Annotated in this window: 45 protein-coding genes and 5 pseudogenes (1 of these 50 running past the window's edge); 32 read left to right on the top strand and 18 right to left on the bottom strand. The window is 68.8% G+C overall.

Translation table 11 applies throughout. The annotated features are described in order from the left end of the window. A pseudogene (locus ACFYP5_RS34360) lies at positions 1-117 on the top strand (electron transfer flavoprotein subunit alpha/FixB family protein); the annotation flags it as partial. A 71-nt stretch (positions 118-188) separates the two neighbouring features. Here ACFYP5_RS34360 and ACFYP5_RS34355 read toward each other — a convergent pair. After that, positions 189-875 carry an alpha/beta hydrolase gene (locus tag ACFYP5_RS34355; RefSeq protein WP_389043081.1) on the bottom strand — a complete coding sequence of 229 codons (687 nt, stop codon included), beginning with the start codon at positions 873-875 and terminating at the stop codon, positions 189-191. Positions 876-1,694: 819 nt separating this feature from the next. Between ACFYP5_RS34355 and ACFYP5_RS34350 the strand changes: the two genes are divergently transcribed. Together ACFYP5_RS34350 and ACFYP5_RS34345 are read left to right on the top strand one after the other, a co-directional pair. Further along, on the top strand, positions 1,695-2,879 hold the full coding sequence (locus ACFYP5_RS34350) for a CaiB/BaiF CoA transferase family protein (protein WP_389043079.1): 1,185 nt from the start codon (positions 1,695-1,697) through the stop codon (positions 2,877-2,879). A gap of 335 nt (positions 2,880-3,214) precedes the next feature. Continuing rightward, positions 3,215-6,949 (top strand): S8 family serine peptidase, encoded by a 3,735-nt coding sequence (locus ACFYP5_RS34345; protein WP_389043077.1) that lies wholly within the window; start codon positions 3,215-3,217, stop codon positions 6,947-6,949. A gap of 63 nt (positions 6,950-7,012) precedes the next feature. Here the strand turns inward: ACFYP5_RS34345 and ACFYP5_RS34340 are convergent, their stop codons facing one another. Next, positions 7,013-7,720 carry a pyridoxamine 5'-phosphate oxidase family protein gene (locus ACFYP5_RS34340; RefSeq protein WP_389043076.1) on the bottom strand — a complete coding sequence of 236 codons (708 nt, stop codon included), beginning with the start codon at positions 7,718-7,720 and terminating at the stop codon, positions 7,013-7,015. Positions 7,721-7,990: 270 nt separating this feature from the next. Between ACFYP5_RS34340 and ACFYP5_RS34335 the strand changes: the two genes are divergently transcribed. From ACFYP5_RS34335 to ACFYP5_RS34315, 5 genes and pseudogenes are all read left to right on the top strand, one after another. After that, on the top strand, positions 7,991-9,718 hold the full coding sequence (locus ACFYP5_RS34335; RefSeq protein ID WP_389043075.1) for a GAF domain-containing protein: 1,728 nt from the start codon (positions 7,991-7,993) through the stop codon (positions 9,716-9,718). A gap of 134 nt (positions 9,719-9,852) precedes the next feature. Beyond that, positions 9,853-9,960: pseudogene (locus tag ACFYP5_RS34330) on the top strand (universal stress protein); the annotation flags it as partial. 197 nt (positions 9,961-10,157) lie between these two features. Then, positions 10,158-10,232 (top strand): annotated as a pseudogene (locus ACFYP5_RS34325) (hypothetical protein); the annotation flags it as partial. A gap of 39 nt (positions 10,233-10,271) precedes the next feature. Continuing rightward, on the top strand, positions 10,272-10,760 hold the full coding sequence (locus ACFYP5_RS34320; RefSeq protein WP_389043073.1) for a universal stress protein: 489 nt from the start codon (positions 10,272-10,274) through the stop codon (positions 10,758-10,760). Continuing rightward, positions 10,757-11,617 (top strand): universal stress protein, encoded by an 861-nt coding sequence (locus ACFYP5_RS34315; RefSeq protein ID WP_389043072.1) that lies wholly within the window; start codon positions 10,757-10,759, stop codon positions 11,615-11,617. The genes ACFYP5_RS34320 and ACFYP5_RS34315 overlap by 4 nt, the downstream gene beginning before the upstream one ends. 133 nt (positions 11,618-11,750) lie before the next feature. Here the strand turns inward: ACFYP5_RS34315 and ACFYP5_RS34310 are convergent, their stop codons facing one another. Further along, positions 11,751-12,209, bottom strand: a complete 459-nt coding sequence (locus ACFYP5_RS34310) for a Crp/Fnr family transcriptional regulator (protein WP_389043070.1) — start codon at positions 12,207-12,209, stop codon at positions 11,751-11,753. A 403-nt stretch (positions 12,210-12,612) separates the two neighbouring features. Here ACFYP5_RS34310 and ACFYP5_RS34305 point away from each other — a divergent pair, with 403 nt between their 5' ends. After that, the gene (locus ACFYP5_RS34305; RefSeq protein WP_389043091.1) at positions 12,613-13,488 is read left to right on the top strand and encodes a universal stress protein; all 876 of its coding nucleotides are present in this window, start codon (positions 12,613-12,615) and stop codon (positions 13,486-13,488) included. Between the two features lie 49 nt (positions 13,489-13,537). On the opposite strand, the gene ACFYP5_RS34300 is transcribed toward ACFYP5_RS34305, so the two are convergent. Next, entirely contained in the window at positions 13,538-14,605 is a 1,068-nt protein-coding gene (locus ACFYP5_RS34300; protein WP_389043068.1) for a zinc-dependent alcohol dehydrogenase family protein, read from the bottom strand. A gap of 341 nt (positions 14,606-14,946) precedes the next feature. Between ACFYP5_RS34300 and ACFYP5_RS34295 the strand changes: the two genes are divergently transcribed. After that, the gene (locus tag ACFYP5_RS34295) at positions 14,947-15,648 is read left to right on the top strand and encodes a response regulator (RefSeq protein WP_389043066.1); all 702 of its coding nucleotides are present in this window, start codon (positions 14,947-14,949) and stop codon (positions 15,646-15,648) included. Between the two features lie 422 nt (positions 15,649-16,070). Then, entirely contained in the window at positions 16,071-16,523 is a 453-nt protein-coding gene (locus ACFYP5_RS34290; protein WP_389043089.1) for a transglycosylase SLT domain-containing protein, read from the top strand. A 462-nt stretch (positions 16,524-16,985) separates the two neighbouring features. On the opposite strand, the gene ACFYP5_RS34285 is transcribed toward ACFYP5_RS34290, so the two are convergent. After that, positions 16,986-18,209, bottom strand: coding sequence for an MFS transporter (locus tag ACFYP5_RS34285; RefSeq protein WP_389043065.1), 1,224 nt, complete (start codon positions 18,207-18,209; stop codon positions 16,986-16,988). A gap of 206 nt (positions 18,210-18,415) precedes the next feature. Between ACFYP5_RS34285 and ACFYP5_RS34280 the strand changes: the two genes are divergently transcribed. Beyond that, a complete protein-coding gene (locus ACFYP5_RS34280; RefSeq protein WP_389043063.1) occupies positions 18,416-19,363 on the top strand; it encodes an NAD(P)H-binding protein in 948 nt (315 codons plus the stop codon). A 174-nt stretch (positions 19,364-19,537) separates the two neighbouring features. Here ACFYP5_RS34280 and ACFYP5_RS34275 read toward each other — a convergent pair whose 3' ends face one another. The 3 genes from ACFYP5_RS34275 to ACFYP5_RS34265 form a co-directional block, all read right to left on the bottom strand. Continuing rightward, positions 19,538-19,909 (bottom strand): YybH family protein, encoded by a 372-nt coding sequence (locus ACFYP5_RS34275; RefSeq protein ID WP_389043062.1) that lies wholly within the window; start codon positions 19,907-19,909, stop codon positions 19,538-19,540. Between the two features lie 319 nt (positions 19,910-20,228). After that, positions 20,229-20,942 (bottom strand): SDR family NAD(P)-dependent oxidoreductase, encoded by a 714-nt coding sequence (locus ACFYP5_RS34270; protein ID WP_389043060.1) that lies wholly within the window; start codon positions 20,940-20,942, stop codon positions 20,229-20,231. Positions 20,943-21,162: 220 nt separating this feature from the next. Beyond that, positions 21,163-22,086 carry a LysR family transcriptional regulator gene (locus tag ACFYP5_RS34265; RefSeq protein WP_389043059.1) on the bottom strand — a complete coding sequence of 308 codons (924 nt, stop codon included), beginning with the start codon at positions 22,084-22,086 and terminating at the stop codon, positions 21,163-21,165. A 148-nt stretch (positions 22,087-22,234) separates the two neighbouring features. On the opposite strand from ACFYP5_RS34265, the gene ACFYP5_RS34260 reads away from it, so the two are divergent. Together ACFYP5_RS34260 and ACFYP5_RS34255 are read left to right on the top strand one after the other, a co-directional pair. Further along, positions 22,235-22,537 carry a muconolactone Delta-isomerase family protein gene (locus ACFYP5_RS34260; protein WP_389043057.1) on the top strand — a complete coding sequence of 101 codons (303 nt, stop codon included), beginning with the start codon at positions 22,235-22,237 and terminating at the stop codon, positions 22,535-22,537. Positions 22,538-22,642: 105 nt separating this feature from the next. Then, positions 22,643-23,914, top strand: a complete 1,272-nt coding sequence (locus ACFYP5_RS34255; RefSeq protein ID WP_389043056.1) for a YbfB/YjiJ family MFS transporter — start codon at positions 22,643-22,645, stop codon at positions 23,912-23,914. 59 nt (positions 23,915-23,973) lie between these two features. Here ACFYP5_RS34255 and ACFYP5_RS34250 read toward each other — a convergent pair whose 3' ends face one another. From ACFYP5_RS34250 to ACFYP5_RS34220, 7 genes are all read right to left on the bottom strand, one after another. After that, positions 23,974-24,594 (bottom strand): TetR/AcrR family transcriptional regulator, encoded by a 621-nt coding sequence (locus tag ACFYP5_RS34250; RefSeq protein WP_389043054.1) that lies wholly within the window; start codon positions 24,592-24,594, stop codon positions 23,974-23,976. 89 nt (positions 24,595-24,683) lie between these two features. Beyond that, entirely contained in the window at positions 24,684-25,232 is a 549-nt protein-coding gene (locus ACFYP5_RS34245) for a CchlQ (protein WP_389043052.1), read from the bottom strand. A gap of 223 nt (positions 25,233-25,455) precedes the next feature. Continuing rightward, the gene (locus ACFYP5_RS34240; protein ID WP_389043051.1) at positions 25,456-26,181 is read right to left on the bottom strand and encodes a YcnI family protein; all 726 of its coding nucleotides are present in this window, start codon (positions 26,179-26,181) and stop codon (positions 25,456-25,458) included. Positions 26,182-26,210: 29 nt separating this feature from the next. Beyond that, a complete protein-coding gene (locus ACFYP5_RS34235) occupies positions 26,211-26,801 on the bottom strand; it encodes a hypothetical protein (protein ID WP_389043050.1) in 591 nt (196 codons plus the stop codon). Between the two features lie 367 nt (positions 26,802-27,168). Next, on the bottom strand, positions 27,169-30,615 hold the full coding sequence (locus ACFYP5_RS34230; RefSeq protein WP_389043048.1) for an NACHT domain-containing protein: 3,447 nt from the start codon (positions 30,613-30,615) through the stop codon (positions 27,169-27,171). A 548-nt stretch (positions 30,616-31,163) separates the two neighbouring features. Further along, positions 31,164-32,222, bottom strand: coding sequence for a VWA domain-containing protein (locus tag ACFYP5_RS34225; protein ID WP_389043047.1), 1,059 nt, complete (start codon positions 32,220-32,222; stop codon positions 31,164-31,166). A gap of 515 nt (positions 32,223-32,737) precedes the next feature. Beyond that, complete coding sequence (locus tag ACFYP5_RS34220; RefSeq protein ID WP_389043045.1) at positions 32,738-33,253, bottom strand: DinB family protein; 516 nt, start codon at positions 33,251-33,253, stop codon at positions 32,738-32,740. Positions 33,254-33,730: 477 nt separating this feature from the next. Between ACFYP5_RS34220 and ACFYP5_RS34215 the strand changes: the two genes are divergently transcribed. From ACFYP5_RS34215 to ACFYP5_RS34150, 14 genes are all read left to right on the top strand, one after another. Next, on the top strand, positions 33,731-34,462 hold the full coding sequence (locus ACFYP5_RS34215) for an HAD family hydrolase (protein WP_389043043.1): 732 nt from the start codon (positions 33,731-33,733) through the stop codon (positions 34,460-34,462). Positions 34,463-34,658: 196 nt separating this feature from the next. Beyond that, positions 34,659-35,159, top strand: coding sequence for a DinB family protein (locus ACFYP5_RS34210; protein WP_389043041.1), 501 nt, complete (start codon positions 34,659-34,661; stop codon positions 35,157-35,159). Between the two features lie 646 nt (positions 35,160-35,805). After that, positions 35,806-36,105, top strand: a complete 300-nt coding sequence (locus ACFYP5_RS34205) for a gas vesicle protein (RefSeq protein ID WP_389043039.1) — start codon at positions 35,806-35,808, stop codon at positions 36,103-36,105. 112 nt (positions 36,106-36,217) lie between these two features. Further along, a complete protein-coding gene (locus ACFYP5_RS34200; RefSeq protein WP_389043037.1) occupies positions 36,218-36,670 on the top strand; it encodes a gas vesicle structural protein GvpA in 453 nt (150 codons plus the stop codon). A 3-nt stretch (positions 36,671-36,673) separates the two neighbouring features. Beyond that, positions 36,674-37,387, top strand: a complete 714-nt coding sequence (locus tag ACFYP5_RS34195) for a GvpL/GvpF family gas vesicle protein (protein WP_389043035.1) — start codon at positions 36,674-36,676, stop codon at positions 37,385-37,387. Positions 37,388-37,408: 21 nt separating this feature from the next. After that, positions 37,409-37,690, top strand: coding sequence for a gas vesicle protein GvpG (locus tag ACFYP5_RS34190; protein WP_389043033.1), 282 nt, complete (start codon positions 37,409-37,411; stop codon positions 37,688-37,690). Beyond that, positions 37,687-38,289, top strand: coding sequence for a hypothetical protein (locus tag ACFYP5_RS34185; RefSeq protein ID WP_389043032.1), 603 nt, complete (start codon positions 37,687-37,689; stop codon positions 38,287-38,289). The genes ACFYP5_RS34190 and ACFYP5_RS34185 overlap by 4 nt, the downstream gene beginning before the upstream one ends. Then, complete coding sequence (locus ACFYP5_RS34180; protein WP_389043031.1) at positions 38,282-39,409, top strand: SRPBCC family protein; 1,128 nt, start codon at positions 38,282-38,284, stop codon at positions 39,407-39,409. The genes ACFYP5_RS34185 and ACFYP5_RS34180 overlap by 8 nt, the downstream gene beginning before the upstream one ends. Before the next feature lie 56 nt (positions 39,410-39,465). Continuing rightward, entirely contained in the window at positions 39,466-39,933 is a 468-nt protein-coding gene (locus ACFYP5_RS34175; RefSeq protein ID WP_389043029.1) for a gas vesicle protein, read from the top strand. Continuing rightward, positions 39,930-40,793, top strand: a complete 864-nt coding sequence (locus ACFYP5_RS34170; protein WP_389043027.1) for a GvpL/GvpF family gas vesicle protein — start codon at positions 39,930-39,932, stop codon at positions 40,791-40,793. The genes ACFYP5_RS34175 and ACFYP5_RS34170 overlap by 4 nt, the downstream gene beginning before the upstream one ends. Beyond that, positions 40,790-41,011: a gas vesicle protein gene (locus tag ACFYP5_RS34165; protein WP_389043025.1), complete on the top strand. Its 222-nt coding sequence runs from the start codon at positions 40,790-40,792 to the stop codon at positions 41,009-41,011. The genes ACFYP5_RS34170 and ACFYP5_RS34165 overlap by 4 nt, the downstream gene beginning before the upstream one ends. Before the next feature lie 65 nt (positions 41,012-41,076). Then, on the top strand, positions 41,077-41,520 hold the full coding sequence (locus ACFYP5_RS34160) for a gas vesicle protein K (RefSeq protein WP_389043023.1): 444 nt from the start codon (positions 41,077-41,079) through the stop codon (positions 41,518-41,520). Positions 41,521-41,642: 122 nt separating this feature from the next. After that, on the top strand, positions 41,643-42,098 hold the full coding sequence (locus ACFYP5_RS34155) for a hypothetical protein (protein ID WP_389043022.1): 456 nt from the start codon (positions 41,643-41,645) through the stop codon (positions 42,096-42,098). 429 nt (positions 42,099-42,527) lie between these two features. Next, positions 42,528-43,838, top strand: a complete 1,311-nt coding sequence (locus tag ACFYP5_RS34150; RefSeq protein WP_389043020.1) for a PP2C family protein-serine/threonine phosphatase — start codon at positions 42,528-42,530, stop codon at positions 43,836-43,838. Between the two features lie 199 nt (positions 43,839-44,037). Here ACFYP5_RS34150 and ACFYP5_RS34145 read toward each other — a convergent pair. Beyond that, positions 44,038-45,575 (bottom strand): annotated as a pseudogene (locus tag ACFYP5_RS34145) (CHAD domain-containing protein). Positions 45,576-45,905: 330 nt separating this feature from the next. On the opposite strand from ACFYP5_RS34145, the gene ACFYP5_RS34140 reads away from it, so the two are divergent. Continuing rightward, a complete protein-coding gene (locus tag ACFYP5_RS34140; protein WP_389043018.1) occupies positions 45,906-46,997 on the top strand; it encodes a PP2C family protein-serine/threonine phosphatase in 1,092 nt (363 codons plus the stop codon). A 179-nt stretch (positions 46,998-47,176) separates the two neighbouring features. Here the strand turns inward: ACFYP5_RS34140 and ACFYP5_RS34135 are convergent, their stop codons facing one another. Then, a complete protein-coding gene (locus tag ACFYP5_RS34135; RefSeq protein WP_267009726.1) occupies positions 47,177-47,350 on the bottom strand; it encodes a hypothetical protein in 174 nt (57 codons plus the stop codon). 686 nt (positions 47,351-48,036) lie between these two features. On the opposite strand from ACFYP5_RS34135, the gene dhaK reads away from it, so the two are divergent. The 3 genes from dhaK to ACFYP5_RS34120 are packed head-to-tail and all read left to right on the top strand — an operon-like array spanning position 48,037 to position 50,110. Further along, positions 48,037-49,029 (top strand): dihydroxyacetone kinase subunit DhaK, encoded by a 993-nt coding sequence (gene dhaK / locus ACFYP5_RS34130; protein WP_389043016.1) that lies wholly within the window; start codon positions 48,037-48,039, stop codon positions 49,027-49,029. Between the two features lie 50 nt (positions 49,030-49,079). Then, complete coding sequence (dhaL, locus tag ACFYP5_RS34125) at positions 49,080-49,703, top strand: dihydroxyacetone kinase subunit DhaL (RefSeq protein WP_389043087.1); 624 nt, start codon at positions 49,080-49,082, stop codon at positions 49,701-49,703. Next, positions 49,700-50,110: a PTS-dependent dihydroxyacetone kinase phosphotransferase subunit DhaM gene (locus ACFYP5_RS34120; protein WP_389043015.1), complete on the top strand. Its 411-nt coding sequence runs from the start codon at positions 49,700-49,702 to the stop codon at positions 50,108-50,110. The genes dhaL and ACFYP5_RS34120 overlap by 4 nt, the downstream gene beginning before the upstream one ends. Before the next feature lie 96 nt (positions 50,111-50,206). Here ACFYP5_RS34120 and ACFYP5_RS34115 read toward each other — a convergent pair. Beyond that, positions 50,207-53,037, bottom strand: a pseudogene (locus ACFYP5_RS34115) (phosphodiester glycosidase family protein); it runs 597 nt beyond the window's last position.

Below are 53,037 nucleotides of genomic sequence, written 5' to 3'. Positions count from 1 at the left end.
GCGATCAACAAGGACTCCGAGGCCCCGATCTTCGACCTCGTCGACTACGGCGTCGTCGGCGACCTCTTCCAGGTCGTCCCCCAGCTCACCGACGAGGTCAACACCCGCAAGGGCTGACCGGCCGCCCTGGCCGCAGGTGCGCTTCACGGCTCCCGCGGCCAGGTGTTCCGTTCGGCCGACGGTCGCGGTCAGACGCCGGCCGCCTCCTGGATCAGATCGGTCACCGGGCCGGGCTGGGACGCCAAGGAAGCATGGCTTGCGTACAGTTCGACGGTCTTGCGCGGGTTCATACGCTGTGCCATGCGGCGTTCGTTGTCCGGGTGGATCATGTTGTCCGCGGTGGAGACCTGGTACCAGGAAGGCTTTGCGCGCCAGGCCGGAGCGGTGACGGTGTCGCTGAACGTCGATGCAAGCGGTGCCTTCTGGGTCACCGCCATGACCAGCGCCTCGTCGACCGGCAGATCCTGGCCGAAGCTCTCGTGGAACTTGTCCTGCTTGATCCAGAGGTAGCCGTCGGAATCCGGGGCCACGTTCTCCAGCCCCGCCGGAGTCGTCTCCTCGCTGATCCGACCGCAGCTCTCCCCCGTGTCCGGGGCGAATGCGGCGATGTAGACCAGCCCAGCCACGTTGGACAGGTCCCCGGCCTCCGTGATGACCGCTCCGCCGTACGAGTGGCCCACCAGCACCACAGGTCCCTCGATCTGCTGGACCATCTTCCGCGTGCGTGCGGCGTCGTCGACCAATGAGGTGAGCGGGATCTCCACCGCGTGCAGGGAGTTGAAACCTCGTCTGTGCAGCTCGATGATGACCTTGCCCCAGTGGGCGGCGCCACCCCAGAAACCGTGGACCATGACGATGGCGGGTTTGTCGGCCATGCCATTCGCACCCTTTCCCTTGCTCGAGGGCTCTGCTGCCATCGGTCACGCTAGGCGGGCCCCTTGACACCCGCCACCGCACACCGCGGCAGGGCTACAGCCGGAACGAAAGTGCGTCTGCACGCAACTGCTTCCCAGTGTCGAGTGACCTACTGCCCCCAGGCCTCCGGTCCCTGTTCCTCCAGAGCCCTACGCGACGCACTCGATGCCGTCGGGAGACTCTCACCGAGCGCTCGGAGCGCGGTGAGGTGCGTAAGGTGTCGCCCGCACAGTCCGCCGCGCCGCACCCGTACCAGCCCCTGGCGCGACCGCAGCCCGAGCGGCCCGTTCGGGTGACGGGGTGCACGGCTCGGGGCGACTGTCCGCACAGGTGGACGACTACGTCTCCGAGGTGGTGCGCGGCCAAAGCGCCCCCGACCGCTCATCGGAGGGGGCTCACGCATCACACCTCATCGTCAGGCGCGCGGCCGGTACTCGACGACGGTCGGCGCCAGCGATACGTAGCGCTCGACGAGTTCGTCCTCGGTGACAGACCCGCCGGGCCGGTACTGGCGGCCGCAGGTGGCGCGCGAGTACCTCCTCCGGACCGCTGACCGGAGATGCCTCCGTCGAGATCACGATCGGCGACGGCACTGTGCTCCGCGCGACCCTCGCACTACCGTCCGGTCTCCCCGAACTTCCGGTCACTGAGCGGGAGTTCGTCGCCAACCTCGCCGACTACGGGGCAGACGTACCCTGGCTGCTCGTCTGCCTCTACTGGAACGGTGCTGCACAACTCATGCGCGACACCTTCCCCGTACACCATCCGAAGGACCACGCATGCGCCCGCTTCCCCTCGAAGGAATCACTGTCGTCAGCCTGGAGCAGGCCGTCGCCGCGCCCTTCGCCACCCGCCAGCTCGCCGACCTGGGGGCCAGAGTCATCAAGGTCGAACGCCCGGGTACCGGCGACTTCGCCCGGGACTACGACGAGTCCGTGCACGGCCAGTCCAGCTACTTCGTGTGGCTGAACCGGTCGAAGGAGTCGCTCACACTCGACATCAAGACGCCCGCGGGCCGTGAGGTCCTGGAACGGCTGCTCGCCGAGGCCGACGTCTTCGTGCAGAACCTTGCCCCGGGCGCGGCTCGCAGACTCGGCCTGACGAGCTCGGAGTTGAGCGAGCGCTACCCATCCATCGTCGTCTGTGACATCTCCGGATACGGCAACACCGGCCCGTGGGCGGACCGTAAGGCGTATGACCTGCTGGTGCAGTGCGAGACGGGTGTGGTGTCGCTGACCGGTTCGCCCGAAGAGCCCGTCAAAGTGGGCATCTCGATCGCCGACATCGCGGCGGGCATGTACGCGTACTCGGGCATCCTCACCGCATTGTACGAACGGCGGACGACGGGTCGGGCCCGCTCCGTGGAGGTGTCCCTCTTCGAGGCGCTCTCGGAGTGGATGGGCTCCCCCGCGTACTACACGGCGTACTCGGGCACGCAGCCCGCACGCGTCGGCGCCCAGCACGCGACGATCGCCCCGTACGGACCGTACAGCGCTGCGGACGGCAGGACCGTGCTGCTCGCCATCCAGAACGAACGCGAATGGGCGTCCTTCTGCGAGGTCTTCCTCGGCGACGTCTCCCTCTCCACCGACCCGCGCTTCCATCGGAACTCGGCCCGGGTGGCCCGCCGCGACGAACTCAACGCGATCGTCGCCGCGCGCTTCGCGGAGCTGGACGCGGCCGCCGCGGTGAAGCTCCTCGACGACGCGAAGGTCGCCAACGCGCGGCTCAATTCGGTAGCGGAGTACTGGAATCACCCGGTCCTGTCCGGCCGTGACCGCTGGCGGGACGTGTCGACGCCTGGGGGCACGATCAAGGCTCTGCTGCCTCCCGCCACCCTCAGGGGGCTGGACCCCCGCATGGACCCTGTTCCCGCCGTAGGCGAGCACACGGACAGCGTGCTGCATGGGCTCGGCTACGACGACCCCGCCATCACCGCCCTGCGCGCCGACGGCGCGGTCTGACGTCGCCGGGAAGGCTGCACGCCACGTCCGAACAGCAAGGCCGCTACGAGCAGATCACCTACGCCGTCGACGGGAGCGTCGCGACAGGGACGCTCAACCGCCCCGAAGCCGCTGATGGTCCAGGCCGGGGCCACCACCCGCATCCAGCTCGGCTGGTACGCCCCGCCACCACGGCTGGACGTGAGGCGATTCCGTGCTCCGTGTCCGGCGCTGACGAGTCTCCGCCACGGCAGGTAACCGCCAAGGCAGAACGACGACAAGCGAGTTGCCTCCGCGGAAACTCTTCGCAGCACCCGGAACCAACCGTTCGCCGGGTGCGCGGAGGAGAGACATCCATGACCAGAGCATCCGCGAGGCGGAGGTCCCGGCTGCTGGCAGCCGGGCTGTCGCTCGTACTGCTGCCGGCGGGACAGGCCGTCGCAGCAGGGGCGGTGGGGACGGCAGGAGCGGGCACCGATCGTGCCGCGTCGCCCGCACACGCACCCACGACCGCACGCACCGTCACCCTGATCACCGGTGACCAGGTGACCGTGACCGACCTCGGCGCAGGCCGGAAGTCGGTCGCCGTGGAGCGTCCCGAGGGCGCGACCGGAGCGGTTCGCAGCGAGATATCCGGCGGCCGGATCACCGTCATACCCGACGAGGCCCGGCCCTACCTCCAGGCGGGGGTCCTGGACGCCGAACTCTTCGACGTCACCGCTCTGATCGAGCAGGGGCTCGGTGACCCGGCCTCCGACGGACTGCCGCTCATCGTGACGTACACGAAGAACGCCCGGAGCGCCACGCCTCACGGAGCCCGCCAGGTCCGTGGTCTGCCGAGTGTGGGCGGTGCGGCCCTGGAGGCGTCCACCTCCGGGGAGTTCTGGCGCACGGTCGCACCCGACGTCACCTCCCGGGCCCGCAGCGCGACTTCGGGCCGAGTGCGGCTGGCGGGCGGCGTCGAGAAGATCTGGCTGGACGCCCGGGTCGACGCCGCGATGGAGTCCAGCAACGCGCAGATCGGTACCCCCGCCGCCTGGGAGGCGGGGCTGACCGGCAAGGGCGTCAAGGTCGCCGTCCTCGACACGGGCGTGGACCTGACCCACCCCGATCTCAAGGATCGGGTGACCGAGACCAAGAGCTTCATCGAGGGCCAGGAGGTCGCCGACCGAAACGGGCACGGCACACATGTCTCCTCCACCGTCGGTGGCAGCGGTGCCGCGTCCGACGGCAAGGAGAAGGGGGTCGCGCCCGACGCGACGCTCGCCGTCGGCAAGGTCCTCAGCGACCAGGGGTCCGGCACCGAGTCGCAGATCATCGCCGGCATGGAGTGGGCAGCCAAGGACATCCACGCCAGGATCGTCTCGATGAGCCTCGGATCGTCGGAGGGCAGCGACGGCACCGACCCGATGGCCCAGGCGGTGAACACCCTCTCGAAGGACACGGGCGCCCTGTTCGTGATCGCTGCGGGCAACGCCGGCTCCCCCGGCACCATCGGCTCCCCCGGCGCCGCCGACTCCGCACTCACGATCGGCGCGGTCGACTCCGCCGACAAGCGCGCCTACTTCTCCAGCCAGGGCCCGCGCCTCGGTGACAACGCGCTCAAGCCCGACCTGTCCGCGCCGGGCGTGAACATCCTCGCGGCCCGCTCGCAGCTCGTCTCCGGCAGCGGCCCGTACACCTCGATGAGCGGCACGTCGATGGCGACCCCGCACGTCGCGGGCGTGGCGGCGCTGCTCGCCCAGAAGCACCCCGACTGGAGCGGACAGCAGCTCAAGGACGGGCTGATGAGCACGTCCAAGCAGATCAGTGGCACGTCGTACGAGGTGGGTGCGGGCCGCGTCGACGTCCCGTCCGCCGTCGCCGCGCAGATCACCGCGACCGGCAGCGCGGACCTCGGCTTCACCAGCTGGCCGTACGAGGCGAACAAGCCGGTCACGAAGACGCTGACGTACACCAACGCCTCCGACCGGCCGGTCACCCTGGCGCTGGCCGCGGCAGGTGCTCCGGCCGGCGTGGTCACCCTCGCCGACTCCACCCTCACCGTGCCCGCGCACGGCACCGCGCAGACCACGGTCACCGGTGACGGCTCCGCGGCACCCGTCGGCGCCACGTCCGGCCGGATCGTCGCCAGGGACGGTGACTCGGTCGTCGCGCACACGGCCTTCGGCCTGACCAAGGAGGAGGAGCGCTACACCCTGACCGTCCACGTCAAGGACCGCGACGGCGCGGCCACCGCCGCCAACCTGGCCGTGCAGAAGCTGGCCCAGGGCGCAGATCCCTTCCCTGCCGCGGTCAACGACTCCGGCACGCTGCAGTTGCGCCTGCAGCCCGGCACGTACACCCTGTCCAGTTTCCTCGACGTGCGCGGCAGCAAGGGCAAGGACTCACTCGGTCTCGGACTCCTCACCGAGCCGGAGGTCACCTTGGACCGTGATCGCGAAGTCACCCTCGACGGGCGTAAGTTGCGGGAGATCCGGGCCGAGGTGGACCAGCGGACGCAGACCCGTCAGCTGCAGATGAAGTTCAACCGGGCGGCGAACGGCGCGTCGTACACGGGCGCCGTGCAGGTCCCGTTGAAGTACGACAGCATCTTCGCCGCGCCGACCCAAAAGCCCGCCACGGGCACCTTCGAATACCGGACCGTCTGGCGGCTCGGCAAGCCGCTCCTCGATGTCGAGGCGGGCGGCAAGCGGCTCGGCGAGACGGTCGTCCAGCCCGGATCGGACCTGTTCACCGGGCGCAAGCGGATGTCCCTCGTGGACGCGGGCACCGGAAGCCCCGCCGCCTATGCCGGCAAGAACGTGAAGGGCAAGGCGGTCGTCGTGCGCCGCACCGACGCGATCACCCCCGCCGAGCTTGCTCAGAACGCACAGGACGCGGGTGCCAAGGCCCTGTTCGTCACCGATGAGGCTCCCGGTCGGCTGTCCGCCGTGTTCAGCGGGGCCGACGGGGCGACGCGTCCGCTGTACATCGCATCGGTGAACGTCGCGGACGGAGCGCGGCTGATCGAGACCGCTCGACTCGACCGGGACGTGGAACTGACCGCAGCCCAGTTCACGCCGTATGTGTACGACCTCACCGAGGGATACCCCGGGGCGGTCCCCACGGACCTGACGTACCGACCGGCCAGGAGCGAACTGGCCGTCGTCGACGACAAGTTCCACGCGACGAAGGTCGCCGACGGCGGCGAGTTCCGATACTCGATCACCGACACTTTCCCCATCGGCATGGGCTTCCAGGAGAAGATCAAGTTCCCCGCGGAGCGCACCGACTACATCAGCGCCGGCCCCGACCAGGCGTGGCACGAGTCCATGTCCAACGGCCCGGGCGCCATCGAGCAGCGAAGCGGCATCGTGCACTACCGCGGCGGCACCCGCTCGGAAACCGACTGGTTCAAGCCGGTCTGGCACCCGTGGCTGGGCACCGGCCTCGGCTGGGGCCAGGAGCGCGCGGGCAACAACCTGCAGTTCAACACGCCGGGTTGGGGTGACTCGGGACCGGACCACACCGGCTTCGGCGATGTGTGGAACGAGAGCTCGATGACCCAGTTCACCGAGGTGTACGTGGACGGGGTGCGGGTCGACCGCAAGACCAGCTCGGGGGCGTACGCCCGCAACGTCAAGCCGACCGAGCAGGACTTCAAGGTGGTCACCGACACCACCCTGGACCCGGACGTCTGGCGGCTGTCCACGAAGGGCCACTCCGAGTGGACATTCAGGTCGTCCGCCACGCCGGCCGGCCGGTGGACGTATCTGCCTCTACTCAACCTCGGGTTCGACGTCGACACCGACCTGCACGGTGATGTGCGGGCCGAAAAGCGGCTGGATCTCGGGATCTTCTCCGAGTACGTCAAGGGCGCGCCGGACACCGGAAGGATCACCGGCTCCACGCTGGAGGTCTCCTTCGACGACGGTGCGACGTGGACGTCCGTCGAACTCGACGGCGTACGCGGCAAGTCCGCCGCCTGGGCCGGCTCGGTGCGGGTACCGGGCGACGCGCAGTACATCTCCGTGCGGGCCTCGGCCGCCGACGACCGGGGCGGCTCGGTCAAGCAGGAGATCATCCGCGCGGTGGGGGTGCGGAAGTAGCAGGCCGGGTGGGAGCTGCGCGGACGGCGGCGCGGCTCCCACCCCTCCCGCATGCGCCGAGGATCATCCGGGAGGCGGGGTGGGGCCCTGGCGTACGTGGATTCGGCGGCCGGTGAGCCGAGTGGGGGCGATGGTCAGCCACAGGCCACGGCGTCCGTCCGGCCATGGGTCCGTGTAGGCCGCCTCGTTCAGCTTATGTACGACGTTCGGGTCGGTCACCGTCGACGCAGTGCCGGTGGCCAGAACGCTCCACCCCTGACTCAGCGCGACGTCGATGTGGTCGACCTCGAAGGCGACCACGTGACCCGCCGCCGCGGCAGGCGTGGCACCGGCCGCGGTCCGGAAGGCCAGGAGGCTACCGACGACCACGTAGTTGACCGGGACAACTGCCGGCCCCTCCGCCGTGGAGACCGAGATCCGCCCCACCCCGTGCGTGGACAGCAGTTCGCGGCACTCATCAGCGCTCAGCTCGATCAGTCGCGAGTGATAACCCGCATGGCCGGTACCGGGCGGAAGATCCATGCTGCTGCCGGTGAGCTCGGAGACGGTCGTATCCAGAGCATTGGCCAGCCGCAACATGAAGCTCATGCTGGGCATCGCCTGTTGTTCCTCGACGTACTGGATGTAGGGGGTGGCCGAACCGGATCTCTCGGCCACCTCCTGCCTGCTGAGCCCCAGCTCTTCGCGACGTGCCGCCACGCGCCTGCCCACGTCACCCGGTGCCTTCGCGTGTTTCTCGCGCGAGGGGTTCCGGGGTTCTTCCTCCGACATGCTGCGCACATCCCTCTGCTGGTGGGTGCAATCGCTGTCCTGCGCCTTCGCGCGTTCCGCCTCAGCATCAATCCTGTGCCGGATCGACGCAGACCGCACGGGCCGACCGGCCGGGTCCACACCCCGCTCAGCCCATCCCCCGGTCCGGCCACGGGACGGGCACGGTGATCCGTGGGCCCCGCGGCCAGCAACGGTGGCGCGGGCCCGATCGCCTCCGGAGACCTATCGTGAGAGGTAGACGCCAACCGGACCGGAGGGGATGGTGTCGCGGTGAGCGAAGAGCATGCCGCGGGTGCCGAGGGCCTCGCGCTGTTCCCTCTGGACGAGCTTCTCCGCGAGCTGGAGGTCCGCATCAGCGCCGTACGCGGAACGCGGGACAACCTGCACAGTCTGCTCGAGGCGGTGCTCTCGGTCGGGAAGGAACTGGACCTCGCCCAGGTACTGCGCGGAATCGTGGAGGCCGCCGTCGAGCTGGTGGACGCCAGGTACGGCGCGCTGGGAGTGATCAACAAAGAGGACCGGCTCTCGGAGTTCCTCACGGTCGGTGTCGACGCCGAGCAGCGGGAGCGGATCGGATCCCTCCCCAGCGGGCACGGCATTCTCGGAGAGCTGATCCGCCATCCGGCGCCGCTCCGGCTGGCGGAACTCGCCGATCATCCGTCCTCCTACGGCTTCCCGGCCCACCACCCACCGATGCACTCGTTCCTGGGGGTGCCGATCCGCGTCCGCGAAGAGGTCTTCGGCAACCTCTACCTCACCGAGAAGCGCAGCGCGAGGGAGTTCGACGCCGAGGACGAGGCGGTGCTGTCCACCCTCGCGGTCGCGGCTGGAGTGGCGATCGAGAACGCCCGGCTGTACGAGGAGGCCCGGCGACGCGAGCAGTGGAACGCGGCGAGCGCCGAGGTGACCAGCATCCTGCTGTCGGGAGCGTCCGGCGCCGAGGTCATGAAGGTGATCATCGAAAGCGCCAGAAAGATCGTCTCGGCGGATTTCGGAGTGATAGCCGTTCCCTCGGGTGACGGAGGACGGCTGCGCAATGCTCTCACCGTCGACGCCGACAGCCCGCTGCGGTGCGCAGTTCCGGGGCCCGGGGAGAGCTTCGTCGGAGCGGCCTTCGAGTCGGCGGAGCCGGTGGTCAGCAGTGATCTGGAGCATGATCCGCGGCTGGGGCAGGACGCGTCACGGTACGGAGGGCTGGGGTCGGCGGTGGCGGTGCCCATCGGACAGCGCGGAAGCGTGCGCGGAGTCCTGCTGCTGGCCCGCAGCTCCGGCCGACCGGAGTTCCGGCCCCCTGAGATCTCGCCACTGGCGGGCTACGCCGTGCAGGCGGGCCTGGCCATGGAAGTCGCCGATCGACGCAGCGACGCCGAGCAGATCGCCCTGCTCGAGGACCGGGACCGGATCGCCCGGGATCTGCACGACCTCGCCATCCAGCGACTGTTCGCGACCGGTATGACGTTGCAGAGTGCACTCAAATTCGTGCAGCACCCGGAGTCCGCCGAGCGCCTGGAACGGGCCGTGAACGATCTCGACGACACCATCAAGGTCATCAGGTCGACCATCTTCGGTCTGCGGACCCACGAAGACGGCTGGCGGGCCCACGCGGTGACGAGGCAGGTGACCGCGGCCATCGAGACCGCGGCGCCCCTGCTGGGTTTCAGACCCACTCTGCGGGTGGACGGTTCCATCGACGCCGAGGTGCCACCGGCGGTGTCCGGTCCCCTCATCGCGGTCCTGGGGGAGGCGCTGAGCAACACCGCCCGCCATGCGGCCGCGCGCAACGTCGACGTGCACGTCGAGGCAGCCGCAGGCAAGGTGACACTGACCGTCACCGACGACGGCGTGGGCGTCCCGCCAGGAGCTGCACGAAGTGGACTGCACAACATGCAGGAGCGAGCCGTCGCACTGGGAGGCGTGTTCCGTCAGGACACCCCGCCCGGGGGAGGCACCAGGATCGTGTGGCGGGTGCATCTGTCCGGCGGAGAGACGGACGACTGAGCGGCGCACCTGGTGCGGCCTGCGCGCCGGACAGCGGTCAGGGGACCTTCGGCCCTCACCCGGGCCCCTGCGGCCCTCGTCCGGCGCAAGGCCGTGGTGGCAACGTGAAAGATGCCCCGACGTGGCAAGGAGGAATGATGACGAGCAACGCTTCCGGCCCTCCGCGACACGGGGTGGTCGTGGTCGGCACCGACGGTTCGGCCGCTGCCGGTTCCGCACTCCTGTGGGCGGCCGCTGAAGCGGCGCGGAGAGAGAGCCCGCTGCGCATCGTCCACGGCACGGACACCGAGAACCGGGCCGCTCACATGTCCGTCGAGACGCTGGACCGGATCGGGAAGGCCGGACGGGAGCTGCTGGAGGGGGGGCAGCCGAAGTCGCCCGGCACTGTCCCGGTGTCGAGGTCACGACCGAACTCAGCCGGAGCAAGCCGGCGGCCGCCCTGCGCACGGCGGCCGGAACGGACGGCACCGTCGTTGTCGGCAGCCGTGGACTGGGCGGTTTCTCCGCATTGCTGCTCGGCTCGGTCGGACTGCAGGTCGCAGCGGAAAGCGCGGTGCCCGTCGTCGTGGTCCGCGACGACGGGCAACGCGCGCAGACGGGTGTCGTCCTGGCGGCCCTGGGCGGCGCGGCAGACCTGGACTGTGTCCGCCATGCGGCACGGGCCGCCGAACCGCGTAAGGCCGCCCTGCGCATGCTGAGCGTCTGGAACGTACTCGAGTACGTGGGCCTGGTCGCTCCTCTGATGGATGACGTCGACCACCGGCGCTCCAGTGAGATCTCGGCGGTCGCCGACCGGATCCGGGAGGAGTTCCCGGGCCTGACCGTGACGACGGATGTGGAGAAGGGCAACTCGACGGCCGGTGTGCTGGTCGAGGCATCACGCGACGCCGACCTGCTGGTCATGGCCGGCGGGCGGGGTCCCCGCCTGATCGGACCGTCGCCGGCACGGATCACCCATGCCGTGCTCCACCATGCCCACTGCCCGGTCCTGCTCGTCCCGCGTGCCGGCGGGGCCGCAGAACCGGAACAGGAGAAGTCATGACCAGCAATCCGGATCACACCGAGGTGCTCGTCGGTGTCGACCTGAACAGACCGTTCCACTTGCCGCTCGTCTGGGCGGCCGACGAGGCCCACCGCAGAGGGCTGACCGTGCGGCTCCTGCTGGCCGTCCCTCCGACGCACCACGGCCACCACGTGGACAGCACCGCACAGCATCTGGCCCTGCACGCCCACGGAGGCGACTCGCTGGCGCAGGCGGCAGCCCGTGTCCACGAACGGCACGGGGACCTCGAGGTGGTCACCGAGCTGCTGGACGGGATGCCCGCCCCTTTGCTCTGCCGGCACAGCGGGCAGGCCCGCATGATCGTGCTGGGCACGCGCGGGCTGGGCCGCCTCGCGGAATTCCTGAGCGCCGGTTCGGTGACCGTGCCGGTCAGCGCGCAGGCGCCCTGCCCGGTCGTCGTGGTGCGAGAGCTCGAGCACATCACCCAGCAGCCGCCCCACGTGGTCGTCGGAGTCGACGGCAGCCCGGCCTCGGACGCAGCTGTGGCTTTCGCCTTCGAGGAGGCCGCCCTGCGTGGCGCCGAGCTCCGTGCCCTGCTGGTCCGGCAGCCGTCCATGGTCCCCTTCAGGGAATCGGCTTCGGCGGAGCCGGAGCGGCTCGAGCTGCTGTCCGAAGCGGTCGCCGGGCCGTCCGCCGACTATCCGGACGTGCACGTCACGCACGAGGTGGCGCGGGGGCACCCCGTGGAGGAGCTCGCCCGCGCCTCCGAGGGCGCCCTGGCTGTCGTGGTCGGCCGACGGGGGCAGGGCGGATACACCGGCATGCGGCTCGGCTCGGTGGTTCATGGTCTGCTGCACCGGGCGCACTGCCCCGTCATCACCGTTCCCGCACCGTGATCCGGCCGCAAGCGTGCAGGGCGCTCCGGCCGCGATCGCGCCCCGTCCGCGCCGGTGAGGCCATCGGCTGTGGCGCGCGATCTTCAGCGTGCTTCAGCCCCGGGTGGGCAGTCCCCTGGCCCTGGGCGGCGGCTCAGGTGCCGTCGGTCAGCCCGCTTCCGTGCGGAGCGTAAAGGTCGAGCAGCCGGGCCCTGGCGGACTGCAACCGGTGGGCCACCACCTGGGCGACCCACAGAGCCACGGCAGTGGCCAGCTCAGGATCCGCCTGGCACGCCTGGCGTACCTGAGCCGCGTCCAGCTCGTACGCACGTACCAGTGTCATCGCCTCTGCTCCCAGCTGCCACACATAGGGTCTGAACAGCCAGGACCAGCCGATGAGTTCACCATGGCCGAGGGACTCGATGACCGCCGGAGGGCGTCCCGGCACGCAGAAGTCGAGAGTGACCGTGCCGGTCCGCACGATCCAGAAGTGGTCGGCGCTCTGTCCTTCCTCGAAGATGCGGGTCCCTTCGGGGAACGACACTTCCGTGGCGAAGCGCATGAGCCGGTCGCGGTGCTCAGGGCCGAGCGACCGCATGGTCGGAGAGGTCATGATCGGGTCTCCTCCGCATGGGCGGCATTCTTCGTCGGTGAGGTGACGACAAGCGCATGGGCCCCTGTGCGGTCCCGTGCCGTCTCGACGCCTGCTCCGACGGACCTGGTACCAGTTTCCACCGGTCTTCCGGTGGTCCGCAGGGGCTGTCCGGCGGTGACCGGGGGCCGACCGGCCCCAAGGGCTGTCCCGTGCTCTCCCCGGCGGGCCCGTGGGCGGCCCGGCTCGCAGCCGAGCGGGGCCGCCGTGTCCACCGGCGCTGTGTCCACCGCCCCCGGCAGCTGCCGCTCGCCTTGGGCCGAACGTCCCCCATTGGGGACCGATCGTCCCTCCCGCCGATCCCGTGCGGATGTCACGGTGGCGGCACGGGGTTCTTGCCGCGGGAAGAAAGGCGATGGGGACGATGGAGCTGCCCGTGGTCGTGGGCGTGGACGGATCGGACTCCAGTCTCCGGGCAGTCGACTGGGCTGCGGACGAGGCGGCCCGACACGGGCTCCCGCTGCGAATCGTGTACGTCTCCCGATGGGAACGTTACGAGGCGGCAAGCCTGCAACAGAGCCTCGAACGCCCCTCCGAGCAAGTGCTGGCGGACAGCATCGTGACCGATGCGGCCGCACGCGCCGCAGTCCGTAACCCCGAGGTGACGGTCACCGCCGAGGTGCTGGCGCAGGACACGGTCACCGCGCTGCTGGACGAGGGACACAGGGCCACGATGCTGGTCACGGGTTCAAGGGGCCGCGGCCAGCTCAAGGAGCTCCTGCTGGGCTCGGTCAGTCTGGCCGTGGCGGCCCGCGCCCACTGCCCCGTCGTCGTGGTGCGCGGCGATGCCGCAGGAACAGTCGGCGCGCACGGGCGCATCCTTCTCGGTGCGGCCGACCCGGCCCGGGGAATCGCTGCCGTCGCGTTCGCGTTCGGAGAGGCCGCCGTCCGGAAGTGCGAGATCGACGCCGTGCGCTCCTGGCGTCGCCCGGGGTACGAGGGAACCGGTCTCCTGCGCGACACGAGCGCCCCCGGCATCCCCCGCGAGATGCGCGCGGAAACGGAGCTCGATCAGGCCCTCGGACCGTTCCTCCGCAGACATCCCGACGTCGCCGTACGCCGCTCCACGGTGGAAGGGCCGGCCCATCAGGTGCTCGTACACCGCTCGGCCGCCGCCGACCTCCTCGTCGTGGGGGCACCGCGCCGGCACGGGCGCGTGGGCCTGCAGATCGGCCGTACGGCGCACGCGGCACTCCACCATGCGCACTGTCCGGTCGCAGTGGTGCCGCAGCCTCAGTGACGAAGCAGCAGGGCGTCCTCGATCGCGATCGAGGACGCCCTCCGCGCCGTTATCCGGGCACATCGACGACGTCGTGCTGCACGCCGCCCAGCACCACCTTGAGTGCGCCGGTCTCGGCTGCAGCAGCGAACACTTCGTACGCCTCCTCCATCTGGGCGAGGTCGAAGTGGTGCGTCACCAGTGAGCCCGTGGACAGACGGCCCGCGGTCAGCATGCGCAGCAGGACGGGCGTGGAGTATGTGTCCACGAGCCCCGTCGTGATCGTCACATTCTTGATCCACAGATCCTCCAGGTGGAGTTCTGCGGGTTTGCCGTGCACCCCGGCGTTCGCCACACGACCACCTGGGCGGACCACCCTCGTGCACAGTTCGAAGCTTTCCGGTACGCCGACCGCTTCGATGGCCACATCGGCGCCGAGGCCTTCGGTGAGGTCCTCGACGAGTTGCTGAGGATCTTCTCCCGCGTTCACCACGGCGTCCGCCCCGAGCGCACGTGCTGCCTCCAGCCGGGACTGCGCCAGGTCCACGACGATGATCCGCCCCGGGGAGTACAGCCGTGCGGTGACGACGGCGGCCAGCCCGATCGGGCCGGCGCCGACGATGACCACGGTGTCGCCCGGGCGGACGCCGCCGTTGAGCACCCCCACCTCATAGGCGGTGGGCAGGATGTCGGAGAGCAGTACGCCGTCCTTGTCGTCCACCGCGGCGGGGAGCGGGTGCACCGACAGGTCGGTGTACGGGATGCGCACATACTCGGCCTGTGTGCCGTCGATCAGGTGTCCGAGTACCCATCCGCCACCGCCCCGGCACTGCCCGTAGCGCCGCTCGCGGCAGAAGCGGCAACGGCCGCACGAGGAGATGCAGGACACCAGTACCCGGTCCCCGGGACGGACCGTCCGCACGTCGTCGCCCACCTCCACGACTTCCCCGACGGCCTCGTGACCGAGCACCCGGCCCGGTGTCACCTCGGGCAGGTCGCCCTTGAGGATGTGCAGATCGGTGCCGCAGATCGTTGTCGTGCCGACTCGGACGATGGCGTCCGACGCGTCCTCGATGTCCGGGTCCGGTACCTCGTCCCAGGAACTCTTGCCCGGCCCGTGGAAAACGAATGCCTTCATCGCGATCGCTCCCTGGTGCGCGTTGCTCCGTAGCGCCCTTCCACTGCCATCGTGTGCCGAGTGCCACCGATGTGCATGGGCCGGTCGGTACCCAGAACGGGTGCACCGGCCCAATCGGAGAAGTCGGCCGGAGAGCGAGAGTGGAATTGCGCCCCGCAGGACGGAGCTCCGGTTCGGCGCACGCGGTGCGGACCATGGTCGATGTTGAATGGGAACCCGGCCGTCCCGTCGGGGAGGACGCAGGCTCCACGGCACACGGCCATGAGCCGTCCGGCCCTGGCACCACCAGGAAGATGTGGGCAAGGCAAAGGCCGGAACGCACGAGCGGGCAAGGGGCAATCATGGATGACGCACCCCAGTTCTCGGAATCAGCTCCCATCAAGGTGTTCCTGCTCGACGATCACGAAGTCGTACGCCGGGGCCTGCGTGATCTGCTCGACACCGAGCCGGACATCGTGGTCGTCGGTGAAGCCGGCACCGCCGACCATGCGCTCGCCCGCGGGCCCGCACTACGACCGGACGTAGCAGTCCTGGATGTACGCCTGCCGGACGGCGACGGCATCACCGTCTGCCGAGAACTGCGATCCCGCATGCCCGGCCTCGCCTGTCTGATGCTCACCTCGTTCGACGACGACGACGCACTGCTGGACGCGATCATGGCCGGCGCCGCCGGATACGTACTGAAGCAGATCAAGGGATCGGACCTCGTCTCCGCGGTCCGGGCCGTCGCATCGGGCCAGTCCATGCTGGATCCCGCCACCACCACACGTCTGATGAGGACGCTCCGGCACGACGACACCTCTGCCTGTGCTGCGGACGACGCCATTTCGGGGCTGTCCCCGCGCGAGCGCGAGATCCTGGACCTGATCGGCGAGGGGATGACGAACCGCCAGATCGGCAAGCAGCTCTTCCTCTCGGAGAAGACCGTGAAGAACCACATTTCGCGACTGCTCGCCAAGCTGGGTGTGGAACGGCGCATCCAGGCGGCGGTCATCGCCACCGAGGCCCGTCCTCACCCCCCCTACGCCGACGGGAACCACTGAGGAACAGAGCGGGGCAGAGGCGCGGGCGAACTCGCCGTTGCGTGCATACGACCGAAGGCCGGTATTCCGTGCCGGTTCGCAAATAATCCGCCCCCCTGCCGATACGGAATGCTTATCCAGCATTACGGTGAGCGACTAAATCATTTCCAATATGACGCGGGCCACATGACGTGGGTCACCCTTGTGCCGATTTGAGGCATTTGCCGTGTGGGGTGAGCCATATGACCGGCATCACTCCGAAGCCGAATAGTCGACCATCGAGGTCCCGCTCCCCGGCCGCGAAGCCACTTCTTCAACCATTTTCAGCGCCGGTACTAATTGCAGTAGTAAGAGGTGGGCATTGACCCGGGATTCACTCCTGATTAACAATTCTTTGCATCACCCCCCGACAGAACAGGAATTACCACGTGCAGATCACCGCGATGCCCAAGAAGTTCGCCCGCATGACCAAGACCAAGAAGATCTCGCTGGGCATGGTCGCAGCCGGCGCCGCCGTCATGGCCGGCACCGTCGTCAGCGCCCCGGCCGCCTCGGCCGCCACCCCCACCCAGTCCGGCGGCAACGTCGACACCTGGATCAACCAGGCACTCGAGGTCATGCACAAGAAGGGCATCCCGGGCACCTACGAGGGCATCCGCAAGAACCTGATGCGCGAGTCCTCCGGCAACCCCAACGCCATCAACAACTGGGACTCCAACGCCGTGAAGGGCATCCCCTCCAAGGGCCTGATGCAGGTCATCGACCCCACCTTCAACACCTACCACGTCGCCGGCACCTCGACGAACATCTACGACCCGGTCGCCAACATCACGGCCTCCGCCAACTACGCCGCACACCGCTACGGCTCGATCGACAACGTCAACTCGGCCTACTGATCCGGCCCGACGAAGCACCCCGGTCGCCCAGCAAATCCCGGGCGACCAGCGCCCGAACAAGACCCACCGGGCACAGAACCGCAGGCCGCGCCCCCGCGACCGGCCAGCCGACGACAGCCGTTCCCGCAGCCACCCACGGCACGCCCCGACCCCCCGGCGTACCCCCGCACCGTGGCTGCGGTCGAAGCGGCACCGGCCGGCACGACGTACGACACGGATGACTCCGAGGCCGGCCGGTTCACACGGTCCCGCGCCCCGGCAAGGGAAGCAGCGTCCACTCGGCATCGAAGTGTCGACGCACACCCACCGGTCGACGCCCAGCGCGACCGTCGTCACGGCACGGACAACGCCCGAAGACCCCCGCTGAACGACGCCGCGAGCGAACTGCCCAGCCGGGTAGGGTGGTTCAGTCCTGGGCCACGAGGTATTCCAGCCTCTCCTCGACGGCAGCACTCGCCGCCTTTACCGGCGACCGACGACGCCCCCCGCCGGCGGCCTGCGTGCGGCGTACGCTCCCGCGCCCGCCGCCAGCAGCATCACGCAGCCTGTGAAGATCAGTCCGGCTTGGCGCAGCCCCAGCCATGTGGCCATGGCACCGACCCCGACGACCGGCACCGAGATCCCGGTGTAGGCGACGACGAAGAACGCCGAAATGGTGCCACCACGATGCTGTGCCGGGGCGGCTCCGCTGACCAGGGTGAGTGCCGCGCGAAAGGCCAGTCCCTGACCGGTGCCGCCGCACAGGGCGCCCAGGACGAGCAGCAGCAGGGATTCGGCGATCAGTGACGACGCCACCAGCAGCAGGCCCCCGACGAGAATGCCGCACCCCACGGGGAGCGCGAGGCGCGCGCCGATCCGTTGGGTCAAGGACTGCCCGACGGTCGAAGCGAGAAACACGGAGAACACCACGGCGCCGGAGACAGCCAGGTTGTGCACACCCAGCGTCCGCGCGTCAAAGCTCGGCGCGACCGCCGTGAACAACCCGAGAAGCGCGAAGCCGGCGAACGCCGCCAGCGAGGCGGACGGGAACACACCCTTCACTTCGGGAGGCACCGTGACTCCCTGCGGCGTCAGAGGCGGCCATCTCTTCGGCTCCGCCACGGTCTCCGGCATGAACCAGGTGATCCCCGTGGCCACGGCCACCAGCCCCAGGTGGACCCAGAACGGCAGCGTCAGCGGCCAGGACGTGTACTGCGCGAGGAGACCGGAGAGCAGTGGTCCGCAGCCCAGACCACCCATGTTCGCCGCAGTGGCGGCGAATCCGGCACGCGCCTTCTGTCCGGGACCCGCCAACTCGATGACGGCGGCGGTTGCCGCGCCGCTCAGCAGGCCGGCGGCACAGCCGGACAGCAGTCGCCCCGCGAAGAGCAGTGGCAGGCCGCTCTGCAGGAGGAAGCATCCGGCACTCGCGGCGGACAGAGCCATGGCGCACAGCAGCACGGGTCGGCGCCCGACCTCGTCGGAGTAGTTTCCCGCCACCAGAAGCACGGTGATGACCGCAACGGCGTACACGGCGAAGATCACGGTCACCAACAGCTCGGAGAACCCGATCTGTTCCTGGTAGAGCCCGTACAGCGGAGTCGGCAGCGTGGTCCCGGCCATCCCGATGGCGAACACCACTGCCGCAGCCGGATAGCCCGGCCGCCGGCCACCGCCTGCATCCCCTGCGCCGTCACGAACGATCACGCACGTCACCCTACGAGCGGCCCCGCACTGCAACGGCGACCGGCACGAGGTGGCCCGCTGCCCCGCAGGAACGTGAGTGCGGGGCACTCATGTCGTCTCCCCCGTCGGCGGAGGATCCGCCGCGACCCGTTGCACCGCTGCTCCATCCCGGTTCGCCCGGCAGGGCTTCCCACAGCCGGGCGCTGCGAACCGGCAGGATCACGCCCATGGTGCGCCGACCCTCGATCCCTTCACCCGAAACCGCCATGACCCTCGTGACGGGCGCCGCCGGCGACGTCGGCCGACGGGTGGTGGAACGCCTACGCGGCGACGGTCTCCCGGTTCGCGCATTCGTGCACCGGGACGACGAGCGAGCCGCCGCGCTCCGCGACCTTGGGGCGGACGTCGCCGTGGGCGATCTGACACGCGCGGTCGACGTCGTCCGGGCGCTCGACGGCTGTCGCCGGGTGTACTTCGGACTGAGCGTCTCCTCCCACTATCTGGAGGCGACGGTGACCACGGCAGCGGCCGCCCTGGACCACGGGCAGCTCGAGGTCTTCGTCAACATGTCCCAGCTGACGGTCTCCCAGATGACACTGGCCAGCACCAGCGAGTCCAGGCAACAGCGTCAGCACTGGCTCGCCGAACAGACCCTCAACTGGTCGGGCCTCCCGGTGACCCACATCAGGCCCACGGTGTTCATGGAGAACCCGATCTTCCTGATGGCCATGGCTGGCGACGTCGCGAAGGACGACACCATCCGGCTTCCCTTCGGATCGGGCCGTACCTCCCCGGTCGCGATCCAGGACGTGGCCGAGGTGGCGGCCACCGTCCTCGCCTCGCCGGACGCACACGTGGGCCGCACCTACGGCCTGACCGGAGAGCGTTCCCGCGACATGACAGCCATCGCGGAAGAACTCACCGACGCACTGGGCAGAGACATCACCTACGTCGACGTCCCCTACGAGGAATGGGTGCGCACCGGGCTCACCCCTCTGGGCCTGCCTGAGCACGTTCGCGAGCACCTCTCCACGATGGCGCGCCTCCACGCCGCGAACAGGTACGACCGGTCCAGCGACGACGTGGAGCTGATCACCGGACACCCCCCGCTGAGCTTCCGCGACTTCGTACGGAGCCGTTCCGCGGCCTTCACCGACGCCACGCGCGCACGCTGACCGGCCGCAACCAAGGGCTGTCCCGTAATCCCTGGTGGATCAGCGCGCGTCGTCGGATGCGGTGGTTCGCAAGGCGGAGGGGCGTCCTCGTACTGGACGCATTCGGGCGTTCCGACAACGCAGCGAGGTGCCGTAACTGTCGTCGTGCGCCCGCCAGGGATTGCGGGACAGCCCTTAGGCGAGGCGCGATACCTGGTAGTGGCTGATGTACCAGCGGTCCTCGACGCGCTTCACCAGCACGCCGAGATGGACGCTCACCGTGGGCCGGTCGGTGAACGAGAAGTCGACGCTCAGGTAGCCGAGCACGAGGCCGTCGGCGGGCTGCCTGGTTTCGAGGATCCGATACGCGGCCGTCATCCCGAGGGGCTGGGAGTCGTAGTAGTCGGCGACGCCCTGCCGGCCGATGCTGTAGGGGCGCAGGCCCTGGAAGATCGCGTCCTCGGTGAAGTGGGAGGCGACCCGTTGCGGTTCGTGCCCGTCGACGGCTGCTTTCCACTGGTCGAGGACACCTCGCAGAATCGCTTCGCTGTCTGTCGTGCTGTTCATCAAGGTTCTCCTGTCAGGTGGAACGGGACTCACGGTTTCCTGTCCGGGCGGGTCTCGACGCCGGTTTCCAGGTCGGCGCCGGGCTCGGGAACAGCGATGACGGGACTGCCCGCAACGATGCCGCGTGTGTGGCAACGCCGATGAAGGCGCGGGGCGGCCGAACGGCCGCCCCCTCCAGGGCCGCACCACGAGGACCTCGGTTTCGGCCCTCACATGGGTTGTCCGAGCACGGCCCTCGACGCGCCCCGCCCGACTGAGCCCGCCGCACGACGGGCCCTGCCCCGCGGGACACGCGGGAGACGGCAGACGCCCGTTCGGGTCAGCGGCCGGCGCTCTGGCCGCCGTCGACGTGGAGGATCTCGCCGGTGACGAACGGGGCGTTCTCCAGGTAGATCACCGCGTCGACGATGTCGCTCAGCTCGCCCATCCGGCCGACCGGATGCAGTCCGGCAAGCGCCTCGTGGGTCTCCTCGGCGTGCATGGGGGTCTTGATGATGCCCGGAGAGACGGCGTTGGTGCGGATGCCGCGCTTGGCGTACTCGATGGCGAGGGACTTGGTGGCGGACTGCAGGCCACCCTTGGTCAGCGAGGCGAGTACCGAGGGAACGTTGGAGTCGGCGTGGTCGACCAGGCTGGTCGTGATGTTGACGATGTGTCCGCCGCCCTGGGCGAGCATGTGCTCGATGGCCAGCTGCGTGATGCGGAAGAACCCCAGCAGGTTCACGCCGGTCGCCGTGGCGTAGTCGTCCTGGGTGTACTCGTGGAAGGGCTTGGCGAGGAAGATGCCCGCGTTGTTGACCAGGGTGTCGACCCGGCCGAACCGCTCGATGGCGGCGGCGATGACGCGTTCGGCAGTGGCGGGGTCGGCGATGTCGCCCTGGACGGTGACGACGTCCGTGTCCTGCGACTCGGCGACGGTCCGCGAGGTGGCGACGACGCCGTAGCCGAGCTTGCGGTAGGCCTCGACGAGGCCGGCACCGATGCCCTGCGACGCGCCGGTGATGACCGCGACCTTCTGGCTCTGAGCACTCATGATGATCTTCTCCGAAACGGGATGTGTTTCGACCGATGACTAGCCGACCGGTCGCCTATCGAGAAAGGTAGACGACCGGTCGAGAAAGAGTCAACGAACATCAGAGCCGATCCAGGACCGACTTCCTCATTGCTGGTAGGCGCAGCCTCCCAGAGCGGGTGGGCCCGGGCCTGGGGTCGGGCCGGAGCCGACGTCGGTTCGCCGAGGCAGCGAGGCTGCCCTACTGCTTCCGTGCGTCGCGATCGGGCCGCCAGGCGCCTGGAGCGTCGATTCCCAGGTCGCCGACGCCGTCGCAGAGCGCGTCGACGACGGCACGTACCGCTGGGCGGGCCTCACTGCCGCGCCAGACCAGGAACCATGGCCAGTACACCTCTGGCCCGCGGACCGGACGCTGGACCAGGTCGGGCGGCAGCTGGGCGGACTGCCCCTTGGGCGAGTTGATGACCGGGCGGCCACTGCGGCGGACGTGGTCGAAGAAGGCGGAGCCGGTGATGCCGCCGTCGGAGATGTGTACGGCACGGGCCCCGGTGTCGCGGGCCAGTTGTTCGGCGTAGAGGTTCCAGGACGACCAGGAGGTGGTGTCGTCGTCGAGGAGGACGTCGGTGTTCCGGGGGAGAACGTCGCTGCTGTCATCGCCGGTGGCGACGGCGTAGAGCCGGTCGGCACCGATGAGCCGCGCGTGGAGGCCGTACTGCTCCAGGTCTTCGGTCCGCACCCAGCACACCGCGAGGTCCAGGCTGCCGTCGGCGACCCGGGCCGCCTGGGTATGGGAGGGCGCGATCCACGCATCGATGTGGAGTTGGGCCACCGCGGGAGTGCGGGCGACCAGGTCTGCCGGGAGCCAGTTGACGTAACCGAGCCGGACCCGCTCCGCTCCGGAGAGCCGGCCGGCGCGGCGCTGGAGGTCGTCAGCCCGTTCCAGCAGGGCGCGGGTGTGCGGGAGCAGGGCCGCCCCGGCCGGGGTGAGGGACACCGAGCGGCGGTCACGGTCGAACAGGCTCACGCCGAGGTCACGTTCGAGCACTTTGATCTGCTGGGACAGCGAGGGCCCGGCGATCAGGAGCCGCTCGGCGGCCCGGCCGAAGTTCAGTTCCTCGGCGACCGCGACGAAGTACCGCAGTTGACGCAACTCCACGCCCGCCATGCTACGTCCGGTGGGAGCCTGCGCCTACAAGCACCGAGGATGCCGGTCGTGGCGCCGACCCTCGTGGCAGGTACACGATGCCGGATGGAAACCGTCCACACCAGTGGCGCACCGGCGCGAACCGACGCCGACCGAACGGAGCAGAACCATGCGCGAGTTCCTGGTCGAGATCACCACCACCATCCCCGAGGGCACCACCCAGGACGAGGTCGACCGGCGTCGCGCCGCCGAAGCCGTCCGCGCCAGGGAACTGGCCGCCACCGGCCACCTGGCCCGGCTGTGGCGCCCGGTCGGCGAGCTGCGCAGCCTCGGCATCTGGCGTGCCGCCGACGAGGACGAACTCCACGAGAAGGTGCTCGGCACGCTGCCGCTGCGCTCATGGATGTCGCTCGACGTCACCCCACTTGAGTCCCACCCCAACGACCCGGGCCGGGCCGACGCCACGCCGTGACCGGCGGGCTCCCCTCCGGCATTCGCCGCCGCCGTCACGCGGCCGCGGCGATGAGCCGCGCCTGCCCCGCCCCGCATACCCGCACGGCCCCACGAGGACTTCGTCATGAACTTGCGAACCCAGCGCCGCTTCGCCGCCCGATCCAGCGGCCCGGTCACCTCGCCTTGGACCCACGTCGCGCAGGCCGCCGCAGCGCTCGCCGCGGGCATGGGGGTCGGCCGCTTCGTCTACACCCCGATCCTTCCTCTGATGCACTCCCAGGCAGGGCTGTCCTCCGCCGCAGGCGCGAATCTGGCCACCGCCAACTACATCGGGTACCTGGGCGGAGCGCTGCTGGGCATCGCGCTGCCCGCACTGGTCCGCTCACCCGCGATCCTGCGCGGTTCACTGATCGTCCTGACCGGCAGCCTCGCCGCAATGCCGTCCACCCACAGCGACACCGTGTGGATCGTGTTGCGACTGCTGGCCGGCCTGGCCAGCGCCCTGATCTTCGTCGTCGCCGTCAGCTCAGTCCTCAGCCGCCTGCGGGATCACCCCGCTCACCTGCCCGGCTGGGCATTCGGTGGCGTCGGCGCAGGCATCGCTCTGTCCGGCCTGCTCGTTCTCGTCCTGCGCTCCGTCGCCGACTGGCAGGCCGCATGGTGGGCCTCGGCCGCACTCGCCGCCGTCTTCGCCGCTGTTTCGTGGAATCTGCGCCCCGAGGCCGCACCCGCGTCCGACGTCGGCCCCACGACGGGAACCGCGCGCCGGACGGGTCCGCGCACGCACCGCTGGTTCGCCGCCCTGTTCGCCGCGTACACCCTGGAGGGCATCGGTTACATCGTCGCCGGCACGTTCCTGGTCGCGGCGATCGAGCAGAGCTCCCCGGGCTGGGCGGGCAGCGGGGCCTGGGTGCTCGTCGGTCTGGCTGCCGTACCGTCCTCGGCGCTGTGGGCACGGCTGGGTCGACGCTGGTCCCGCCCCGACCTGTTGGGCGCCGCCCTCGTCATCCAGGCGGTCGGCATCGCCCTCCCCGCGCTCACCGGCGGCGTGACGGCCGCCTTGATCTCAGCGCTGCTGTTCGGCGCGACGTTCCTCGGCGTCAGCACCATCGCCCTGGCTGCAGGAACCCACCTGCGGTTCCCCCGGTCGGTCGCCCTGCTGACAGCCGGCTACTCCGCCGGCCAGATCCTCGGCCCGCTGGTCGTCACCCCACTGCTTCACCACGGCTACCACCAGGCCCTCATCCTGGCCGCCCTGGTGGTCCTCACCGCCGCCGGTGCCTCCGCCGTCCTGCGGATCGGCTTCCCGCACCACATCGCCGTTGTGCGAAGCACCGGCCCCGGATGGCCGTCCGCACCGGCGGAGGCCACGCCGGTCCGCACCGATCGCCCTTGACGCCCCCTGTCGCCCCCCTTCAGCCCCTGGTGCTGCCGGCCGCACCGGGCGGGGGGGTGTCAGCTGCCGGCCAGTGCCTCCTGCGGTGCGCGAGCACCGAGCAGAGCCAGGCAGTTCGCCCACAGGGGGCTGAGCCGGTGGGTGTTGTTGTACAGCTTGGCGAACAGCACCTGGCCCTCGAGCTGCGCGACGACGGACCGCGCGGCTTCCCGGGTGTCGGTCACAGTGACCTCGTCGCGTTCCAGAGCCTCGGTTATGACCGAGTCGACCATCTCGACCTGTGCGTCGAAGATCTCCTGCAGTCGGGTGCGGATGGCCTCGGTCTGGTTGCTCATCTCCAGGGTGAGATTCCCGAACAGGCAGCCCGAGACGGTGCCACAGCTCTGCTGGCCGGCGCGCTGCCCCGCCTCCGTCACCTCGAACAGTTGCCGAAGCCGGTCCAGAGGTTCCGCGTCGCTGCTCAGGATGCCCGTCCAGTCCCGCTTCTGTCCGGCCCAGTGCTCGTCGATGACGGCCAGGGCCAGGGCCTCCTTGGAGTCGAAGAAGTAGTAGAAGCTGCCCTTCGGGACACCGGCCGCCTTGCAGATCTCGGCCACGCCCAGCGCCGAGTACCCGCGCAACTCGATAAGCGACTGCGCGGCACTGAGGATCTTCTCTTTGGCGTCACTGGTGCGTCCCATGCCGCGAGTGTACGACCGGTCGACCGTTACTTACTAGACCGGTCGCCTAGTAAAGAGTGGCCGCCAGGTGCCGCACGAGGGGACGCAGGTCAGACCGTGCCCGCCAGGTCTCTGTTGCACACGGGGCATCGCTCCTTGCCGTCCCAGGCGTGCCAGCCGAAGACGGCCGGTACCAGAGACTGCCCTTCCAGTTCGTCGCGTACTGCCACTCGGTACGCCCACACGCTCGCGATGTAGGGGTGGTAGGCATCGTGGAAGGCGGGTGAGGAGACGGGCGCACCCGCGGCGACGGCGCTGCGCAGTGCACGAAGCTGCTCGAACATCGCCTGGCCGGCGCCGGCGACCGTCGCGCTGGCGTCGATGAACAGCCTCTCCCGTACCTCGTAGAGCCTGGCGTCGGTCAAGGCGGCGCGGCTGGCCGACTCCAGGTCAGTGGCGGCATCAGGGGCCTGCGCGAGCCGGCGCAGTTGCGTATGCGCGGCGCCCGCGGCAGCGATGAAGTCGATGTACGCCTCGCGGCGCCGCGCGCCGAGGCCGCGGTCGGCCTCCTGCCGCGTGCGCAGACGGTCGGCCAGAACGGTTCCGGATATCGCGATCACGGCGCCGCCCAGCGTCGCAACCAACGTCCCCCACTCCACGCGCACTCCCCCTGTCCGCCGGCTCGGACGCACGGTAGCACCACGCCGCGGGCGCGCAGTTGGCCACGGGGTCGGCCGTTCCGGCCGCCCCGGTCGCGTGCTCGGGGGGGCCGAGCGCACAGCTCCTCAGAGCCGCCCCGCGTTCGGTGTCGGTGTGGACGAGTGGCAGCACGGTCCCGTCGGCGGAACGGGACGCCGACGGGACCGTGCTTGCGCGCGAGGGCTAGGAGGAGCGGGCGCTGCGGCCACGAGCGATGGCCACTCCGGCTGCGACAAGCCCCATGACGCCCGCGACAAGCCCGGCGATGCCGAGGCCTCGCGCGGTCGAGTCACTGTTCGGTGCCTCGTCTGCGGCCTTCGCTTCCGAGGACGAGGCGGTCATGGGTGCGTTCTCGTCACCCGCGGTGCCGGCGGTGAGCTTGAGAACGGGTACCGGGCTCTCCGGCTCCTCCGCGCCCTTGCGCGGCTCCTCGATCCAACGGACGACCTTGCCGTCGGAGTAGGTCTGCAGCGTCTTGAAGCCCAACTGATCGGTGTCGTCCGGCAACTGACCGAAGGCGACATCGAAGTCCTGGTACTCACCGGATCGGATCCGTCCGCCGGACCAGGTGATCTGGGAGACGGCGTCGGTAATGGTGCCGTCGTCGGTCTTGACGGGGGTCTTGAGCCTGGTGGTCGTCACCTTCGCGGTCCAGCCGTCCTGACGGGTGACGAGTACGCCCATGACCGGGTGGTCGGTGGGCAGGAATACCTGCACCTTGGTGGTGTCGGCAGTGTCCTCCTCGTTGGGCACGCGGAAGGTGAGGACGCCGTCCGTGGCGCCCTTGGCGTAGCTGTCGGGGTGGACGGTGACGTGCGCGAAGGCGACGCCCGCGGCGGTCAGGACGCCGGCGGCGGCGAGGGCGGCAACGGCGCCTGCCCGGCGCACAGCGGTGTGTGTCGAGGACATGCTGGAACTCCTTACTGGGGTCGATGGATTCAGGGCGCGTACGGACTCCCGGTGGGTGGTCCTCGACGGTGGACCGCATGCCGCAGCAGTACCTGCCGCGTCGGCCGCAGCTCACCCGCGATCCCGTGTACGAAACCCACTGCGACCGGTGCGACACACAGCCCTCTGCGTACGTGCCACCGGACCACCAGTCCAGGTACCCACGCGACCGCCCGGCGCAGCAGCGACCACAGCGCGGCCTCGCCGCGTCGCAGCCACCAGGTCACGAGGACGGCCGCCGCGATATGGACCGCGGTTGCGTGAGGCGTCAGCGCATGCGGATGGGCCATGCGCAGGCCCTGCATGGCGTGCATTCCCATCACGGCTCGAGGACGTCCGGCGTCGAATGCGACGTGCAGCCCGCCCTGGGCCGCAAGCGTCGCGCCACCGATGCCGGTCAGCGACCGCTCCCGGCCGCCCAGCAGGCAGCCGCCCACGAAGACGGGCACGAACCCGACGGCCTGCACCCACACCGGTGGTGCCGCCCCCGTCGCCAGCGCATGGACTCCGGCGGCCGGCCACACACACAGCACGGCGAAGACCACCGCGCGCACGCTCCGTACCGAAGGGGACGCCCTCATGGCGCCAGATACTCCCACGCGGAGCGATCGGTTCTCCCTGACCGCCGCATCCGCCGCGTCGTCGACCGCTCCGACGTGCCGGCCAAGGGGGTGGAGCTCCGTGTCGGCCGAGGCGGATGCCGCTCCCTGTAGCGGGACGACCGTAGCGGGAGAGTGATCCCTCGTCGGCCGGCCTGCGGGCAGCGGAGCGGAGCCACCGCGGTCCAGGCGATCCGCCGGGTCGCTGACCGTCGTCGGCGATGAACTACGAACCCTGCGACAGGTCGCTGCTGTCCAAGCGGGTACGGCTCGGGGTCCGCGGGCGGCCTCCGGGTCGCCTCTGCCATCGTCACTGCGCTTGCGCCTGGTCAGGTCAGGTCAGGTCAGGTCACAGAAGGTGCAGGTCCACCCACGATGACAGTGCACCGATTCCCCGGACGCGATCGCGGTCGATCGCGAGGGAGAGGCTTCGCAGGTGAGGCAATTCGGCCAACGGGGAAAGGTCGACGTCCCCTTCCGCCGTCATGTCTCCGGTGAACTCGCAGAAGATCAGCGCCGGGAACGCTTCCGCCAATCGATTGACCGCCGCCTGGACAACGCGCTCACCGCCGCCGCCGACGAGCGACAGGCTGGAGACGCTGCTCAGGAGCGCGGTGGCCGGAAGGGTCTCGAATGACGCAGCGGTCGTGCTGAGGTCGGTGAGACGGGACAGACCACCGATCTGCTCCCAGTCGTCGGTCGAAGCGGGACTGGACGGACGGTTGAGCGTGAGGCTCGTGAGCTGTGTGAAGTCACCGAGCCCCTCGAGTCCTCTCTTGGGGCGCGCCTCCCCGGACACGCTGAGGCTGTTCAGCGGGGCTTCCACCGGAAGATCCTGCGGGGACCACTCCAGGCCGGAGGGACCGCTGATCATAAGGGTTTCCAGATTCCGCAGCTGAGACAAGGCATGAAGGTCCATGTCCGATCTGGCACCGTCGATGTCCAGATGCCGGATCGACAGCCCACTGAGCGTCGTAATGTCCACGAGAGCCGGGCAGGCGCTGATGACGAGGGACCTCAGCTCCGTCTGTCCGTCCAGGAAGCCGAGGTCGGAAGCCGCGTCGTTCGAGAGCATGAGGAGCGCGGTCCTGTGTCGGGAGAGGTACGAGTCCAGGGCCTCCAGGGACACACCGGCCCTGACGTCCATGCTCTCCGGCTCCAGCCCGAGTCGGCTCAGTTGGTGAAGCTGGTCGTCCGACCGGATCGCGTAGTTGAGGTTCGCCGGATCCAGGCGCGCGATGATTTCTTCGGCGTACTGGGCCGTGTCGAAACGCGACCACGCCCATGAGAGCTGGGAGCGCACCGGGAGAAAGGGGTGCTCGGCGAAGCGGGCAAGAAAGGCGACAGCGGCGTCCGACTTGATGTGGGTGGCCGCAATGACCACGTGAAGTGCGGCCACGTCGCCGACCTCGTCCGGGCCCGGCAGGAGATTGAGAATCAGAGGGCCGACTTCGGCAAGGGCCCGGGCCTCCTCCTGGTCTCCCGGTGGTATGAGGGTGGCGGTGCGCTGCTCCACCTCTTGGCGTACAGCGGGATCGAGGGAGGTCGCGTGTCCCAGACAGGCGGCGGCAAGCAGGTAGATGCGGGCCTTGAGGCGATGGTCCTCGGTGCGATCGCCCAGGTCCAGAAGTCCCCAGAAGATGGTGACGCGTTCGCCGGCGCGGGCGAGAGCGACCGCCATGCGAATGACGTCCGCCCACTGGTCGTCCGCCGCATGTGCGATCAGCAGTCCGAGGTCGCCTTCTTCGAGGGCGGCCCGGGCGCCGAGGAAGTCCTGGAAGGTGCGGTGGATGAAGTCCACCGTGTCGGGGGCCGGTTCGCGGAGCAGCCCGCTGCGCTGGAGGAAGTACTCGAAGGCGCTCTCCGCATCACCGAGCTCGGCCACTTCCGGCACGGCGGGAAGGGCCCGGCCGATGATGTCCACCGCGCGGGAACGGTCCATCTCGGTACGGCCGTTCCTGATGAGCCAGTAGGCAAGTCGCTGAAGTACGTCGAGTTGCGGGTCGTCGGCGAGGTCGGGCCCCGTCATGTCCCGTTCCCGGTCCCGGCGGCTGAGGAGCATCGAGAGCGCGGCCTCGTAGAGGTCTTTGCGGCCGTGGGGGAGATAGCCCCGCCGATCACGGTGGAGGGCGCAGATCAACCCGCACATCAGGGGGTTGACGGCCAGGCGGCCGAGATCGGGCTCGGTTCGTACGGCGGTGAGGAGCTGGGCCTCCAGCCTGTCGAGGTCGGCGGCATCGTCGACGCCGATCCTGGCGGCGTCGTGCCAGCGTCCGATGAAGGTGGCGATGTCGGCGTGGCCCATGGCGGAGAGCGTCAGCCCGGTGAAACCGTCCTCGGTGAGCCATCCCTGGTCCACGGCCGACGGGCGGGACGTGACCAGCCACCGGTTGTCACCGTCGTACGTCGCGATGAGGTCCTGCAGCCACCTCCGTGTCCGCTCACGCTCACGATCGGGGATCTCGTCGATGCCGTCGATGAGGATCAGACCACGCCCCGCGACGAGGACCTGGTTCTCCCAACCGGTGGGCTGAGTGCCGGCAAGTGGGCAGCCGGTGGCGGCAAGGAAGTCCTTGGGGGCAGGGAGTCGCTCCCCGTGGCGCGTGAGGGTCCGAAGGGGGAGGACGAACGGGATGCGGTCGTAGAGGTACTCCATGCGGTCGGGCAGGTCCTGGCGGGCGGTGCTGACGGCGAGCCATTGGATGAGGGTGGTCTTGCCCGAGCCGGCTTCGCCCCGGAGGAGGATGCGCCGGTCGGTGGCCAGAGCCTGGTCTGCAGGCTGCGAGGTGAGCGACTCGCGAAACGGCTGGTCGGCTGTCATCTCCCGGAGGACGAGGGAGTTCAGGCGGTCAGTCTTCGAACTGTGCCGCTGCGACGGCTCGGGCCGTTCGGCAGCCGCAAGCCGGAGTCGCTTCCAGGCGTCCTCCATCTGCTCCCTGGCGTCGGACGAGGGCGGACTTCCGGCCTCGGCCTGCGGAACGGCCCCGGTGGCGGTCGAGGAGCTGCGCAGGTGGTGGGAGACGGAGTCGTCCCCACCGGTGCCGTGCCCGAGCGTGCGAAGCCATGCGGACGACTGCCACGGCCAAGACAGCGGCGACGCCTCCAGGCTCAGATACGCCACGTCCAACGGCCACCGTGCAGGAGAGTTGTTGAGATCGATCCCGTAGATGGTGAGCCTGCCGTGCTTCTTGGTGATGTGCGCCAGGTACGCCTGCTCGAAAGCGGCTTCCTCACCGCCGGGGAGTGTGCTGCGACGTAGCAACTCGTCGACTTTGAGGATGAGTTCGTCTACCGCACGGGTCTGCTGGACCAGGGTGTGCGCGACGAAGGTCGAGCGCTGCGTGAAGAAGTGGAGGATATGCAGGCAGGCGGTGTCGAGCAAACCCTCGTAGAAGTACGCGCCGTCGGCTGTGAGATGGCGTCCGGGATTGTCGCTCGCACGTCGCAGGTCGCGGGCGAAGGCCTGGTGGCCGAGACGGACGGCGTCGAGATCGCTGATGGTCAGTTCGCCGAGGGCCTGAAGGGTGCCGGCGAGTGCGTCGGTGACAGCCTGGTGTTCGTCCGAGCGGATGGGGTGTTCGCCTGCGCGCAACGCTTGTCTGACGAGTTTGGCGGCGAGTTCACGAACATCGGATTCCGTAAGAACTCGCTTCTCGCCCTTGAACGAGACGTAGCCGGAGATGCGGATCGGCTTGTCGACCAGGCCGGCTCCGGGACCCTCGGTGACAAAGAGCTTCTTGACGAGCGGCGCTATCGCAGCCGAGGCCAGTCGGGCGCCGATGGCAGTTGGTTCCAAGTTGTCCCCCGTAGAACTGTGCCGACCGCTGCCTTCCGATCCTAAGGCGCCTCGCACATCCGGTGTCAGGGCCTCTTGACGAAACGATTGGATCGCTCCTGATGGCTGGTCAGGACAGTAACCATCGAGTCAGCATCAGTTCCCTCGAACATCGCAGGCCGGCACCGACCGTCAGGGACCACGACCCCGGCCATGCCGCTGACCAGGTAGAACGCCATTCCCGCTGCCGCGGACGGAATACCCCCGCGTCGGCGGGGAGGACACTGCTCGCGCGTCGGGCCGGCACTCTCGTCGGCGTACACCGGAACGCACGCCGGTCGGTGCAGCCGAACGTGTACAACGTTCCTGTCGCTTTGGGCTGGTGCGTGCGACAGGTCCACCCACTTCGTCAGGAGGCGGGACAGGCGTCACTGTCAGCGTCTGCGAAGAGCGGCCTTCGCACCGCCGCTTGCCACCGGTGACCGCACGGGGCGGCATCTGTTGCTCACGGCGGTGTCGAGCAATGGAGCAGGCTGCTCCCGGACCACTCGGCTCTTCGCTCATCGACTTCAGAGCATGATGAGCAGACGCGTCTCAGGCTTGAGTTTCCTGTTCACCGAACGACTCTGCACGTACACCTCCAACTTGGGGTTGTTCCCCGCCTTCACGGAAACGGTCCCCCGGACATCCGTACCGAACAGAAGGCTGCGTGCCGCGTCGCCCGTATAGGCGCGGTCGGTGTCCTTCTCGACCACGACGACTTCCTTGTTCTGCTGAACCTGAGCACGGGCGCCCAGCTGGTAGTAACACGAACCACGTTCGTACGTCACGCCTGGATGCGAGTTGACGAAGGGGCGAATCTCGGTCTCCTGGTCGACTTTCAGGAGCCGGTACCTGTCAGCCGGAATCGGTTCGAGGTTCGCCCGCACCTCGTCAACCGATATGTCCTGACCGACGGCGAACAGGTTCTTCGTGCCGCGCACCCCCTGCTCTCGCCCGCGGAGGAAGCTGGTGGCGGCAGCGCGCACGGTGCCGATCGCCTCCTCGACGCCCTTCTGGGAATCCGCATCCCAGATGGCGATGTTCCCGGCCGGGAAACCGTAGTTCTGGGCGGTGCGCTTGGCCAGGGAGTTGGGAACGAGGATCGCGGAAGTCCAGTGGCCCGGAAGCCCGCTCATCTTCCCAGCGATCTTGTCGAGCCAGGGGCCGAGGATGGCCATGTCGCCGTCGTGCCGCCTGTCGCCGCCGGAGGCATTCTCCTCACCGTCCGTCACAACGATCTGGAGGAAACTGTGCTCGCCGTATTCCTCCCAAATATGACCCAGGTCGTCCAGGGACTTCAGAGAAGCCTCGATGAGTGCCGTAGCGCCATTGTTGACCCGGTACAGCCCCCGCATGGACGGCAGATGCTTCACGTCCATGTCCCAGACCAGGTTCTCCACCTCGTGGTCGAAGGAGTAGAGGCTGATCCGTGTCTCGTGGCCGAGGCTGTCCGACTCGGCTTTCAAGCCCGCCACGAACTCGTCCACAACTCGTATGAGTTGACTCTGGTGCGGACGCATTGAACCCGAACAGTCCACTACCAGCGCGACGTGATTCACCTTGTGCTGGATCTTGATTGCGGGCACGTTTGTGCTCCCCCTCCGACGCTCCCCGAGTGATGTCTTCACTTTATGGGGAGGCACTGACAACGGCGTCGAACGCCCAAGCAACTGCGTGCGAGTTCGCGATGGTGGCCGTCGACCGTCACCGTGAGGATGCCGGGCAGGCCCGAGGGCCGGCCCATGTCGAGTGGCGAATGGGTCCGGCTGAAGTTGCATCCATCCAAGGCCGGGCAGCGCGGAGGAGGCGTTGGGTCGGTCATCCTGGGTGCCGTCGCCCTCGCGGTTGGCCCGACGTCACCGGTATGGGCCTGATGGCCGAACTCGCTCGCATGGTGCTGGTTCGCGGGCGCACGCGCAGGCACGGCTCAGGTGATCACGGAGCCGTCTTCGAACGGCACAGGCGCTGGTCGCGGACGGCACCGACCGAATCCCGACCGCACCGTCGCCACGACGTATGACAAGAGTGCCTACATCTCCCACGGCACCGTTACCGTCGCGGCGATCCGCCTTGGCTCCGCTCGTGACCCGCACGACAGATGCTAGGCACCGGTCCGCCCGTCGACGAGCTCACGGACGACATCGAGGTGACCGTTGTGGCGGGACGTCTCCTCGATGAGGTGGAGGATCACCCAGCGGAGGTCGACGTGACGGCCGTCGCTGATGGGACGCTCTGCCGTCGAGTTCAGGTCGTGGTCGGACACCAGGCGGCGGTAGCGGGCGCTTTGCTCCTCGTACTCGGCGAGAAGCTGGGGCAGCGGGATGTCGACTGCTGTCCGCATCTCGGGGTCGGGGTCATCGTCGGTCGCCTCGGTGAGCGGCCCCACAAGCTCCTCGCCCAGAAACATCACTTGGAACCAGTGGTACTCGACCCACCGCAGATGGCTGATCAGTCCACACAACGTCATCAGCGGTGAACTCGGGAGTGGGGCCGTACGAGCGTCTTCGGCGGACACGCCCTCACACTTGGCTCGCGCGGTGTCACGGGCGTAATCCAGGAAGGTGGCCAGCTGCGTACGCTCGTCCCACGTGGGAGGCGTGTCGGTTCGTTGAGTCATCGCGGGAAGTTTCCCGCAACTCATAAGGAGTGTCGACCCAATTGATCGGAAACACGGTCGAGTGCCGCAGCACCGGCTGTGCGCACGGAGGGCCTGGCCGGATCCGCCCGACGGGCACTGGTTCGGCGAGCTCGCCACTGGATGGATCGGTCGTCCGACTCGTCTCTGCGGCGGTCGGACGTTGGGGCTCCAGGGCGAAGCGGACGTCCCGGCCGAGGTCGTGGCGCTCCGCGAGCATGCGGATCGGCATGCCCTGCGGGCCCCTTGGTACTCCAGCCGTAGACCGTGATTTCCATGACCCAGCACGCCGAACTCCTCGCGCCCGAGACCGACCGCGGACTCCCTCCTCAGCCCGCAGGACGAACCGCATTCACACGTTCCATATCCCGCGCCATGCGACCTGGACAGCCATCCCGAAAGGAAGATCGTGATTCCTGCCTTCTGGCGTCAGGGGCAGGCACCACGAATGATCGTCCTATGGCAGATGTGATTTTCTTCGATCTGGACGGCACCCTGGTCGATCATCGAAGCGCGGTCTTGGAAACGATCGGCCAGATCGTCGAGGCCGCGCCGAACGCGTTGGCTCCACCGGAGGAACTGGTGACGTTGTGGTGGACGCTGGAGGCGCGCCACATGCGGGAATACCTGGCCGGTCAGTGCTCCTTCACCGAGCACCACCGACGCAGGCTCCGTTCCTTCCTGCCGATGCTCGGCGAGCCGGTTCCTGACAGTCCCGGCCTTCTGGACACCTGGATCGCCGAGCGCTACCTCACGGTGTTCGAGGAGTCCTGGCGGTGCTATCCCGACGTCCAACCATGCCTGGAGACCCTGAAACGGCTTCCCCGAGGACCGCGTCTGGCTGTTCTCACCAACGGGGACCCCGAGCAGCAGCGCGCCAAGCTCGCCCGGTTCGGCCTCCTCGAATACTTCGAAGCCGTCCTGACCCCGACCGAGCTCGGTGCGGCCAAGCCCGTCGCCTACGCCACCGCCTGCCGGCGGATGCGGACGGACCCCACGCAGGCGGTCAACGTGGGCGACATGCTGGAAAGCGATGTAAACGCAGCCGCCCTCGCCGGACTCACCGGCATCTGGCTGGACCGCGGCATCGACTTCGTCACCGGTGGACCATCGCCCACGGCAGACGAGACGGTGCTCCGCATCGAACGGCTCACCGACCTTCCCGACCACCTGTCACGCACGTACGCCTGACCGGCTCTCCCGGCCGTCGTAAGTTTGCGACCCAGGTCAACGCCTTCCCCCAGGGGCACCCATCAGCTGATTCCAGGAATCATGGCCAGGTTCCGACTACCGTGGCTCGGCTCATTCGCCTCGGCCCGATCAGCAACGTCACGGTGACTGGCCACGCGCCCAAGGGCTGCCCTCGTGGTCCGGTAGCGTCCGCAACATGACAACCAACCAGTTCTCGACATCTACCGAGCGGGAGGCCCTCTGTGGCTTTCTCGACAAGCAGCGCGCCGATCTGCTTCGGAAGATCGAGGGTGTCTCCGACACGGATGCCCGCATGACACCGACGGTGAGTCCGCTGTCATTGATGGGCCTGCTCAAACACTCGGCGCTCTGGGAGCGCCGGTGGTTTCAGGTCATCGTTGCGGGGCGGACACTCCCCGGTGAGTGGCCCGAAGCGGAGGTTCAGGACTGGAGGGACGAGGACTTCCATGTCGACGAGCAGGACACGGTGAAGCGTTGGACGGTCTTCTTCGAGGAGCAGGTGGCCATCTCGCGGGATATCGTCGCAGGCTTGGCGCTGGAGGCTCCGTGCAGGCGACCCGAACTCGTGGATCGTAATCTTCGGTGGGTTCTGCTCCACATGATCGAGGAGACTGCCCGGCACGCCGGTCACGCGGACATCATTCGAGAAAGCATCGACGGTAGTACCGGCGTATAGCGTTCGGCCGCAAGTCCAGATCTTGCCCTGGGATCTGTCACGTCATCCCTGGTGGATCAGCGCGCGGCGTCGGATGCGGTGCAGCGCAAGGCGCAGAGGCGTCCTCATACTGGACGTATTCGGGACGTCCCTGACAACGCAGCGATGTGCCGTGGCTGTCGTCGTCGCCCGCCAGGGATCGCGGGAAAGCCCTTGGAGGCTGGTGACGACACGCGTCCGGCCCAACCACGGTGCCGTCCATCGGCTCGGCTGGTCCGACCGGCGACGCGCCACCAGGCCGGCCGGACCGCCATCCACCAGCTCGACTCGGGCGCTGTCAGGCCGCCCGCCGCCGCTCTCCTGGCCTTCTTCGATGTGGCGGGACCCCTGACCGGTTCCCTCATGCCGCTCGGGCGCCCGTGGCGTCCGAGCGGCAACTTCTTCGCCGAGTTTCCGGATTCGTCACACGTACGCCGGTGACCTGGCCCGACCGGGGTCCTCCTGTGTCATGCGCCCAGTTGACAGGGGCCATTACGGGGCGGGATTTCGGCAGAGTCGTGCCCCGTTTGCATAGGTACGCGATCGCCGGGCACGCGAAATGCAGCCGCGAAACACGAGCGGACCGGACTCAGGCACGAAACAGATAGGACGGGCGGCGGACAAGAACATGACGACTCAGGAAGGCACAAGCAGCAAGGCCGACGATGGGGAGCGGATATCCGTCGTACGGGCCATGCGCCGAGCGGCCGATCAGCTTGCTGAACTGCTCGGGCGGGAAGCCTCCTCCGTCTCGGCCGTGAATGCCACAGACGACGGCTGGACAGCCGTCGTCGAGGTGGTGGAAATCGAGCGCGTACCGGACACAACCAGTGTCATGGCCTCTTACCGCGTCCGGATGGACAGCGGCGGTGAGCTCACCGGCTACGAACGGACCCGCCGTTACTCGCGCGGCCACATCGACCGTTGAGCGCCGTCGGAGGCCACGCCTCCGATGGAAGCAGTCCTCCGGCGAAACCGGCGATGCCCGGGTCCTGCCCTCTTACGAGGTCTCAAGGAGTACACCGGAAAGGAAGCAGAACATGAGTGTCGTTCAGCAGACAAACGCGTCGAGCAGCGGAAGCGGCTCGGGCAATCTCTATGACGTTCTCGAACTCATCCTCGACCGAGGGCTCGTGATCGACGCCTTCGTCAGGGTGTCCCTCGTGGGCATCGAGATACTCAAGATCGACGTAAGGGTCGTCGTCGCCAGCGTCGACACGTACCTCCGGTTCGCGGAGGCATGCAACCGACTGGACCTGGAGTCCGGGCGTAAGGCTCCCACTCAGCTGACGGACATTGTCGGCGAAGCAACGGAGAGCGGCGCCAAGGGGAAGTCCAAGGGTGCATTGACCGGCGCCGTCGAGGCGTTCGGGGAGTCGTTCGGCCGAGGCAGTCGCGGCTCCGACGAGGAGCAGGACGAGAAGGAGACGCGACCCGCGCGTAAGACCTCCTCCTCCACGAGCCGACGTACCAGCCGTAGCAAGGAGGACTGACCCGTGCCCACATATCTGTACGCCATCACCAAGGCCGACCATCCCCTGCACCTCGACACGCTGAAGGGGGTCGGCGAGCCTTCGGCGCCGCTGCGCTCGGTCGCGTTCAAGACGCTCGCCGCCGTGGTGAGCGATGCCCCGGAGGGCCTCCGCGCCAAGCGTCGAGACGTTCTGGCCCATCAGGGCGTCCTGGAGCAGTTGTCGACGGAGGGCGCCGCCCTGCCCATGCGGTTCGGGATCGTGGGGCCGAGCGACGACGCGGTGCTCGCCGCGCTGCGCGAGCAGCACGATCCGTACGCCCGGCGACTCGACGAGCTCGATGGCTGCATCGAGTACAACCTCAAGGCCTCACGCGACGAACACGACCTGCTGCGGGAGATTTTGGCCGGCTCGGAGCGGATACGCGAGCTCAACGAGCTCACCCGATACGGTTCTGCCGCCCATGAGGACCGGATGGCCCTGGGCGAACTGATAGCCGGCGAGGTCTCCGCCCGGGAGGGCGAGGCGAACAGGGCCCTGACTTCACGCCTCGCCGCGTCCGCTCTTAGGGTGTCGCCCGCCGATCCCCCCAAGGGGAGTTTCCTGAACGTCTCATTCCTGCTCAAGCGTGACGACGCGCCGGCGTTCTCGGAGGCTGTGCACGGCGAAGCCGAGCGGCTCGGAGACGCCTACCACCTGACGCTGAACGGCCCACTGCCCCCGTACAGCTTCGTCTGACCCGCGAGGAGCGCACCGAGCATGGGCCTCATCACGCAGATCGTGACGTTCCCCCTCGCCCCTGTCCGCGGCGCGGCCTGGGTGGTCGACCAATTGGTCCTGGCCACCGAGCGGGAGTACTACGACCCCGCCCCCGTACGGGACCAACTCGCCCAGCTGGAAAGGGACCTGCTGGAGGGGCGCATCAGCGAGGACACATTCGACCGGCGAGAGGACGAACTGCTGGACCGACTGGAGCAGATCATGGCCGAGCGCCAGAGGCTCGGCCTTCCTGACCACGACGCAGGAAGGCACCACAGATGAACAACAACGGAAAGATAGGTCTGGCCCTCGTAGGGGGTTACCTGCTCGGCAGGACCAAGAAGGCCAAGATGGCCATCGGCTTCGGGATGTTCCTGGCAGGGAAGAAGATCCCGCTGGATCTCAGAGAGCTGAGCCGAGTGGTGAGCAAGTCACCTGTGTGGGGCGCACTCAACGATCAGGTGCGCACCGAACTCATCGATGCCACCAAGTCGGCCGCAACGTCTGCGCTCACCCAACGCGTGTCCGGCTTGACGGACTCGCTGCATGAGCGCACCCAAGCTCTTACCGGTGCCCGTTCCTCCGATCATGACGACGACGGTGCGCAGGATGAGGCGCGCGACGAGGACGAGCAGCACGACGAGAACTCCGCCGACGGCGAGGCGGCCGAGAAGAAGCCGGCCCGGCGACGCAGCGCACCCGCGGAGCGGAGCACCGAGCGAGCTGTGAGCAAGACGTCGGGTGCAGGACGGTCGAGCACGGGGACGGCACGCAAGACGGCTGCTTCCGGTGCACGCAAGGCCGCGTCGAAGTCGAAGGGAGCTCGGACCTCCCCCGGTTCGGCTCGCCGGACGAGCGAACGTGGGGGCGACCGTGACTGACTCCACCTTCAAGACCCTCAAGGATCAGGTGGCGAAGTCACCGGCCGCGGAGGAACTGAAGCAGGCGCTCCAGGAGTACGCGCGGGCACGCGCGGAGCACGCGCTCATCAGTGTCGGTCACTCGCTGGGCTCAGGCGTTGCCAAGCTCGCCGACCCGCAGGAGGGCATGGGCGGGCTCGCGAGCAGCGTCGCCAAGGGCGGAAAGGCCCTGAGCGAGGGCAAGTCCCCCGGGCAGGCTGCCCTGACCGTCGGTGCCTCGCACCTCAAGGACACGCTCAAGGACAAGGTGAAGAGTCTGTTCGGCAAGGGGCGGAAGAGCGGTGGCGGCAAGTCCAAGAGCGTGACGATCGTCGAGGACATCGACGTGGGCGTGCCGGTCCGCGAGGCGTACGACCAGTGGACGCAATTCCAGGAATTCAGCACCTTCGCCAAGGGCGTGGTGAGTGTCGAGAAGGCCGATGACACCTCCAGCAACTGGAAGGTGAAGGTCGCCAAGTCGACCCGCAGCTGGAAGGCGAACGTCACCGAACAGATCCCTGATGAGCGCATCACCTGGACCACCGAAGGCGCCAAGGGAACCGTCAAGGGCGTCGTGACCTTCCACCGTCTGACCGACGACCTCACGCGCGTGCTTCTCGTTCTGGAGTACTTCCCCAAGGGCCTGTTCGAGAAGACCGGCAACATCTGGCGGGCTCAGGGGCGCCGTGCCCGTCTCGACCTCAAGCTCTACCGCAAGTTCATCATGATGCGAGGTGAAGCCACCGATGGCTGGCGCGGAGAGATTCACGACGGCGAGGTGACGGTCGGCCACGAGGAGGCCGTGGAGGCAGAAGAACGAGTGGCGGACGACGACTCCACCGACGACGCTTCCGACCCTGCGGACGAAGACACCTTTGCCGAAGGCGACGAGTACGACGAGGAACCCGAGGACGAGGAGTACGAGGAGTACGAGGAGCCCACCGCCGAAGACGTCCCCGACGACGAGTACGTCGACGAGGACGAGGACGAGCCGGTCGACGGCGACGACGTCCACAACGTCGACGACGAGACGGACAAGGACTACTCCGCCGAGGACGAAGGCGCAACTCACGACGACGAACGTCGACGCGTCCGTAACTGACATCTCTTGCGCCTCCGATCCGACGCCGTCGCATGCACAGGGAAGGCAGCAGACACGTGTCCGAATCATTGGCCCCTCGACTGGGCCCCCCGGGCGGAACCTCCCCGTACAGCCAGCAGGGTTCGTCCGCCAACTTGGCAGACATTCTCGAACGCGTGCTGGACAAGGGCGTGGTCATCGCCGGCGACATTCAGATCAACCTGCTCGACATCGAGCTGCTGACCATCAAGTTGCGGCTCCTCGTGGCTTCGGTGGACAAGGCCAAAGAGATGGGCATCGACTGGTGGGAGCACGATCCGTCGCTCTCCTCAAGAGCCCGCCCCTCTCGCGACGTAGCGGGCGGGTCGACCGAAGGCACGGCCGGCTCGCTCGCCGACGAGAATGCCCTGCTGCGGGCGGAACTCGCCGAGCTACGGGCTGCGGTCGGGCTCCCTTCGGCGGGCGGCAAGGGCCCCTTCGCCGAGTCAGCATCGGAGGAGAGATCTCCCAGCAGTCCTCGTCCTGACAGGAGGGAGCAGCCGTGACCAGGACGTCTGATCTCACGCCCGGCGCTGTGGATCCGAACGAACCGGGCAGCCCTCCGGAGGCGTTGATCTCGTACGTCTACGCCGTCGGCCGGGTCGGCAGCGCTGCAGAGGAAGCGATTGCTTCCGTCACCGGTCTGGACGGCAGGAGCCCGCACACCGTCTGCGCGGCCGGCCTGGCAGCGGTGGTCTCCTCGGTGCCGGAGGCCACTTTCGGCACTGCGGGCCTCACAGCACAGCTGGAGGACCTCGAACGCCTCGAAGTGATCGCACGCACCCACGACGCAGTGGTGGAGACCGCTTCGCGGAGCGCGGCTGTCCTACCCATGCGACTGGCCACGGTCTACCTCGACGACACCCGCGTGGCATCGATGCTGGAAGCACGCAGCGCCGAACTCCACGGGCTCCTCTCCTGGTTGGAGGGCCACGTGGAGCTCGGGGTGAAGGTGTACGCCGACCCTGCTGCTGCCGCGCCGGAGCAGCCCCGACCGCAGCAGGCCGATTCCGCCTCGCAGCGACCCGGGCAGGCATATCTCCGCCGACGCCAGGCACAGCGACGCGGTCGGCAGGACGCGTACAGGGCAGCGGGAGCGGCGGCCTCTCAAATCGCCGAGCACCTCACCCGCCTGTCCTCCTCGCGCGTGTCGCACCGGCCGCAGCAGGGCGAGCTGGCCTCCGGAGGAGGCGAGAACATAGCCAATGACGCCTATTTGGTGCCGGTCCGATCAGAAGCGGAGTTCCGGGTAGCCGTCGCCCAGGCGAACGGCGAGGTGCCCGGGGTGCGCATCGAAGTGACGGGCCCGTGGGCTCCGTACTCGTTCGTGGGTGCGGTCACGACGGACCACCAGGGCCGGACATGACCGCCGATCCACTCGATCGCACGACCGCGCCCTTCGAACCCACGGAGGTCCTGGCGGGCCGTCAGGTCGCCCTGATCGATCTGCTGGACCGTCTGCTCACCGGCGGCGCCGTACTCACGGGGGATCTGGTGCTGTCCGTGGCGGACGTGGATCTGGTTCATATCAATCTGCGCGCCGTAATCCGCTCGATTTCCACGGACAGCCCCGCACCGTGGTAATCCCCTCCCCCGCGACGAACGGAAGCGATCGTGCGATTTTCGCGTTCAGGACGAGGAGCAACCCTATGACCCACGGGCAGAACATGCCGACTCGGTCGCGTGAACGTGCAGCCGGGACCGCGCTGGAGGACGTCACCATGGCTGCGACACGCGCCTTCGAACTGACCCCCGCGTCTGCCGGCGAGGAGAAGGACGGAGGCATCGCCCAACGGCTCGGGACAAATCCTGAGACGGTGGAACGCGACCTTATGAAACTGGTGCTGACCATTGTCGAACTGCTCCGGCAGCTCATGGAACGCACTGCCCTCCACCGCGTCGACCAAGGCGATCTGAACGAGGACCAGGAAGAACGCATCGGAATGACGCTGATGGTCCTCCAGGACCGAATGTCCGAGCTGTGCGACCGTTATGAACTCACTATGGATGATCTCAACTTGGACCTGGGGCCATTGGGTTCCCTGCTTCCTCGAGACGGAGGACCAGAAGCTCGCGGTTGTGGACGTCAGTGATCCAGCCGTATGAGAAGCGCTGCACAAGGATTTCTGCACGTACGGACACGTCCCGACCTGCGAGGAATGGCACCCGGAAGATCAGAACGTTTAGGCGGACAACGAAAGGAAACGCGAGAACCATGACTGAAGAGGCCAGGAACTCCGAGAAGGCAACAAGCAAGTCCAACTCCGCGTCGTCTGCCACCGGAGCTGGTGCGGGTCGCACGACCCGTTCAGCCGGCAAGAAGACCTCCGCGGCCGCACCGCGTGCGAAGCAGCGGAGCACCGAAGCCACGAAGTCGTCGGCCTCCGACGCGCAGAAGGCGACCGCCGCCGGCACGAGGTCCCTCTCAACGGCCACCCATCAGGTGAGCCGGGCCGCGACCGCCGGGGTGGAGAGCGGCAAGCGCGCCGCCGCGTCCGTCGGCGGCAAGGTCACCGCAGGGGCGCTCACGATATGGACTGCGGTCAAGCATCGCAACGCCGTTGTAGCGGGCGCCGGTGCCACCGTCGTAGGTGTCGCCTTCGCCGCGGGCCGCCACACGGCCAAGCAGAAATTGGGGCCGGTGACTCGCCTCACCGGGGGTCGCATCTGAATGGAACCTTGTCCGAAACAACGGACGGCCCCCGTTTCACCGCACAGCGCGCGGCGAAACGGGGGCCGTCCCATGATCTCGCAACCCGCGGCGAATTCCGAGCGTCACGCGCCAATCACCCGGGTGGCCGACGAGGAATGACTGGAGCATGGCTCGCGCCCCTACGGCACCGGGGACGACCCGACTATACGATGCACTGAAAAAATTTCTGCTGATCTGCCACTCCCCTGGCCCCGGACCGCATACGCCTCGTGCGGTTTCGAACCTGCTGTTTATTTACTGGGTCGACTGACCGGGACGCGAATGATCACGACTCTTCCAAAGGAAACTGGATCAGTCGCTCTCCTGTTGATCGGGGCCCTGGCGCGCCAGTCGGTGTGGTGCCGTCAGTAGCGCGGCTCTCTCGGACGTTGAGAAAGGTGTTCGTCGATGAACAGCGCGGAAGAGGCGCGTGCGCGGGTGCTGGCGGAGCTGATCGCTGCGAGTCATCTGATGACATTGGAACAGCTGCCCGGCACGGTGGCGTCGCACGCTGCCCGGGTGGGCTGGCCTCAGGTGCTGATCTATCTGGCCGATCTGCAACAGGTTCGGCTGTGCCTGCTGGCCGGCAGCGTTGATGTCGGCCCCGATGACGCCGATGTGCCGGCTGAGTTGTCCATTGAAGGGACCGTGGCGGGGCGGGCCTTCCAACTGGGGAGGGCCTTTCCGGCCTCGGCTTCTGCGAGGGACCAGTGGTGGGTCCCGCTGCTGGACGGTACTGAGCGTCTTGGTGTGCTCCGGGTCGGCGTGCCAGGCGCGCAGTTCGAGGCGGACGAGGATCTGAACAAACTCGCCGGATTGGTCGCCCTCCTCCTGGTGAGCAAGCGTGACACGAGCGACTCGTACTCCCAGTTGGTCCGCCGCCGGAGGATGGAAGTATCCGCCGAGATGGAATGGCGGCTGATGCCGCCGCGAACGTTCGCCACCGACCGTGTCTTGATCAGCGCAATTATGGAACCGGCCTACCGAATCAGCGGAGATGCCTTCGACTACGCCCTGACCGGGGAGACCGTGCATCTGTCCGTCGTCGACGCCATGGGACACGACACCGCCGCCGGATTGACGGCGAACCTCGCGTTGGCGGCCGCTCGCAATCACCGCCGGCAGGGCGCCGACCTTCTGCAGACAGCGGAAGGCGTCAGTGAGATCCTGACCGAGCAATTCGGGGGCAGCCGCTTCGCCACGGGCATCTTGGCCGACCTTCACCTGGCCACCGGCATGCTGACCTGGACGAACTACGGCCACCACCCGCCAGTCGTCATCCGCGGCAACCGTACCGTTGTGCACCTGTCCTGCCCGCCCGCTCCACCCATGGGAACCGGGCTGGACCAGCCCGGCACCCTGCGCCGCGACCAGCTCGAACCCAGGGACCGCCTGCTGCTCTACACCGACGGCATCACCGAAGCGCGCAACCGGGAGGGACAGGAATTCGGCCTGCACGGCCTGACCGACTTCCTCATTCGTCACCACGCCGACGACCTCCCCGTCCCGGAGACCCTTCGCCGACTCATCGGGCACCACCTGGAACACCACAGCGGCCGCCTCGACGACGACGCCACCGTGATGCTCGTGGAGTGGCACGGCCCAACCCCCTACCAGCCCAGCCAGCTGCAGGCACTCGCGGGCCTGCCGCCGTCCACCGCCCCGGAGACGATTTACTCCGCGTGGAACCAACAGCCCGCTGACGACGACGGCGTCTGAACGAAGCACTGCCAAGGGCTGTCCCGTCATCCCTGGCGGGCGCACGACGACAACCAGGGCACCTCGCTGCGTGGGTCAGGACGCCCGAATACGCCCGGCCGCGCGCTGATCCACCAGGGAGATCTGACGGACCGGGGGCGCATGCCGTGCGGACGGGCCGCGGGTACAGGAACTCCTTGCACCAAGGCCCCCGGATACGTCAGCGACGGAGACCCTTGCGCCGAGCCGCCGCGCGGGCACGAGCCCACACCTCGGGAAGCTGCCGCTCCCAGGCGCCGGCTGCGGCCCTCTCCTGACCGTGCAGCAGGCCCCAGGTGAATCCGGATTCGCCCGCCGCGTGCGCAGTGACCGCGAGACGACGCAGCGTGTCACGGGTCACGACGCTGTCGTGGTGGCACCGCTCACCCGCTGTACGTCCTTGACGCGCTTGCCGAGACGTCGCACAGGCTTCCCGAGGGCCGGGCGGGCCGCCTCCGCAGCGTACCGGCACCTCTTGGCGGCCTTGCGGGCGTTGTGGATCGTGGCGTCACGCTCCGGACCGGAAGGCATGTCGAGTGCGCGATCCATCCGCTGGACGAGCCGGTCGTACTCCTTCAAGACTGCCTTGACCAGGACCTTCCCGGGCTTTCGGGCCGCCTTGGTACGCAGCGGCGGGGCGTCGGCCAGCAGCTTCAGCTTCCCCAGCAGGTTCAGGTAGCGGGGCGAGGCGAGCGCATCGAGGGTGCGTCGACGGCCCTCGGCCCGCCGCACCGCGTCCCAGGCCTGCAGCCGTGCGTTGACGGGGCCGAGGACCAGTTCGCCGGGCAGTTCCGCCACACCGGAGGTCAGCCGCTCCCGGAGCACCTCCTGGTCGCGTTCCGCGCCGAGCTCACCGGCGAGCCACTTCAGATCCCGCCGAATGGAGTCGGTGGTCTCCCGGTCGAGGACGGAGCGGTAGGAACGCAGGCAACCGCGCAGGCGGCGGGCTGTGGTGCGCATCCGGTGGACAGCGTCGGGCCTGTCGCGACGGACCGCGGGGTCGAGGTCCGTGAGTGCGTCGACCAGCCGGTCCACGTAGGCGAGCACGTAGGCGCCTGCCGATCCCGGGGCGACCTCGGTGCGTACGTCCGGCGTGCGTTCCGGGAAGGGCGTGGTCTCCGCCAGGGCGCGAACCACCTTGAATGGGCTCTGCGCGCGGTCGACACCGTTCTTGCACAGCACCTTCTCGATCCCGTCCAGGAGCGCGGGGTCGCCGTCGCCGGCAAGTTCGACCTCCATCTCCGTCCACATCGCATGTCCGCCGTCGTCGAGCAGCGCGTCTGCATCCACGACGTCCATGCTCAGCTCGGCCAGAACGTCGCCCTTGGCGTCGAGCAGTTGACGCAGGGAGCGGGTGGAGTGGATCCGCATGACCGGCCGCAGCTCTGCGCCGAGGGTGCGGGAAAGAGCCAGATCCCGCAGTTCCTCGGGGACGTTCTCCGACGACAGAGGGGCCCGGACTTCTTCCCGGCTGTCCCCTGGCAGGGGCAGTTTCAGGTGCCAGCCGGAGTCCGTGCCGCCCGTCCGGCGCCGCAGGGAGGCGCCGGTGCGGGTCAGTCGGAGGTCGTCCGTGTCGTAGTAGACGGCGTCCAGCTCCTGTGTCCCGCGTTCTGCGAGCGAGGCGACGGGGTCCACACCGCTCAGCTCGCGAAGCCATGAGATGTCGTCGGCCGCGGGTGCCGTGTACTTGCGTTCTGTCTCTCGTGTGGAATAGGACATACAGAGCCCCTTGACGCAATCCCAGGGATCAAACCCGTATGTAAACCACTCTAGGGCCACTCTGTGCGTGTCGACCGAGCTCACAGCACCGATGCCCGCCCGTTGCCGCCGCTGCCGCCCCCAGATCGATCAGCCACACCCACCGATTTGATCGCGACGAACCACATCCACAGACCCAGCGGAATCGGCCCGCTCCGGAGCGTGCTGCCCCTGTCGATCACGGGTGCGTCGACCGGTGCGACGGGCCGAAACCCGCATTACGCCCGCTGGCGGGATGACAACGCCGCCCGGAACATTGGGAGGGGAGAGCCCTGGACAGAGGGGACACCCATGGTTGCCTGGTACGAGCGCCACAGATGGGTGCAACTGCCCCTCGGCGTGAAGTTTCTCCTCAGCCTCGGCTGTCTGATGATTTTGGCGTGCGTAGTCGTCGACCTGATGTCCGGGCCGGACAGCACCCTTTCCCCGGTCCTGATTTCGGTGCCGGTGCTGGCTGCGGTGGGAGCGCGGAGGGTTTGGGCTCCGCTGACTGCGGGCGTTCTCGCGATCGTCCTGGTGTTCGTGCTCGCCCGGGCGAACCCAAGTGTGCCGACAGTGATCCACGTGAGCTCCGCGGGCTGCGTGGTGCTGGCCGCCGCCGTCACTTCCGGCGTCATCGCCCTCATGCACAGAGAGGAGCAGGCGGCGGCCCGGCTGCACAACATCACCGAAGCGGTTCAGAGGGCCCTGCTGCGCCCGCTCCCACCCCGGGTCGGTCGTCTGCAAGTGGCGGTGCGCTATGCCGCTGCGGAGCCGGACGCTCGAATCGGCGGGGATCTGTACGACCTGCTGGAGACCAAGTTCGGTGTCCGGGTGCTGCTGGGCGACGTCCGCGGCAAGGGATTCGAAGCAGTGGAGGTCGCCGCCGATGTCCTCGGCGTCTTCCGTGACGTGGCGCGAACCGAACCCGGCCTGGAAAACGTGGCCGCACGACTCGACGGCGCGATCGCCCGGCGCGGCCGGAGCGAAGATTTCGCCACCGCAATCTTGGTGACCACCGCACCGGAGGAGAACCACGCGGCCGTCATCGTCAACTGCGGCCATCCCCCACCCTTGCTGCGCCACCGCGAGGGGACCGTCACCGAGATATCGCCCGAGGCGGCCGCGCCACCGCTGGGGCTGTGCGAGCTGGCCGGTGACTGTTACCGCTTGCAGAAGGTCCCCTTCCAGCCCGGTGACCTGCTGCTGCTCTTCACCGACGGCACCTCCGAAGCCCGCAATCGGCAGGGTCACTTCTACCCGGTCGCCGAGCGGCTCCGAGGCATCGGCGAGAACGATCCGGGTGCGCTGCTCGACCGTGTGCTGGACGACCTGCGCTCATGGACCGGCGGTCGGATCCACGATGATGTGGCCTTGCTGGCCCTGCGCCGCATGCGATGGTGACGGCCCGACCGGTCCTGACTCTCCGAGCCCGGCGCCCCACTTTGCGGGACGGCCTCGGCGGTCCGGGTGCTCGGGAGTGAGCCTAAGGGCCGTGACCGGGCCCCGGATGCGATGAAACAGGAGCAGCCGCCGCTGCACTTCGGTTCCGTGCAACGGCGGCCGCGTCGGCAGGGCCGGTACTACAGCTCGCGCTCGATCTGGTTCTCGCTCACCTTGTCTTCGCGCATGGTCGCCTCGTTCTGGACGGCGTAGCGCGTCTGCGCTCCGCTGCCCTCGGCGCTCCGGATCTCGCCCCGCTGAAGCTCGTCCTGCTGGTCGCGGTACTCCACGTGCTGTCCCTTGCGGTAGGGCATGGGGATCTCCAACTCTCGTGTGGTTCGGTGAGCAGGCGACCGCGCCGGTTCGGCGGGCCGCTCCTGACGCCGGCAACTATCGGCAGGCGCACTGACAGCCCACCTCCAACGGCGCGCACCAGCAACCACTACGGGCCGAATGGGGGACGTCTCCCCGGCGGGTTGGGCGAACGACAGGTTCGAGCGCGGCTCGGGCCCAGGTGCGGCTTCGCCACCGGCGGCGAACCCCCGGTCGGCGCCGTACCGCAGGCTGTCACCCGGCCGAGCGGGAGGCCGGATCAGCAGCGGGAACCCTGAGCAAATGCAGTAACCGCCCACATCGTCAGAGCCTGTTCGTACCCTTGAGACGCGCCTACGGCCGCACGGTCCGAGGGCGCGCCGACTACGAGCGGAGACCCCGTGGGAGCTACCGTCCCGGAACCTCACAACGTGACAGGTCTGACCTCTTGCCTCGACACGGACGTCATCGATGACCAGGCGGCGCCCGTGGTCCTGTTGAGGGAGCCATGGACGTCAGGTCGGATCAGCCTCAGGCGTAGCGACCTGAGGGAGACGCGTCAGCGTCAGTACCGCACCGTACGCCCTCCGCCGCCATGAACCGCCAAGGTCAAGGATGTGCACCACATGCTCCGACCTGCAAGGACGCTGCCGAACAGCTCGCCTGCTCATCTCATCAGGAGGTACCCATGAGGATGCTGATCAACGTCCCGGAGACCGTCGTTGCGGACGCGTTGCGCGGGATGGCCGCCGCTCACCCCGAACTGACCGTGGATGTCGACAACCGTGTCGTCATGCGGCGCGACGCTCCCGTGGCCGGAAAGGTGGCGCTCGTCTCCGGGGGTGGGTCCGGGCATGAGCCGTTGCATGCCGGGTTCGTCGGGCCGGGGATGCTGTCCGCCGCCTGTCCCGGTGAAGTGTTCACCTCGCCCGTTCCTGACCAGATGGTGCGTGCCGCCGCCGCGGTCGACAGTGGCGCCGGGGTGTTGTTCGTCGTCAAGAACTACACCGGTGACGTGCTGAACTTCGAGATGGCCGCCGAACTCGCCGAGGACGAAGGCCTGCAGGTCGCCAAGGTGCTCGTTGATGACGACGTGGCCGTGACGGACAGTCTGTTCACGGCGGGGCGGCGCGGGACGGGTGCGACGCTGTTCGTCGAGAAGATCGCGGGAGCGGCAGCCGACGAGGGTGCCCCCCTGGAGCGGGTGGAGGCCGTCGCCCGGCAGGTGAACGAGGCGTCGCGGAGCTTCGGGGTGGCGCTCAGTTCCGTCACTACGCCCGCCAAGGGATCCCCCACCTTCGATCTGCCGCCCGGCGAGCTGGAACTGGGGATCGGGATCCACGGTGAGCCGGGGCGGGAACGGCGTCCGATGATGACGTCGCGTGAGATCGCCGACTTCGCGGTGCACGCGGTGCTGGACGATCTGCAGCCGACCAGTCCGGTACTCGTGCTGGTCAACGGGATGGGGGCGACGCCCCTGCTGGAGCTGTACGGGTTCAATGCCGAGGTGCAGCGGGTGCTGTCCGAGCGGCATGTCTCCGTGGCTCGTACGCTCGTGGGGAACTATGTGACTTCGCTCGACATGGCGGGATGTTCGGTGACGCTGTGCCAGCTCGACGAGGAGCTGCTGCGGCTCTGGGACGCACCTGTGGAGACACCCGCCCTCCGCTGGGGCCGCTGACAACGCCCGCCCGTACACCCATGACGATGCTTCAGGGACAAGGAGATCTTGTGCTGGACGCCGACTTCTTCCGCCGTTGGATGGCCGCAGCCGCAGCCGCGGTGGATCGCGAGGCGGATCACCTCACCGAACTCGACTCGGCGATCGGGGACGCCGACCACGGCAGCAACATGCAGCGCGGATTCACCGCGGTGACCACGGTGCTGGAGAAGGAGTCCCCGCAGACGCCGGGGGCCGTACTGATGCTTGCGGGACGGCAGTTGATCTCGACGGTCGGCGGGGCTTCGGGTCCGTTGTACGGGACGCTGCTGCGGCGTACGGGGAAGGCGCTGGGCGATGCGCCCGCGGTGACGGAGGAGCAGCTGGCCGAGGCGTTCGCCGTGGGTGTCGCGGCCGTCGCCCAGCTGGGCGGGGCGCAGGCCGGGGACAAGACCATGCTCGATGCGCTGTTGCCGGGCGCCGCGGCGCTCGGGACGTCGCCCGGAGCGGCCCGGGACGCGGCGGAGGCGGGCGCCGCCGCCACCGTACCGATGCAGGCCCGCAAGGGCAGGGCGAGCTATCTCGGTGAGCGCAGCATCGGGCACCAGGATCCGGGGGCGACGTCCTCGGCACTACTGATTGCCGCGCTTGCCGGGACGAGCGGCGCCGGTGCGGAGAACGGGGGCGTCGCATGAGCGAAGAGAAGCAGGTCGGGATCGTGCTGGTCTCGCACAGCGGGCCGGTGGCCGAGGCGGTCGCCGAGCTGGCCAGGGGGCTGGCGGCCGGGGGTGCGACGGCGCCGGTGGCCGCGGCCGGTGGCACGCAGTCGGGTGGGCTCGGCACCAGTGCGGAGCTGATCGCCGATGCCGCCCGTTCCGTCGACGCCGGCGTGGGGATCGCGGTGCTGGTCGATCTCGGCAGTGCGGTGCTCACCGTCAAGTCGATGCTGGCCGAGGGCGACGAACTGCCTGACGGGGCACGCCTGGTGGACGCGCCGTTCATCGAGGGCGCGGTGGCCGCGCTGGTCACCGCGTCGGCGGGCGGCGATCTGGCTGCGGTGGAGGCCGCGGCGTCGGAGGCGTACTCCTACCGCAAGGTGTAGGGGCCGGTGCAGGCATCGGTCCCGCACCGGGCTCTCCGCGGAGGGCCGGGTGCGGGACCGATGTGTCCACACGTGGGTGGTGGACGGGGACGTTGGTCAGGCCGCCGGAGCGGCGGCCGAAGCGGCGATGTGGATCTGCGTCCGCTGCGTCGTCCCGTTGACCGTCACCGCGAGCGTGACCGTGCCCGCCCGGAGGGCCGTGAGCGTGCCGGTGACCGGGTCGAAGACCGCCGCGTGCCGGTGGCGGGCGCCGGTCCGGTCACCGATACGGACGTTCGGGGACCCGGTCCAGTCGGCGGCCAGCGGGAACGCGACCGGAACGCTGCGGGCGCCCTGGCTGACGGTCGCCGTGACCTTCGCGGTGTTCCCGGCAGCGAGGACGGACGGAGCGTCGAGGGTCAGCGCGTCGACATGCGCCCTGGTCTGGACGGAGACCCAGTCGGGCGCGCCCTGCCACGGCGTCTGCCGGGCTGCGGCCTGTTCGCCGCGCGAGACGTGGTCCGCGCCGACGAGGGACCAGCCGGTGAAGCCGCCCTCGTCCGCCGGACCGGCCGGCGCCTTGCCGGAGTTGCCGTTGATCAGATAGGGCACACCGTCGACGTGCGAGGCGTGGAAGACCCCGACATGGCTGCCGATGAACGCGGCTCCCTTACCGGTCGTACGGCGGAAGTCGGCGAGCCACTGCTCGACCAGTGCCGCCTCCTTGCGGTCTCCCAGCTGGCTGCCCTTCTGTACGGTCGGATCGCGCGGCGGTACGTGTTCGATCAACATCACCGAGTCGATGTCGCGGTCATCGGCTGCCGCGTCGAGCTGGGCGCGCAGTTCCTTGATCTGGGCGAAGCCGCCGCCGCGCAGGGTGAGGCCGGAGGTGTCGAGTGTGATGACGCGAGTGCCCTTGTGGTCGAACGTCCGCTGGGCGGGTCCGAATTCGGTGATGAAGTTGTCGATCTTCCCGCCCATCACCTCGTGGTTGCCGGGCACGTAGTACCAGGGCAGCGAGTCGCCGAGTTCTTCGGTCAGGATCTGGTGGGCGAAGGCGAGGTCCGCGGGTGATCCCTCGTCGACGAGGTCACCGTTGATGACCAGGAAGTCGGGATGCGCCGCCTTGATCTCGCGCAGGGTGCGCCGGGCCTGGGCGACGATCGCGCTGTCCGGGTCGCGGGCGACGAACTGGGCGTCGGACATGACCGCGAACTGCCAGTCCCGGTGTTCGGTGACCGCCGCCGGATCGATCGACGGGTCGACGGGAGCCGCCTGTTCCGGCAGTTCGACGGTGGGTGGCACCTGGGCGGTGAGGTCGTCGATGACGATCTCACCGGTGTACTGCTGGGCTGCCGCCGTCTCGGCGAGGTAGAAGCGGTACACGCTGAGCGGCATGGCCGCACCCGCCGGTACCGCGAAGGTCACCTGCCGCCAGCCGGTCCAGGTGACGTACGGTCCGCGGAGCAACTGGTCGGAGCCCGCAGCGTCCTTCAGGTGCAGTGTCGGCCAGGCGCCCTTGCCGTCGCCCTTGACCCAGAGCTTGAACGACTGGGGCTGGCCGGGCACGGCGACCGGCTGGGGCGACGCGGCGTAGGCGGCGCGCGTCGCGGTCGACTGGGTGAAGTCGTAGCTGAGCTCGAGGCCGGTGCCGGTGTGGCCGTCGGGGGTGGCGGAGAGGGAGCCGCTCGCCCGGGCCTGGCTGAACTTCCAGGATCCGGCGTCGTCGAAGTCGGCGACGGCCTGTTCGGTGAGACCGACGCTGACCGCGAGGGCGGTGGTGACGCCCGCGACGGTCGCTTTGATCTGCCCGGCGCCGTTGCCGGTGCGTGAGGTGACGGTGAAGTTGCCCTGGCTGTCGTCGCGTACGTCGAAGTGGGCGTGGTCGTAGTCGAGGGTGACGTCGCGGGGTTCGACGGGGGCGCTGGTGCCGTGCGCGTCGAGTCCGACGATGCCGAAGGTGCCGATGGCTTCGGCGTCCGCGAGGCCCACCCGCCGGGTGGTCGGCTCGATCCGGGCCAGCTTGTCGAGAACGGTCAGCGTGGTACTGCCGTGGGCGGCTCCGCGTTCGGCACGGACGTCCGTGGTGCCGCTGCGGCGCGCGGTGAAGAGGCCGTTGCCGTCGACGGTTCCGGTGTCACCACGGGTGGTGCGCCAGCGCGGGGTGCCGGTGGCGGGTCCGTAGGTCTCGTCGTATCCGGTCGCGGTCAGGCGCCGGGTGAGCCCGGGGAAGACCCGCTCGGGGTGGCCTCCCTTGACCGGGTCGACGCCCGGTGCGGAGCCGGCCGGTGTGCGGGTGTCGACCCAGAAGCCGTCGAGGCGACTGCTGCCGTCGGGGGCGGTGAGTGCGAGACCGTTGGGTACGGTCCGTTCGGTGCCGTCGGAGGGGCTGTTCTCCACCTGGAGCGCGTCGCTGCCGGGCCGGCGGGCGACGAGGGTGGAGGAGCCGCCGCCGTCCAGGTTCAGTGCGCTGTACGAGCCGGCGCGCCGCATCATCAGGCCGAGTTCGGTGAGGGTCACGCCACCGCTGTCGGCCTGCCGGCCGTCGATGGTGAGGATCTGCATCGTGCGGCCGTCCTGGGAGAAGCCGACGGCGGTACGGGGCGCGGCGGTGTTGTTGCCCTCGCCGTCGTGGTTCTGGGCGACTCCGTCGACGACGAGGAGTTCCCGGCCGCCGACCGCGGTGCGCGGCAGGGGGCCGCCGTCGGTGCGTGCCCGGTAGGTCAGCGACACGGGGTCGCCCGGCCGGAGCGCCTTGATCGCGTTGGCTCCGGCCTCGCGGCCGACGAGGACCGTGGTGTCGTCGGGGACGGCGCCGGAGCCGGGGGTGGAGGACACGGACACGACCTTGCCGTCCCGTACCACCGCTTCGGCGACCGGAGTTGCGTTGTCCACGGTCAGTGCGCGGTCGGCGGTTCCCCAGGCCGAGGTGTACGCGCCCACTCCCC

This window comes from Streptomyces sp. NPDC005262, assembly GCF_042872425.1.
In the GTDB taxonomy this organism is placed as follows: domain Bacteria; phylum Actinomycetota; class Actinomycetes; order Streptomycetales; family Streptomycetaceae; genus Streptomyces.
Note: the sequence above shows the minus strand (reverse complement) of the source record. Positions and strands in the feature narration are given on the sequence as shown.

Excerpts from the sequence above, each read along its gene's own strand:
- ACFYP5_RS34155 (WP_389043022.1), top strand. The coding sequence starts at position 41,643 with ATGACTGAAGAGGCCAGGAACTCCGAGAAGGCAACAAGCAAGTCCAAC.
- ACFYP5_RS34315 (WP_389043072.1), top strand. The coding sequence starts at position 10,757 with ATGACCAGCAATCCGGATCACACCGAGGTGCTCGTCGGTGTCGACCTG.
- ACFYP5_RS34190 (WP_389043033.1), top strand. The coding sequence starts at position 37,409 with ATGGGCCTCATCACGCAGATCGTGACGTTCCCCCTCGCCCCTGTCCGC.
- ACFYP5_RS34310 (WP_389043070.1), bottom strand. The coding sequence starts at position 12,209 with ATGACCTCTCCGACCATGCGGTCGCTCGGCCCTGAGCACCGCGACCGG.
- ACFYP5_RS34265 (WP_389043059.1), bottom strand. The coding sequence starts at position 22,086 with ATGGCGGGCGTGGAGTTGCGTCAACTGCGGTACTTCGTCGCGGTCGCC.
- ACFYP5_RS34215 (WP_389043043.1), top strand. The coding sequence starts at position 33,731 with ATGGCAGATGTGATTTTCTTCGATCTGGACGGCACCCTGGTCGATCAT.
- ACFYP5_RS34235 (WP_389043050.1), bottom strand. The coding sequence starts at position 26,801 with ATGAGGGCGTCCCCTTCGGTACGGAGCGTGCGCGCGGTGGTCTTCGCC.
- ACFYP5_RS34340 (WP_389043076.1), bottom strand. The coding sequence starts at position 7,720 with ATGTCGGAGGAAGAACCCCGGAACCCCTCGCGCGAGAAACACGCGAAG.
- ACFYP5_RS34135 (WP_267009726.1), bottom strand. The coding sequence starts at position 47,350 with ATGCCCTACCGCAAGGGACAGCACGTGGAGTACCGCGACCAGCAGGAC.
- ACFYP5_RS34280 (WP_389043063.1), top strand. The coding sequence starts at position 18,416 with ATGGTGCGCCGACCCTCGATCCCTTCACCCGAAACCGCCATGACCCTC.
- ACFYP5_RS34345 (WP_389043077.1), top strand. The coding sequence starts at position 3,215 with ATGACCAGAGCATCCGCGAGGCGGAGGTCCCGGCTGCTGGCAGCCGGG.
- ACFYP5_RS34275 (WP_389043062.1), bottom strand. The coding sequence starts at position 19,909 with ATGAACAGCACGACAGACAGCGAAGCGATTCTGCGAGGTGTCCTCGAC.
- ACFYP5_RS34160 (WP_389043023.1), top strand. The coding sequence starts at position 41,077 with ATGACCCACGGGCAGAACATGCCGACTCGGTCGCGTGAACGTGCAGCC.
- ACFYP5_RS34210 (WP_389043041.1), top strand. The coding sequence starts at position 34,659 with ATGACAACCAACCAGTTCTCGACATCTACCGAGCGGGAGGCCCTCTGT.
- ACFYP5_RS34260 (WP_389043057.1), top strand. The coding sequence starts at position 22,235 with ATGCGCGAGTTCCTGGTCGAGATCACCACCACCATCCCCGAGGGCACC.
- ACFYP5_RS34350 (WP_389043079.1), top strand. The coding sequence starts at position 1,695 with ATGCGCCCGCTTCCCCTCGAAGGAATCACTGTCGTCAGCCTGGAGCAG.
- ACFYP5_RS34250 (WP_389043054.1), bottom strand. The coding sequence starts at position 24,594 with ATGGGACGCACCAGTGACGCCAAAGAGAAGATCCTCAGTGCCGCGCAG.
- ACFYP5_RS34150 (WP_389043020.1), top strand. The coding sequence starts at position 42,528 with ATGAACAGCGCGGAAGAGGCGCGTGCGCGGGTGCTGGCGGAGCTGATC.
- ACFYP5_RS34140 (WP_389043018.1), top strand. The coding sequence starts at position 45,906 with ATGGTTGCCTGGTACGAGCGCCACAGATGGGTGCAACTGCCCCTCGGC.
- ACFYP5_RS34305 (WP_389043091.1), top strand. The coding sequence starts at position 12,613 with ATGGAGCTGCCCGTGGTCGTGGGCGTGGACGGATCGGACTCCAGTCTC.
- ACFYP5_RS34300 (WP_389043068.1), bottom strand. The coding sequence starts at position 14,605 with ATGAAGGCATTCGTTTTCCACGGGCCGGGCAAGAGTTCCTGGGACGAG.
- ACFYP5_RS34220 (WP_389043045.1), bottom strand. The coding sequence starts at position 33,253 with ATGACTCAACGAACCGACACGCCTCCCACGTGGGACGAGCGTACGCAG.
- ACFYP5_RS34355 (WP_389043081.1), bottom strand. The coding sequence starts at position 875 with ATGGCCGACAAACCCGCCATCGTCATGGTCCACGGTTTCTGGGGTGGC.
- dhaK (WP_389043016.1), top strand. The coding sequence starts at position 48,037 with ATGAGGATGCTGATCAACGTCCCGGAGACCGTCGTTGCGGACGCGTTG.
- ACFYP5_RS34270 (WP_389043060.1), bottom strand. The coding sequence starts at position 20,942 with ATGAGTGCTCAGAGCCAGAAGGTCGCGGTCATCACCGGCGCGTCGCAG.
- ACFYP5_RS34240 (WP_389043051.1), bottom strand. The coding sequence starts at position 26,181 with ATGTCCTCGACACACACCGCTGTGCGCCGGGCAGGCGCCGTTGCCGCC.
- ACFYP5_RS34205 (WP_389043039.1), top strand. The coding sequence starts at position 35,806 with ATGACGACTCAGGAAGGCACAAGCAGCAAGGCCGACGATGGGGAGCGG.
- ACFYP5_RS34295 (WP_389043066.1), top strand. The coding sequence starts at position 14,947 with ATGGATGACGCACCCCAGTTCTCGGAATCAGCTCCCATCAAGGTGTTC.
- ACFYP5_RS34200 (WP_389043037.1), top strand. The coding sequence starts at position 36,218 with ATGAGTGTCGTTCAGCAGACAAACGCGTCGAGCAGCGGAAGCGGCTCG.
- ACFYP5_RS34120 (WP_389043015.1), top strand. The coding sequence starts at position 49,700 with ATGAGCGAAGAGAAGCAGGTCGGGATCGTGCTGGTCTCGCACAGCGGG.
- ACFYP5_RS34290 (WP_389043089.1), top strand. The coding sequence starts at position 16,071 with ATGCCCAAGAAGTTCGCCCGCATGACCAAGACCAAGAAGATCTCGCTG.
- ACFYP5_RS34255 (WP_389043056.1), top strand. The coding sequence starts at position 22,643 with ATGAACTTGCGAACCCAGCGCCGCTTCGCCGCCCGATCCAGCGGCCCG.
- ACFYP5_RS34165 (WP_389043025.1), top strand. The coding sequence starts at position 40,790 with ATGACCGCCGATCCACTCGATCGCACGACCGCGCCCTTCGAACCCACG.
- ACFYP5_RS34185 (WP_389043032.1), top strand. The coding sequence starts at position 37,687 with ATGAACAACAACGGAAAGATAGGTCTGGCCCTCGTAGGGGGTTACCTG.